At 60.2% G+C, this 42,259-nt stretch carries 38 protein-coding genes, 3 pseudogenes and 1 riboswitch; of the genes and pseudogenes, 23 read left to right on the forward strand and 18 right to left on the reverse strand.

What is annotated here, in order from left to right; genetic code table 11:
- Nucleotides 1-170: 170 nt before the first annotated feature.
- Nucleotides 171-383, reverse strand: a pseudogene (locus QOC89_RS27990) (hypothetical protein); the annotation flags it as partial.
- On the opposite strand from QOC89_RS27990, the pseudogene QOC89_RS27995 reads away from it, so the two are divergent.
- The 5 genes and pseudogenes from QOC89_RS27995 to QOC89_RS28015 form a co-directional block, all read left to right on the forward strand.
- Nucleotides 366-947, forward strand: a pseudogene (locus QOC89_RS27995) (5-methyltetrahydropteroyltriglutamate--homocysteine S-methyltransferase); the annotation flags it as partial. The pseudogenes QOC89_RS27990 and QOC89_RS27995 sit on opposite strands and share 18 nt — an antisense overlap.
- A 54-nt stretch (nucleotides 948-1,001) precedes the next feature.
- A riboswitch (cobalamin riboswitch) is annotated at nucleotides 1,002-1,200 on the forward strand.
- A 146-nt stretch (nucleotides 1,201-1,346) separates the two neighbouring features.
- Nucleotides 1,347-3,266, forward strand: a complete 1,920-nt coding sequence (locus QOC89_RS28000; protein ID WP_416340488.1) for a TonB-dependent receptor domain-containing protein — start codon at nucleotides 1,347-1,349, stop codon at nucleotides 3,264-3,266.
- A 188-nt stretch (nucleotides 3,267-3,454) separates the two neighbouring features.
- Entirely contained in the window at nucleotides 3,455-3,901 is a 447-nt protein-coding gene (locus QOC89_RS28005) for an SRPBCC family protein (protein WP_323048002.1), read from the forward strand.
- Between the two features lie 34 nt (nucleotides 3,902-3,935).
- Complete coding sequence (locus QOC89_RS28010; protein WP_323048003.1) at nucleotides 3,936-4,175, forward strand: hypothetical protein; 240 nt, start codon at nucleotides 3,936-3,938, stop codon at nucleotides 4,173-4,175.
- A 45-nt stretch (nucleotides 4,176-4,220) separates the two neighbouring features.
- Nucleotides 4,221-4,868, forward strand: coding sequence for an MFS transporter (locus QOC89_RS28015; protein WP_416340489.1), 648 nt, complete (start codon nucleotides 4,221-4,223; stop codon nucleotides 4,866-4,868).
- A 34-nt stretch (nucleotides 4,869-4,902) separates the two neighbouring features.
- Here QOC89_RS28015 and QOC89_RS28020 read toward each other — a convergent pair whose 3' ends face one another.
- The 4 genes and pseudogenes from QOC89_RS28020 to QOC89_RS28035 form a co-directional block, all read right to left on the reverse strand.
- On the reverse strand, nucleotides 4,903-5,145 hold the full coding sequence (locus QOC89_RS28020; protein ID WP_323048004.1) for a hypothetical protein: 243 nt from the start codon (nucleotides 5,143-5,145) through the stop codon (nucleotides 4,903-4,905).
- Nucleotides 5,146-5,627: 482 nt separating this feature from the next.
- Nucleotides 5,628-6,803 (reverse strand): porin, encoded by a 1,176-nt coding sequence (locus tag QOC89_RS28025; RefSeq protein ID WP_323048034.1) that lies wholly within the window; start codon nucleotides 6,801-6,803, stop codon nucleotides 5,628-5,630.
- A gap of 851 nt (nucleotides 6,804-7,654) precedes the next feature.
- Entirely contained in the window at nucleotides 7,655-8,824 is a 1,170-nt protein-coding gene (argE, locus tag QOC89_RS28030; RefSeq protein WP_323048005.1) for an acetylornithine deacetylase, read from the reverse strand.
- A 92-nt stretch (nucleotides 8,825-8,916) separates the two neighbouring features.
- Nucleotides 8,917-9,273 (reverse strand): annotated as a pseudogene (locus QOC89_RS28035) (FAD-dependent oxidoreductase); the annotation flags it as partial.
- Between QOC89_RS28035 and QOC89_RS28040 the strand changes: the two are divergent.
- Nucleotides 9,229-9,495: a Tar ligand binding domain-containing protein gene (locus QOC89_RS28040; RefSeq protein WP_323048006.1), complete on the forward strand. Its 267-nt coding sequence runs from the start codon at nucleotides 9,229-9,231 to the stop codon at nucleotides 9,493-9,495. The pseudogene QOC89_RS28035 and the gene QOC89_RS28040 sit on opposite strands and share 45 nt — an antisense overlap.
- On the opposite strand, the gene QOC89_RS28045 is transcribed toward QOC89_RS28040, so the two are convergent.
- The 4 genes from QOC89_RS28045 to QOC89_RS28060 all read right to left on the reverse strand — a co-directional run bounded on the left by QOC89_RS28045 (nucleotide 9,471) and on the right by QOC89_RS28060 (nucleotide 13,720).
- Nucleotides 9,471-10,478, reverse strand: a complete 1,008-nt coding sequence (locus tag QOC89_RS28045; protein WP_323048007.1) for a sterol desaturase family protein — start codon at nucleotides 10,476-10,478, stop codon at nucleotides 9,471-9,473. The genes QOC89_RS28040 and QOC89_RS28045 overlap by 25 nt on opposite strands.
- 67 nt (nucleotides 10,479-10,545) lie before the next feature.
- Nucleotides 10,546-11,496 (reverse strand): beta-propeller fold lactonase family protein, encoded by a 951-nt coding sequence (locus tag QOC89_RS28050; protein ID WP_323048035.1) that lies wholly within the window; start codon nucleotides 11,494-11,496, stop codon nucleotides 10,546-10,548.
- 599 nt (nucleotides 11,497-12,095) lie between these two features.
- On the reverse strand, nucleotides 12,096-12,479 hold the full coding sequence (locus QOC89_RS28055; protein WP_323048008.1) for a nuclear transport factor 2 family protein: 384 nt from the start codon (nucleotides 12,477-12,479) through the stop codon (nucleotides 12,096-12,098).
- A gap of 467 nt (nucleotides 12,480-12,946) precedes the next feature.
- Complete coding sequence (locus QOC89_RS28060; RefSeq protein WP_323048009.1) at nucleotides 12,947-13,720, reverse strand: helix-turn-helix transcriptional regulator; 774 nt, start codon at nucleotides 13,718-13,720, stop codon at nucleotides 12,947-12,949.
- Nucleotides 13,721-14,041: 321 nt separating this feature from the next.
- On the opposite strand from QOC89_RS28060, the gene QOC89_RS28065 reads away from it, so the two are divergent.
- The 5 genes from QOC89_RS28065 (at nucleotide 14,042) to QOC89_RS28085 (ending at nucleotide 19,689) form a co-directional block, all read left to right on the forward strand.
- On the forward strand, nucleotides 14,042-15,634 hold the full coding sequence (locus QOC89_RS28065) for an MFS transporter (protein ID WP_416340487.1): 1,593 nt from the start codon (nucleotides 14,042-14,044) through the stop codon (nucleotides 15,632-15,634).
- A gap of 11 nt (nucleotides 15,635-15,645) precedes the next feature.
- Complete coding sequence (locus QOC89_RS28070) at nucleotides 15,646-16,719, forward strand: HlyD family secretion protein (RefSeq protein WP_323048011.1); 1,074 nt, start codon at nucleotides 15,646-15,648, stop codon at nucleotides 16,717-16,719.
- Nucleotides 16,716-18,314, forward strand: a complete 1,599-nt coding sequence (locus tag QOC89_RS28075; protein WP_323048012.1) for an efflux transporter outer membrane subunit — start codon at nucleotides 16,716-16,718, stop codon at nucleotides 18,312-18,314. Before QOC89_RS28070 ends, QOC89_RS28075 begins: the two co-directional genes overlap by 4 nt.
- Nucleotides 18,315-18,444: 130 nt before the next feature.
- Entirely contained in the window at nucleotides 18,445-18,846 is a 402-nt protein-coding gene (locus tag QOC89_RS28080) for a RidA family protein (RefSeq protein WP_323048013.1), read from the forward strand.
- 75 nt (nucleotides 18,847-18,921) lie between these two features.
- Entirely contained in the window at nucleotides 18,922-19,689 is a 768-nt protein-coding gene (locus tag QOC89_RS28085) for an MBL fold metallo-hydrolase (RefSeq protein WP_323048014.1), read from the forward strand.
- A gap of 299 nt (nucleotides 19,690-19,988) precedes the next feature.
- Here the strand turns inward: QOC89_RS28085 and QOC89_RS28090 are convergent, their stop codons facing one another.
- The gene (locus QOC89_RS28090; RefSeq protein ID WP_323048015.1) at nucleotides 19,989-20,879 is read right to left on the reverse strand and encodes an AraC family transcriptional regulator; all 891 of its coding nucleotides are present in this window, start codon (nucleotides 20,877-20,879) and stop codon (nucleotides 19,989-19,991) included.
- Between the two features lie 142 nt (nucleotides 20,880-21,021).
- On the opposite strand from QOC89_RS28090, the gene QOC89_RS28095 reads away from it, so the two are divergent.
- The 5 genes from QOC89_RS28095 (at nucleotide 21,022) to QOC89_RS28115 (ending at nucleotide 25,265) form a co-directional block, all read left to right on the forward strand.
- Nucleotides 21,022-21,801 carry an SDR family NAD(P)-dependent oxidoreductase gene (locus QOC89_RS28095; RefSeq protein ID WP_323048016.1) on the forward strand — a complete coding sequence of 260 codons (780 nt, stop codon included), beginning with the start codon at nucleotides 21,022-21,024 and terminating at the stop codon, nucleotides 21,799-21,801.
- Between the two features lie 180 nt (nucleotides 21,802-21,981).
- Nucleotides 21,982-22,314 carry a lipocalin-like domain-containing protein gene (locus QOC89_RS28100; protein WP_323048017.1) on the forward strand — a complete coding sequence of 111 codons (333 nt, stop codon included), beginning with the start codon at nucleotides 21,982-21,984 and terminating at the stop codon, nucleotides 22,312-22,314.
- A 173-nt stretch (nucleotides 22,315-22,487) separates the two neighbouring features.
- Nucleotides 22,488-22,955 carry an SgcJ/EcaC family oxidoreductase gene (locus QOC89_RS28105; RefSeq protein ID WP_323048018.1) on the forward strand — a complete coding sequence of 156 codons (468 nt, stop codon included), beginning with the start codon at nucleotides 22,488-22,490 and terminating at the stop codon, nucleotides 22,953-22,955.
- Between the two features lie 415 nt (nucleotides 22,956-23,370).
- Nucleotides 23,371-24,408 (forward strand): rod shape-determining protein, encoded by a 1,038-nt coding sequence (locus QOC89_RS28110; protein WP_416340490.1) that lies wholly within the window; start codon nucleotides 23,371-23,373, stop codon nucleotides 24,406-24,408.
- Between the two features lie 140 nt (nucleotides 24,409-24,548).
- On the forward strand, nucleotides 24,549-25,265 hold the full coding sequence (locus QOC89_RS28115; RefSeq protein WP_323048019.1) for a DUF2968 domain-containing protein: 717 nt from the start codon (nucleotides 24,549-24,551) through the stop codon (nucleotides 25,263-25,265).
- An 83-nt stretch (nucleotides 25,266-25,348) separates the two neighbouring features.
- Here QOC89_RS28115 and QOC89_RS28120 read toward each other — a convergent pair whose 3' ends face one another.
- Nucleotides 25,349-25,657: a DUF4148 domain-containing protein gene (locus QOC89_RS28120; RefSeq protein ID WP_323048020.1), complete on the reverse strand. Its 309-nt coding sequence runs from the start codon at nucleotides 25,655-25,657 to the stop codon at nucleotides 25,349-25,351.
- A 205-nt stretch (nucleotides 25,658-25,862) separates the two neighbouring features.
- On the opposite strand from QOC89_RS28120, the gene QOC89_RS28125 reads away from it, so the two are divergent.
- A complete protein-coding gene (locus QOC89_RS28125) occupies nucleotides 25,863-26,081 on the forward strand; it encodes a hypothetical protein (RefSeq protein ID WP_323048021.1) in 219 nt (72 codons plus the stop codon).
- Nucleotides 26,082-26,260: 179 nt separating this feature from the next.
- On the opposite strand, the gene QOC89_RS28130 is transcribed toward QOC89_RS28125, so the two are convergent.
- The 7 genes from QOC89_RS28130 to QOC89_RS28160 all read right to left on the reverse strand — a co-directional run bounded on the left by QOC89_RS28130 (nucleotide 26,261) and on the right by QOC89_RS28160 (nucleotide 33,100).
- Nucleotides 26,261-27,004 carry an SDR family oxidoreductase gene (locus QOC89_RS28130; RefSeq protein WP_323048022.1) on the reverse strand — a complete coding sequence of 248 codons (744 nt, stop codon included), beginning with the start codon at nucleotides 27,002-27,004 and terminating at the stop codon, nucleotides 26,261-26,263.
- 353 nt (nucleotides 27,005-27,357) lie between these two features.
- Nucleotides 27,358-28,011 carry an ureidoglycolate lyase gene (locus tag QOC89_RS28135; protein ID WP_323048023.1) on the reverse strand — a complete coding sequence of 218 codons (654 nt, stop codon included), beginning with the start codon at nucleotides 28,009-28,011 and terminating at the stop codon, nucleotides 27,358-27,360.
- A gap of 261 nt (nucleotides 28,012-28,272) precedes the next feature.
- The gene (locus QOC89_RS28140; RefSeq protein WP_323048024.1) at nucleotides 28,273-29,325 is read right to left on the reverse strand and encodes a GTP-binding protein; all 1,053 of its coding nucleotides are present in this window, start codon (nucleotides 29,323-29,325) and stop codon (nucleotides 28,273-28,275) included.
- On the reverse strand, nucleotides 29,322-29,639 hold the full coding sequence (locus QOC89_RS28145; RefSeq protein WP_323048025.1) for a hypothetical protein: 318 nt from the start codon (nucleotides 29,637-29,639) through the stop codon (nucleotides 29,322-29,324). The genes QOC89_RS28140 and QOC89_RS28145 overlap by 4 nt, the downstream gene beginning before the upstream one ends.
- 22 nt (nucleotides 29,640-29,661) lie before the next feature.
- Entirely contained in the window at nucleotides 29,662-30,540 is an 879-nt protein-coding gene (locus QOC89_RS28150) for a polysaccharide deacetylase (protein ID WP_323048026.1), read from the reverse strand.
- Between the two features lie 92 nt (nucleotides 30,541-30,632).
- On the reverse strand, nucleotides 30,633-32,021 hold the full coding sequence (locus QOC89_RS28155; protein WP_323048027.1) for an amidase family protein: 1,389 nt from the start codon (nucleotides 32,019-32,021) through the stop codon (nucleotides 30,633-30,635).
- Nucleotides 32,021-33,100: a tartrate dehydrogenase gene (locus tag QOC89_RS28160; RefSeq protein WP_323048028.1), complete on the reverse strand. Its 1,080-nt coding sequence runs from the start codon at nucleotides 33,098-33,100 to the stop codon at nucleotides 32,021-32,023. The genes QOC89_RS28155 and QOC89_RS28160 overlap by 1 nt, the downstream gene beginning before the upstream one ends.
- Before the next feature lie 118 nt (nucleotides 33,101-33,218).
- Between QOC89_RS28160 and QOC89_RS28165 the strand changes: the two genes are divergently transcribed.
- From QOC89_RS28165 to QOC89_RS28190, 6 genes are all read left to right on the forward strand, one after another.
- A complete protein-coding gene (locus QOC89_RS28165; protein WP_323048029.1) occupies nucleotides 33,219-34,118 on the forward strand; it encodes a LysR family transcriptional regulator in 900 nt (299 codons plus the stop codon).
- 177 nt (nucleotides 34,119-34,295) lie between these two features.
- A complete protein-coding gene (locus QOC89_RS28170) occupies nucleotides 34,296-35,519 on the forward strand; it encodes a GAF domain-containing protein (protein ID WP_323048030.1) in 1,224 nt (407 codons plus the stop codon).
- Nucleotides 35,520-35,618: 99 nt separating this feature from the next.
- Nucleotides 35,619-36,914 (forward strand): MFS transporter, encoded by a 1,296-nt coding sequence (locus QOC89_RS28175; RefSeq protein ID WP_323048031.1) that lies wholly within the window; start codon nucleotides 35,619-35,621, stop codon nucleotides 36,912-36,914.
- Between the two features lie 168 nt (nucleotides 36,915-37,082).
- The gene (locus QOC89_RS28180; RefSeq protein ID WP_323048032.1) at nucleotides 37,083-38,231 is read left to right on the forward strand and encodes a porin; all 1,149 of its coding nucleotides are present in this window, start codon (nucleotides 37,083-37,085) and stop codon (nucleotides 38,229-38,231) included.
- 227 nt (nucleotides 38,232-38,458) lie between these two features.
- Nucleotides 38,459-40,003, forward strand: a complete 1,545-nt coding sequence (locus QOC89_RS28185) for a methyl-accepting chemotaxis protein (RefSeq protein ID WP_323048037.1) — start codon at nucleotides 38,459-38,461, stop codon at nucleotides 40,001-40,003.
- A 257-nt stretch (nucleotides 40,004-40,260) separates the two neighbouring features.
- A complete protein-coding gene (locus QOC89_RS28190) occupies nucleotides 40,261-41,598 on the forward strand; it encodes an MFS transporter (protein ID WP_323048033.1) in 1,338 nt (445 codons plus the stop codon).
- Nucleotides 41,599-42,259 lie beyond the last annotated feature (661 nt).

Consider the following 42,259-nt stretch of genomic DNA (forward strand, 5'->3'; position numbering starts at 1 on the left):
ATATCGCCTGAGCCAGTCTGGGAAATGAAAGGACTTAATCGTTTAGAGCCGGACTTAAACGTTTAAGTTGACGCATTTGACAAGACGAAGCCATCGCTTGTCAATGGGGGCGCACCATGAGATTTGCGGACAGCGGGCGAGGTTCGGCCCAGCCTCCATGCGCGCAGAAGCTACGTTTCGACCAGGACTTCCGCCGGCTTGCGCGCCAGATCGACGAACGCCTTCAGGTAGTCAATTTCGGTGTCCGTCTCGCGCGCGCCCAAAAAAATCTGCTTGGCGATCCCCTTTCGCCCGAGCCGCACCGGAACGATGTTCATCTTGCCGGCATACTCTTCCACCAGCCAGCGCGGCAGCGCGGCGACGCCTCGTTCGTGCGCGACGACCAGCCGCGTTCGGTCTCGTGCTACCAGTTGGCACTGGCGATCCGCGAAGAAGTGCTGGACCTCGAGAAGGCCGGCGTGCGCGTGATCCAGATCGACGAGGCCGCCTTGCGCGAGGGCTTGCCGCTGCGTAAGGCGCAGTGGAAGGAATACCTCGACTGGGCGGTGCAATCTTTCCGCATCACGGCGAACGGTGTGGAAGACGAGACGCAGATCCACACGCATATGCGCTATTCGGAGTTCAACGACATCATCGCGTCGATCGCCGACATGGACGCCGACGTGATCACGATCGAGACCTCGCGCTCGGACATGGAGTTGCTGGACGCGTTCGACACCTTCAACTATCCGAACGAAATCGGCCCGGGCGTGTACGACATCCACTCGCCGAACATCCCCACGCAGGAGCACATCGTGCAACTGATGAAGAAGGCCGCCGAGCGCATTCCGGCGCAGCGCCTGTGGGTGAATCCGGACTGCGGTCTGAAGACGCGGCAGTGGGAAGAAGTCATTCCGGCGCTGACCAACATGGTGGCGGCTGCGAGGACACTGCGCGCTTCCGTCTGAGGCGCGTACGCCGTCGCCAAGGTCTGGATAATTGACGGCAACCATCACGCCCAGCTACCCTTCCGCCTTGATGGTTCCCGTCACTCGGGATCAAAAGGGAACGCAGTACGAGCAGCCATGCTCCGAGTCTGCGGCTGCCCCCGCAACTGTAAGCGGCGAGTCCGTGCCATTCATGACCACTGGAGCCCCGGGAAGGTCGGCACGCGACGTTGACCCGCGAGCCAGGAGACCTGCCATCAAGCCGAGGTCTGCGCAGCCGCACCGGGCGGGGTGTCCCGATGCGCAAGCACCGCCTTTGCGGTGCCCGTTGCAACGACAGCCCACGCCTCAGGATCTTTAATGTCCACTGCAGTTCAAACCGGTTCCCCGCAAGGGACCTTGCGCCGACGCGTCGTCGGCATGTATGGCGTTCTCGCCGTGTTGTCAGTCTGCGCGTCGCAAGCTGCACAGGCCGCGGACGACGCGTCGTTGCCAGCAGCCGCGCAAGCGCCAGCTGAAACCACGCTGCCGAATATCGTCGTCACCGGCGACACGCAACATCTGCCGCAATCGTTCGACCAACGCTACGCCACGACCCAGGTCCTGACACGCGCCGATCTCGAGCGTCTGTCTCCGGCCGACCCGAGTATCACGCAAGCCCTCGCCACGTTGCCTGGCGTCACCGTTTCGCAAAACGGCGGCCCGGGTTCGTTTGCCTCGGTCAGCATCCGGGGTTCATCCGGCAGTCAGGTCGCCGTGTTTATCGACGGCATCCGGGTCGGCTCCGTCACCACCGGCCAGGCCGCGTGGGCGGATCTCCCAACCTCCGCGTTCGACCGTGTCGAAGTCATCTCAGGGCCGGCGGCCGCGTCGTTCGGTGCGGCGGCGATGGGCGGCGTGGTGCAGTTGTTCACCAACCATGCGTCCAATCAGCCGAACCGGACCGCGATCTCCACGGGCGGCGGTTCGAACAAGACCTTCGACACGCAAATCCGGACCTCGGGCACGATTCCTTCTTCGGGTCCGCTCTCGGGATTGTCCGGGCTGACCTACTCGCTCGGCCTGCACGACTACAACACCGCGGGGATCGATGCGACCCAGCCGTATGCGTTGGGTCACGAGGATGGCCGCAACCCGTACCACGCGCAGGACGTGGATGCACGCCTCGGCTATACGCGCGGCAACTGGTCGCTCTCCACGTTCGCCCTGTACCACAAGTCAGATCTCTCATACGACAGTGCCGGTAGCGCCGACCGGCAGCTCGATCATCAGTTGACAACGGGCCTCGCGTTTCACTGGGACATCACGCCGACCAGCCAGTTCGACCAGTCGGTGGGCTATGCCACGGACCGCCAGTTCCTCTACGCCGACGACCCCGCCATTCCGACCGATGAGATCGACTCGACGCGTTTCAGCACGTCGACTTCGTTGACCCATCAGGAAAAGGGGGCGACGCTGTTCGGTCTGCCGCTATCCGGAGAGACGAAGCTCGCCTACGACTTCAGCCGCGAGCAAGCTTTCCTGCCGGTCGATATCCCGCAGGGCGTGCCGACGCGCAACGATTCAGCGGTGTCGCTCCATCAGTCGACCACGCTCGGTGCACTGACCGTGTTCCTTGCGGGCCGTCACGAGATCATTCAGGGACGGCCGGTCAATACCGGCAATGTCGCCGTGGCCTATGCGATCACACCGGTTTATACGGCGCGCGTTTCGTACGGCAATGCATTCCGTCTGCCGACCTTCAACGACCTCTACTACCCGGGCTTTGGGAATCCGAACCTGTTGCCCGAGCGCAGCGACTCGATCGAAGCGGCGCTGGACGCAGCGACTTCGTTCGGCACTTTCACGGCCGCCGTTTATGACACGCGTGTCCATGACCTCATCTCGTACAACTCCGCGACGTTTCTGCCCGTGAATATCGGACGCGCGCACATCCAGGGTATCGATCTGTCGTACAAGGGCACGCTCGGTAAATCGACGCCCGTCAGTCTCGCGATCGGGCTGCTGAATCCGCAGGACGTGACCGACCAGACGTGGCTTAACCGCCGTCCGCGCCAGACGGTCAGTCTGAGCGTCGATCACACGTGGGACGAGTTCCATCTTCACGCGCTCAGCACCGGCGTCTCGCTGCTTTATGGCGGATCAACCTTCGACGATCAGCTCAACTCGATCTATCTGCCGTCGTACACAACGGTTGCTTTGCGTGCTGCTTATAAGGTCAATTCGCATCTCACCGTGTCGGCCAATCTGTCGAATCTGTTCAACCGGCAGTACGTCACTGCATACGGGTACAACACGTTGGGACGTACGGCGTTTGGGAAGCTGACTTATACGTTCTAAGCGGTAAATGGCCCTCCCTCCGGGCGGCCCGAACGGCTGGGAGGGCGCCAGTTCCGGTCCTCACTCTGGACAGATGATCGACCACCGCCTGCTCAGGGTTTTTCCTGATCTCAATCGATGTCGATATCCGGATCATCGAATCGTCGTAGGAGTATGTCCAACTTCTCCAGGTGAAAGGCGAACACACCATGACTACCGGAACCGTCAATCTTCATCGCGTCTTGCGCGCGACGCCCGAACGCATCTATCGGGCCTTCCTCGAACCCGATGCGATAGCGAAGTGGCTGCCGCCCTATGGCTTCACCTGCCAGGTCCATCATCTGGATGCCCGCGTGGGCGGCACTCACAAGATGTCGTTCCGCAATTTCACCACCGGCAACAGCCACTCGTTCGGTGGCGAGTATGTCGAACTGGTGCCGTTCGAGACAATCCGCTACACGGACCGATTCGACGATACCAACCTGCCTGGCGAGATGCAGGTCACCGTTTCATTGCGGAAAGTGGTCTGCGGGACCGAGGTCACCATCACGCAGGCGGGCGTGCCCGAGGTCATTCCTGTGGAGATGTGCTACCTCGGCTGGCAGGAGTCGCTTGCGCAGCTGGCTAAACTGGTCGAGCCGGAGATTCCCGATTGACTGCACGGAGTCGATATTTGACTGGTTCGCGTGCATGACGACCGCCGAAACGGGGTCATGTACGGGTTGCATGTTGAGTGAGCGGGTGGAAAGTCTGCAGATGTCAGCGCCGCGTCAACGAACGACCGGCGCGCGGCTGGCCGGTTCGTTCGAAAGCGGCGCGCTCAAGCCGTTCCCGATCGTCGACGACCACGTTTTCTCGCTCGACAAGGCAGCAGACGCCTATCGGATCGTGTTCAACGGCGCGCAGCATCGCGTGCTGCTCAAGCCATGAACGTCACGCGCTTCGGCCGAGTTCGCAACGATGAGCCTGTTGCCGATGTTCGCGCGAGACCTTGGAATCGACGCGCCTACGGCGGGTCATGTGATCGGCGCCTACGCGCTGGGCGTTGTCGTGGGCGCGCCGGTCATTGCGCTAGTGGCGGCGCCGGTTGCCCGGCGCACCTTATTGACCATCCTGATGGGCATGTTCGCGCTGGCAAACGGGATGAGCGGCCTCGCGCCCACTTACCACTGGATGCTGGTCTTCCGGTTTCTCAGCGGGCTTCCTCACGGCGCCTATTTCGGCGCCGCGGCGCTGATGGCAACACTCGGCATCGGTGCGATCGGATTCGGCGGCATGTTCGCCGTCTATACGTATCTGGCCAACGTTCTCGGCGCGGTAACCGGCGTTTCCGCGCAATCGCTCCGGTCGTGCAAAGCGTACTTGGCCTGGGCTTTACGCGGCCTGGCCATCTCCGCGGGATACGGATGCACGGCGCCCGGGTGGGTCGGGAGTCTTCTCGCAATCGGCGGGCGGGTCACTCACATCTGTATTACGACTGCGATGATGACGGAGATGGCGAGGACCCCCAACTCGATGGCGGTGAAGCGGGGGTATCTCATGTTCATCATCATCCTCGTGCTCCGCAACAGGAATTTCATCAGGTACCGTCCTCTATCGTCACCGTGTGGTCTGCCGCATTGATGTACTCCCCTATTTCAGGGCATTCATGCGGAACTCAGTCTTTCTGAGGAGATGAACGGCCTGATCTCGTTGCAGTCGTCATTGGCCACTGGCAGACCGCAAATCCGCTGCATTCCGCGGTCATGTCGGCGAAGCACTCCGCGCAGCAGACGGCGGTCATCTTCGGCCAAAGGCTTACCTGCTTCCGAACGCCCTCCTTCAACTCGCCGCATTCATTGCAGCGATCCAGCACACGGACCTGCAGCGGTCGCTTGTGCCACTTTTCGAGTGCGTTCATGTCAGCAGCCCTCGTGTTGATCAGCAAAGTCGACGGCGATGATGTTCGCGCCCGTCCTCCGCGGTTCTGCGAGCCTCGTATTGTCTCGGCCCGGCTCGAGCAAATCTCTTGAGTTCGTTCTCATCGTGACTCTCCATGGAAATGGATACAGATGCTGCCGGGTTCAACGGCCCGGTAATACACGTTCTTATTCAACCAGCGGACGAACGTGTACTCGCCGAATGCGTTGCTACCGATATAAACCCGGTTATGCAGAGCGTTTGACATGGCCGAGATTCAAACGAAATCGCCAGGTCGATGGAATCAAGATAGACGGATGGTTCTCGGAAAACTATTCTACGAACGGTTGCCGCGGCCCTACGTGGACATAGTCCGCCTATACGAACGGATACCTCAAGGGGTGAGGAGGTCCGCGCAGCAAGCGTCGGCGCTGGGGCGAGCCCTGCTTTTCAGGCGCGACGACGGGCATTGCGCCCGCAATGTCAGAATCGGTGCCGCATCCCCACGACGAGCAACAACTGCCGATTGTTGGCGGACGGCGGCACGTTGAACATCGACGCGTTAAATAGCGGCATGCCACCGCCCCCGGTGACGACCTGGTAGAGGCTTTCCAGATAGACGTCGGTGCGTCGGCTAAAGGAATAGTCGGCCTGAGCGATGGCCTCGTGCCATTTTGGATCGAGATGCACGGTTCCTGAGTCGAAATGTCCATCGGTCAGCGTGTACGACGCACCAAGGCTCAACGCATGCGTGACAAAGTACCGGCCATTGATTTCGAAGTTGTCGAACCGGAGATTGTTGCCATTGCCACTGGGAAACGCAGCACCTTCGCCGTACGCGCTGGTGACATTATTAAAGGCCGAATGCGTCCATACGAAGCCCACAGACGAGGCCCCAAAACTGTACTTTCCTCCGACTCCCCAGATCTGTTCCCGACCGCCGTTAATCACGGAATCGTCGCTACTCTCGGCGCCGTTCGTGTTCACGTCGGTAGAACTGGCAGAGCGATCGACCTGCTCAAAGGCGGCCGCCAACGACACCGGGCCATTCGCGTACCGGGTACCAAAGCTATACACCCGATTGTTGGAAAATTGGCCTGCCTCATTCGAGAAGCCGTACATACCTCCCGCCTGAAAACCGTTGTAAGTGACGCTGTCGAATCGTATCGAGTTGTTGACGCTCTGATGCCGGATCATGTCGTCGTTATCGAACGGATGATCAGCAAGATTCCCGCCCCATCCAATACCTTCGGCGCTCAGCGGCGACACCCATTCGGACATGAAAGCGTAGCGCCGCCCGAGGGTGACAGTCCCATACCGTGTCGAACGCAAGCCGACATAGGCCTGCCGCCCGAAGATGTCGCCCGTATTGCTGAGCTTGCCATTGGCGCTGGAGAAGCCGTCCTCGAGATCGAAAATAGCGGCAAGGCCATCGCCAAGGTCCTCCGTTCCCCGAAAGCCAAATCGCGACCCACTGATGCCACCGCTGTTCATCTCGACACCGCTGTGGCCCACGCCAGGTTTCCCCGTACCCTCGTTGTTCCCATAAATCACCGCGGTATCGATGATGCCGTAAAGCGTCACGCTGCTTTGTGCATAGCTGGTTCCCGCCCAGAGAAGTAGAACAGCCGCCGAAAAAGCCGAGTTCATCATTTGCACTTTCAAGATTCGTAGTTCAATGCATCGACAATCATCGCTATATATTGATTGATATAACGATAACAACAAAAAAAGGCGCTTGCCGCTGGTGCGCCCTGAGGGGATTTGGCCCGTCCAAATCGTAGCTGATGTGTTGATTTGAACGGGGTCACAATTCGCCGCCAATGCCGGGATCACAGTGCGACCCTTTGCATACAATTAGCGCCGGCCAACCCTGTCAGGGACCTTTCTCTTTCTGCATCGCCGACACTACAACGTCGGGCCTGCATAGATTCGTAAGCCACTGCCCTGGCGTGGCGATACTTCCGGTTGGCCAGTCCTCAATGCAAGACGAACGGCGGCTAGCGCACCCAACGCGGAATCAATCGCTGGGGGTGGCTTGAAACGCTGTACGTTTGGCATGCTTCGAGGCATCCACGCGCTTGAATGAGCGTCGTCGGTCTCACATACTGACCTCAAGGAAACGCCGTCGGATCGCCATCTACGATCAGGAAATATCGTGTAGTGCCAGAAGAGCTTCTGCGTGCACACCGGCAAAGCTTTCCGTTAACTGGCGAGATCTTAAATAGCCTTCAACCGAATCGGATGTACGTATGCTTTTCGCTCTCCTGTTAGAACGCCTCGACCAGTGGCTGCAAAATGCCCAGTCGACCCGCTGTGTTGAACGCCTCGCAGCTTCGAAGGATATTGCCGAGCTTGAGCGTCGGATGAAAGAGTGTGACGACTAGCCCGCGCCAACCCCGGTCGCGAGCGATTGGCGATGGCGGCGCATACCGCTCTGCCCTGATCGGGCAGGATCACCGAAGCATCAGGTCCAGAACAGACGTGATGCCCGGCGTCCCGTTTTCGAACTAGCCTCGGAGATGATTCGCCAGGCTCTCCATCATCGCGTCGCAACGGCTCAGTTGCTCCACCGTCACGAATTCATCCGGCTTGTGGCCTTGATCCATGCTACCTGGTCCGCACACGACTGCGGGAATACCTGCCGCGTCGTACAGGCCACCTTCCGTGCCGAAAGCAACGGTGCCAAACAGACGTGTGTCCGCCGCGACGCCGCTTAGTGCCGCGATCAGTCGGGCGCCATCGCTCTGCGGGTCCGTCGCGAGTCCCGGATAGGCGTTGAGGGTCTCGAAGCGAATCTCGGTGTCCGGCTGTACCGCGCGCATTTTCGGCAGCAGCGTCTCCCTCGCGTACGCTTCGAGCCGCGTTGCAACACTGCCGATGTCGAACCCAGGCACCCCGCGCACCTCAAAATCGAAATCGCATTCGGACGGGACGATGTTCAGCGCCCGGCCACCGCGGATCACCCCTGCCTGCAGAGTCGAGAATGGCGGGTCGAACCGGGTATCGTGATGCTCCGGCTGCGCAAGCGCTTCTCCGATTTCGTCGAGCTTTCCTATCAGGCGCGCTGCGTAGTGAATGGCGTTGACGCCATACGGTGCATACGCGGAATGACAGGCCGAGCCCTTTACGCAACACCGCACCGCCATCTTTCCTTTATGACCGAGCACCGGCTGCATCCCGGTGGGCTCGCCGATCACGCAGACGCGCGGCCGGAAACCCCTCTTTCGCAGCTCCGTCAGGAGCGGCCGCACGCCGACGCAGCCGATCTCCTCATCGTAGGAGAAGGCAAGATGGACCGGCGCCGACAGCGGACGTTCAAGAAACGACGGCACGGCAGCGAGCACCGAAGCAAGGTAGCCCTTCATGTCGGCCGTGCCGCGTCCATAAAGCCGGCCGTCCTTTTCGGTGACTTCAAAAGGCGCAACTGTCCAGTCCTGACCGTCCACCGGCACGACATCGGTGTGTCCCGAGAGCACGATTCCGCCGTCCGTCGCGGGCCCGATGGTCGCGAAGAGATTGGCCTTCGTTCGCTCTTCGTTATAAAAAAGCTCGCTCGCTACACCCAGATCGGCGAGGTAGCCCCGGATAAATTCGATAAGCTCAAGATTCGAGTCGCGGCTGACGGTCGGAAATCCAACCAGCTTGGCAAGCATTTCCTTGCTCGACGGCTTGTTCATCGTGTGACCTGACAAAGTGGGGTATGACGCATTGACTTCCGATGCGCCGAAAAAGGAAGAGCGTGTAACCGGCGCACGCCGCAACGCACCTCTTAGCGCTTCTCATACGCAACGTAGTTGCGCTGAATGGCGATGTGATCGGCAATGTATTTTGCATCATGCCAGCATCCGTAGATGAAAGACGATGCGCGATTGGTCAGCTCGGGAAGCCCCAGAAAATAGATGCCCGTTTCCGCCGAGATGCCGCGCTTATGAAATGGCATGCCGTTCTCGTCGAAAGCGCCGACCTCCAGCCAGCTGAAATCGAACTTGAACCCCGTGGCCCACAGAATCGTCTTGATGCCCGCTTTCGCCAGATCGAGTTGGAGGATCGGCTGCGTCAGGCAGGCGGGCGCGTCGAGTAGTTGCCACGCCTCGGGTTCCGGCGGCAGGTCGAGGCCGTTTCGTTCCCTCAGCCCGATCGCCCGGACGTTCCGAGCCTCGAAGCGCATGCGCGAGAGCAATTCGCGATCGGCGACAAGGCCTGGCAGACGTACCGTGGGCTGCACGCTGAAGCGCAAGAGGAGCGGCTGGCCGAAGAGGTCGAAGCCAAGCGGGCCAGCGTTCGCTGGGGCTGCTGCAATGAAGAAGCGCAGCCTCAACTCACTCACTGCACAGCATCACCCGCGTAATCCCTCTGCCCGCGCAGACGCTTCACAATCCGGCCAAACGCGAGCCACTGCTGCGCGATCAATCCGTCGCCATACGAGCGGCCTGAGCCTTGCGGCGCGGGTAGCTGGTCGCGAATGCCGGTCTCCTCGACGGTGGGGTTCCATGAAGCGGTGCGGAACATCATGTCCCACCATGGAAACAGCACGCCGAAATTGCAGCCGTAAGCCGTGCCTTCGTGGCCGTAGCCTACCGCGTGGTGGCGGCGGTGAAAGATCGGACTGACGACGATGCGCTCGAGCAGCCAGCCATACGGCAGGCGTGCATTGACGTGCTGAATGCTCTGCATCAAATTGCTGACCGCGACCAGCACCACGAACTGGCTCGGTTGCACGCCGATAAACAGCGAGATCGCCGCGAAGAACGCCGCCTGGATCATGTCGTCGAGAAAGTGGTTGCGGTCATCGGCCCACAGCGACATCTGCTGCTGGCTGTGATGCACCGCATGCAGTTCCCACCACACGCCGAAACGATGCTGCCAGCGGTGATACCAGTAGCCGGCAAAATCGAGCGCGATCAGGTAGATCAGGAACGACACGACCGGCTGATCCGTCACGCCTGGCCAGAGGCTGTCGACATCGATGTTCGGTATGCCGTAGATCGATATCAGGCTCTGCCAGTGAAAGAACAGCGGTTGCAACAGGAAGAAGAACGCCATGTTGATGATGCCGAGCTTGGCGATCCATGTGTAGATCACGTCCGCGCGCAGTGCCTTGCGATCCTGCCACTGCTCGATGGGACGCAGCGCTTCAAGCGGCCGTAACGCGACATACATCACGACGATTTCCAGCACGCCGATGATCACCCAGTACAGTGCGTCATAGGTGTCTTCGTCGTAACCCATCAAGCCGAAGCGATAAAAGAGTGGCTGCACCACGTCGACATATAGCTGCGTCTGCAGCACGGACACCATATTGTCGAGTTGGGCGACGATTTCGTGAAACATCAAAAGCCTCGTGTTTTACCAGTTCTTAAGGTGCGAGTGCGCGGCCGGTTGAAAGGACTTGCGCGGCCTAGTCCGGATTAGGCGACACGACCGGCGCACGGTTGTCGAAAAAGATGCCGTGCGGCGAGCGGCCCACCGCAATAGTGTCAACCAGCTTGCGGGTAGTCATATCGATGACGCCCACATGCCTCGCGAAGCGGAATCCCACCCATAGATAGCGCTTGTCAGGGGTTAGTTCCATATCGTCGGGGCCGGCCATCAAGCCGGTGATATCGCCGGCATTCGTGAGCGTGGTGTAGTCGATCACGCTAATGGTGCTGTCGACGCGATTGGAGACCACGACATGCTTGCCGTCGTCGAGGTTGCGGAAGTTGTGGGCACCACGGCCCGTATGGATCTTCTTGACGATCTGCTGCTTGTGCCAATCCACCACGGTCACGTCGTCTTCGCCGGTCATGCCGACCAGCAGATAGTGTTCGCCAGGAACCATCCACAAACCCGCGGGCTGATTGCCCACGTGCATTTTCCACAGCACTGTCTGGGTCGGCAGGTCAATCGCCGCGAGTTCTCCGGAATCCTGCAGCGTGACGAAAACGGTGCGGTTGTCGGAAGAGAACGTCATGTGGCTAGGCGTCTTCGACAGTTCGATATGCTTGGCCAGCGCCATGGTGGTGCCGTCGTAGTGATAGATGTCGACGCGGTCCATACGCAGCGCAGCCGTGACGAACCATTTGTGATCCGGAGAGAAGCCGAGTTGGTACGGGTCTTCAATGCCCTCCACGGTGCGTTGCAACTTACCGCTGTGCGGGTCGACGAACATCAGATTGTTCGACACCGAATCAGCAACGATCAGAGAGCGCCCGTCCGGCGTGATCATCAGATGGTGGGGTTCCTTGCCGGTCGGCTCCGTGCCGACGACTTTGTGCGTGGCCTCGTCGATCAGCGTCAGTTGCGCTTCACCGGAATCGAGCACGATCACGCTATCAGCGGCATTCGCGCAATTCGTCACGGCCAGCATGCCGCACAGCGATGCGGCGAGCGCTCCGATCCTTGTAATGGAAACGATAGAAAATGGCATGTGGATCGTATTCACGCGGAAAAATACAGGGGGTTGAATGTAAGAGGAATGTCGGACGTTCGTCCTTCGCGCTCGACACTGTCACCCTTCTAACGTTTGGATCGCCGCCACCGATGACATGTCAGGCGGGGCCAGATGCACAAATCCGAGGGCAACCAGGCAATCGAACATGCATGGTAGCGCCGCGGAATTACAATTTCCGAAGACTGACGTGACATCGTGTGCGCGCTTCAGGCACGAGATTGGAGCGGGTCTCATGTACCTGGCGAAAACGCGTAATGCCTGCTGTCGTGAACACCCCGCTGGACGCCCGGCGGATGCGTGAAACCGGCCATGAAGCGCGGTCCCGATGTCGGATTGAAAGGCTGACACTCCGCATCAATCCATCGCCAGGTATGTAATGCGACACATAGCCGCAGCGAGGTCGCGCGTGACTATTTCGTGTGGGTTGGGTGGTCTTCGAGCGCAGCGGCCGCCGCCGTCGTGAACGGGCAGCATAAGCAAAACCGTCGCGAACCTGATCTCGCCGCAACGCGACGTCACCCGATCGGCTGAACCCATTGACTGCGCCAGGCCGGTGCTTCAAACGGCTCGGAAAAATACTGGGTCTCGTGAACGACCTTGCCGTTGCGGAATTCCATAATGCTGACCGTGTAAGCCGCTTGCCCCGTATAGACGATGCTGTATTCCGTGATCCAGAGATTGCCCTCCCCTTGAATCCGCCTGACATCGAACCCTGACGGCTTAGCGGGATGATGGCCTCGCAGTGCCTGCAAATCAATTCGCCCAACGATCCGTTCGCGTGATTGCGGATAGTCACAGATGACATCGTCGTCGTAAATATCGTGTTCCGCGTCGAGATCGCCGGCCGCCGACGCATGCCAGTGCGCATTCAGCGCTTCACGTATTTGTTCTTCCTGCATGGCGTGCCTCCCGATACGGTTCGCATCAATCTATCGTGTACTTTGCAGACTACCCCCCAGCTGACGGTTTTGACGACTTCGTTGAAGCAGCATGGGTAGTGGTAGCTCAATGGTGACTTCGTGAGTCGGCCACGCTTTAAAGTAGTAAAACTAGCGTAATCCACGCTATTCGCGAGTGCCGAATGAATATCGGACAAAAGGCAGGCGCATTCAGATCGCGTGGCGCGAACAATACGCGATCGCTGGGTAGTGGATGACTGCGCGGATTCGACCGTTCACGCTCGACATACCGAACGAGGTCGCCCTGCTCTATCCGCAGTACCAGGCCCAGACGCGCCTCGTCACCGCGTTTTCGGAAATCGCACGGCCGGTCATCCGTAATGAGATGGCATTGCTAAGGAAAGCGGTCTCCTGGCAACGGGCATTCACGGAAGAGAATGGGCGGGTGACGCGCATTCCATGGTCAGCTATCGCGCGTTCAGGTAGGCGGTTGGCGCGATGCCGAGCGTCCGCCGGAACATCGCGGAGTAGGCGCTGGGACTGTCATAGCCATGCTCCAGCGCGACCTGCAACACCGACACGCCCGCGGCGAGACGCGGCAGGCTTAGCAACAGGCGCATGCGGCGCAGCCACTGCCCGAAGCTCATGCCGAGTTCGCGATGGAACAGGCGCGCGAGCGTTCGCTCGCTGACGTTGATCCCGGCGGCAAGATCCGCGAGTGTCACCGCCGCGGAAGGGCTTGCGACCAGCTGCTCGCACAGAAGCATGAGCCGCGCGTCTTGCGGCATAGGCACATGCAACTGCAGCCGTGGGGCGGTCTCGAGCTCGTCGAGAATCAGCTCCATGACGCGGTGATCCCTGCCGCCGAACGCGTAGTCCAGCGGTATGCGCGTCGCGACGACGATTGCCTCGCGCAGAAACGGCGATACTTCAATGACCTCACAGCCGCCCGGCAGGCTCGTGCGGGCGTCAGGGGCCACATAGACGGTGCGCATGCCGACGCCGCCGAAGAAACGCACGGCATGGTCGGACCCGGCCGGCATCCACACGGCGCGGCCCGCCGGCACGATCCAACTCCCGTGTTCGCTCATGACCGTCATCACGCCGGTCAGCGCATGAATCAGCTGCGCACGCAGGTGGCGGTGCGGAGCGATGTAAAAGCCATGCGGATAATCGCTTGCCAGGGCCGCGATCGCGCGGGGCGAGCGGTGGCAATCCTCGATGGTGCGAAAACTGTCCATAGTGCGACGAATGCAGCTATTCCGAAGTCGGAAGACTGAGTAAAAAATGGTTAAAGGGTTGTCCGTCTTGCGACGAACGTTGGCATTTTTGAACGAGATGGCCGAGGTTGGAGTTGCTAAAGTAAGGGTAATCCACTACACACCCTGAGTATAAGCCGTGCCGAGTTCGCGTCGAAATCTGTTCGCCACTATCTGGTCCCTGTTTAAGCCTATCTGTGGCGGCGTCGGGCTCACGGCAGTATTCGGCCTCACCCACGATTCTGTGGCGGCGGGCCAAGGCGTGACGGCCAGGGCTTCGTTCGCGCTTGCCGCCCCCTCAGTATGACGCCCGCCGAAGTTTTGGCACCCGCGCCGAGCCAGCGGGCGCCGGTGGCGCCTGCTCCGCTCGCGCCGCCCGCGCCACCCGCTTTCGGGCTTCGGATTGCGATCGGACTGGTGGGCATGCTGCTCACTTCGCTCGCGGCCGGGCTGAACGAGCATGTCACCGAAGTGGCGATGATCGACGTGCGCGGCGCACTCTCGATCGGCCACGACGAGGGAACCTGGCTGACCGCGCTCTTTGAGGCCACCAACGTCTCGGCCATGGCGTTCGCGCCCTGGTGCTCGATCACCTTTTCGCTGCGGCGTTTCACTATCGGCGCAACGCTGACGTTCGCGCTGCTGGGCCTGCTTTGCCCGTTCGCGCCCAATGTCGAGACGCTCGCTGTCCTGAGGGCGCTGCAGGGGCTGGCCGGGGGCTGCCTGCCGCCCATGCTGATGACCGCGGCGCTGCGCTACCTGCCGCCCAACATCAAGCTTTATGGACTCGCCGGCTACGCGCTCACCGCTACGTTCGGACCCAACCTGGGGACGCCTCTGGCCGCTTTCTGGACCGAATACGTCAATTGGCGCATGGTGTTCTGGCAGGTGGTGCCCCTTGGCCTCGTCAGCAGCGCGGCGATCGCGTATGGCCTGCCGCAGGATTCGCTAAGGCTGGAACGCCTGCGCTCGTTCAACTGGATTGGCTTGCTCACCGGCTTTCCCGCCATCTCGATGCTGGTGATCGGGCTGTACCAGGGCGACCGGCTGGATTGGCTGAACTCGCCGCTGATCTGCGTCATGCTCGGTGGAGGAGGCCTGCTGTTTTGCTTGTTCCTGTTGAACGAGTGGTCGCACCCGCTGCCTTTCTTCAAGCTGCGGATGTTGGCCCAACGCAATTTCACGCATTCGCTGGTCACGCTTGCCGGCGTGCTGGTGGTGCTCCTGGGCGTGGCCGTCATTCCCAGCGACTATCTCGCCGAGGTGCGCGGCTATCGGCCGCTGCAGACCGCGCCGCTGGCGCTGGTGGTGGCGCTGCCTCAACTCATCGCGTTACCTGTTACGGCTGCGATCCTCAACCTCGAACGCGTCGATTGCCGCTGGGTGCTGGGGCTTGGTCTCGCCCTGATGGCGACCTCTTGCGTGCTCGGCAGCTTCATGACCTCGGACTGGGTGCGCGAGAACTTCTACTTGCTCCAGGCGCTTCTGACGGCCGGCGAGCCGATGGCCGTGATCCCGCTGCTGATGGAAGTGACAACCGGCCTGTCGCCAACCGAGGGCCCATTCGCCTCGGCCATGTTCAACATGGTGAAGGGCTTCGCCGCGGCGGTCGGCACCGCCCTGGTGGAAGGGCTGGGTACCGCGCGCGAGCACTACCATTCCGTGATGCTCGTCGACCGGCTGGGCGGCGAGCCGTTGGTCGCCGGGCAAGACGCCGCCCGCACGGGGACGTTGGGCGATCTGGCCGGGCGGATTCACGCGCAGGCGGTCGTGCTCACGTCGGCCGACCTCTATCTCGTCATGGCGGCCATTGCCGTCGCACTTGTGCTGCTCGTTCCCATCGTGCCTGTGCGCGTTCGTCCGCCCCGCGCAGCCACGCAGACCACTTCCCGCTGAACGCATCGAACATGTCATTACCAAGTCAACCATCCCGAAAGACGATCTTGCTGGGGGGCTTCGCCCTGCTATTGGTCGGTTGCGGCTGGGGTGGCACCAAGCTGGTCTCCACACCCGACGCCGAAACAACGAACGACGCCTACGTCAGCGCCGATTACACGCTCGTCGCGCCACGCGTGGCCGGCCAGATTGCCGAAGTGCTGGTCGATGACAATCAGGTGGTGAAGGCGGGCCAGCTGCTCGCCCGCATCGATGACCGGGATTATCGCGCCGCGCTTGCCAGCGCTGAGGGGGACCTGAAAGTAGCGACGGCCGCTGTGGGTGATTTCGAAGCGCAGATTGCGCAACATCCCGCGCTCGTCGCACAGGCGCAAGCAACCTTACGCTCCGACGAGGCCGCCATCGCCTTCGCGAGCGCCAATGCCACGCGCTACCGCGATCTCTCAGCGGGCGGTGCCGGCACGATGGAGGAGCAACAGCACGCGGTGACCGCGCTCGACCAGCAGCAAGCCGGCCGGGACCGCGACCGCGCTGCGCTGCTTGCCGCGCAGCAGCAGCTCGACATCCTGCAGGCGGGGCGCGACAAGGCGCTCGGTGCGTTGGCACGCGCGCAGGCCGCGCTCGATCAGGCGAAGCTCAACCTCTCCTATACGGAAATCCGCGCGCCGATCGACGGTATGGTCGGCCAGCGCTCGGTCCGTGTGGGCGCATTCGTTGGCGCGGGTACCCCATTGCTGGCAGTGGTGCCGTTGTCGCAGGCCTATGTCATTGCTAATTTTCAGGAGAATCAGCTTGCCCGTATGCGCCAGCATCAGCCGGCGCGCATCACCGTGGACAGCTTTCCGGGCCTGGTCCTGAAGGGCCATGTCGACAGCCTTGCGCCGGCGACGGGCGTCGCGTTCGCGCCAATTGCGCCCGACAACGCCACAGGCAACTTCACCAAGATCGTCCAACGCCTGCCGGTCAAGATCGTCATCGATCCAGGACAACCCGAGGCGGCGCGATTGCGCGTGGGTCTTTCCGTCGAACCGACTGTCAATGTCGCCGCACGCGAAACACCGGTCGAAGGGACGGGGAAAAATTGACGGCGCGCACTCTTTCCATTCGGGCTCCTCTGCTCGCCCTTCTGTCGGGTGCCGTGCTTGCCGGCTGCACGGTCGGACCGAATTTCCAGCGGCCCAAGGTTACGGCGCCGACTGATTTCACCCGCGCCGACCACGCCCAGGCGCCGAGCCGGCCCGTGGAAGCAACGCTCGCACCCGAGTGGTGGTCCTTGTTGGGCGACCCTGAACTGGTCGCGTTGGAGTCGCGCCTCGCCACGGACAATTTCGACGTGCAGGCCGCCTCGGCGCGACTCCTGCAAAGCCGCGCCGGGTTGCGCGTCGCCGGTGCGGAGCAGTTTCCGACGATAGGCGGTGCGGCGTCCTACAATCGCGAGCAGGCGAGCCCGAACGGCATTGTTTCGTTGCTCGGCGTCAATCCTGCCGGAGCACAGCCCGAATCCGCGAGTGGCGACTCCGCATTCGGTGTCGCGAGCTTGCCGGGCACGAGCGGATCGCCGCCCTACAACCTGTGGCAGTACGGCTTCGACGCGTCCTGGGAGTTGGACCTGTGGGGTCATGCCCGGCGCGGCGTGGAAGCAGCCGACGCGGCCATGCAGGCATCGGTTGAGGACCGCCGCGCTACCCTGCTTTCCGCGCAGGCCGAGCTCGCCCGCGACTATATCGAGTTGCGCGCCACCCAGACCCTGCTTGGCATCACGAACAAGAACCTCGCGCTAGCCCGCGACACGGTCAAGCTGACCCGCCTGCGGCTGACCGAGGGCGTCACGACCAACCTCGACGTCGCCAACGCAGCGGCGCAGGTTGCGTCGATCGAAGCGCGGCTGCCGCCGCTGCAAACGCGCCGCGATGCGCTGATCAACGCTTTAAGCTTTCTGCTCGGCGAAGAACCCGGTGCGCTCGGCCAGACGTTGGCGGACGCGCGCGACATTCCGTCCCTGCCGGTCCGCGCACCGATCGGCTTTCCGTCGGAACTCGCACGACGGCGGCCAGACATCCGGCGGGCGGAAGCCCAACTGCACGCCGCGACGGCAGAGATAGGCGTCGCGCAAGCTGATTTCTATCCTCAGATCTCGCTCACGGGCAGCCTCGGCTCTCAGTCGCTCCAGCTTTCCAGCCTGGGTGACTGGGCGTCACATCAGTTCGTTCTCGGTCCTTCCATCTCGTTGCCCATTTTCCAGGGCGGCAGACTCAAGGGCACGCTCGAACTGCGCAAGGCTCAGCAACAGGAAGCGGCGATCGTCTTCCAGCGGACGGTATTGCAGGCCTGGCATGAAGTGGATGACGCGCTGTCGGCCTACGATGGCGAGCAGCTTCGACGCGACCGGCTGCAGGAGGTGGTGCGGCAGGATCAGATCGCGCTCGCGGTCGCGCAGCAGCGCTATCGCGAAGGTGCGATCGATTTCCTCAACGTGCTCACCGTGCAGCGGGATCTGCTGAACGCCGAAAGCGATCTGGCGCAGAGCCGTGCAATCGCCTCAATCAATTTCGTCTCACTCTATAAGGCCCTCGGCGGTGGCTGGGAGACGGCGTTTCCGGAGGGGCCGCCGGCTGTGGAGCGCGCTGAATCCGTGCCACTGAAAACCGCGCATAGCGCGGCCATTGGATCCGGTTCGTAGATTGATCGTTGTCGAAGGGCCGCCTGGCCGCCAATGTTCGCAAGCTAATCAATTTATGATTGCGTATGCTATGGCGCTGCGAGGCGTGGTTCGCGCACGGCGCTTTTCTTTGCTTATGGAGTCACCGCAGATGGATTCATCGACGAAATTCTGGATGGTTGAGGGTGCGCCTACGCCGGTCGGCCCCTTTTCTCATGCAACCGAGCAGCACGGCTGGATATTTCTCACTGGCCAGATGCCGACATCGCCTGACGATGACAACGCCCCGCTTCCCGAAGGCGTTGCCGCACAGACAACCCGGGTAATGGACAATCTGGTTCTCGTGTTAAAGGGGATCGGACTTGGGCTCGAAGATGTCGTCTCCGTGCGGATCTTTCTGACCGAGTTCAAACGGGATTACGCGACGATGAACGCGGTCTATGCTGCCTATTTTCCGCCGGAGAAATTGCCGGCGCGGACCTGCATCGGCGTGACTGGATTGGCGCGTGACGCGCTCGTCGAAATTGACTTTGTTGCTCATAGGCAGACTTGAGCCGCCGCTTGATATAGGTGTGCCGTTGTTATGCCGATGAATGTCGACCTCTTACCGTGAGCGCCCCACATAACCATGTTACCGATTGCCGACCGATGGTTCGAACTCAAACGCATCAGCGACGACATTACCCTGCTTTGGGAACCCCACGTCGTGCCGCTCATGCGCTGCAATATCTGGCACGTGCGCGGCCGCGACCGGGACCTGATGATCGACACGGGAATGGGTATCGTCAGTCTGCTGGATGCAGCGCGGCACCTGCTGCAAAACGACGTCACCGCCGTTGCCACCCATACGCACTCTGATCATATCGGCGGACATCATGAGTTCGAGCACACGCTGGTTCACGAGTTGGAGGCAGACAACCTGCGCTCGCCGCGTGAGCGAGGCACCCTTCTGGCGTCGGTGTTGGGAGACGCGGCAATTCGCCGGTATCGCGAAGCAGGTTATCCGTTCGACGGCGATCTGATCACGGCCCTTCCCAGCGCCGATTACGCGATGTCCGACTATCGCGTGCGTGCCGCAACGGTCACGGAAATCGTCAATGAAGGGAACATTGTCGATCTCGGCAACCGGCATTTTGAAGTCCTGCATCTACCCGGCCACTCACCGGGCAGCATCGGCCTATGGGAAGCGGCATCCGGCACACTGTTCTCGGGCGATGCGATCTACGACGGCCCGTTGCTGGACGAGATAGGCGGTGCTGATATTCCGGCTTATGTGCGCACAATGAAGCGCTTGCGTGAATTGCCCGTGCAAGTGGTCCACGCCGGACACGACAGCAGCTTCGGGCGCGAACGACTGGTCGAGCTGGTGGATGCCTATCTGGCTAAACGCACCTGATACGCGGCCTCGAAACGGTAGTCTCCGTCGGACACGACAGCTACTGGTCACCACATCCCCGTGCCGGCTGGCGACCGGAACCAAAGGCTCTGTCGCAAGAACTGTGACCAACCAACGTGGACTAGCGTGCTACAGGCGGTCGGTGCTACTTCCGGTCCATTTCGGACGCTCCTTTGTATAGAGGAGTAAGGCATCCAAAACCAATATTTCATTAAGTTGACGGGCGGGTTGCCCGGCGAACGACCGTTATATAAGGGCCGCCTGAACCGGAATAGGACAAACGCATAACGTCGTCCTGCTTACGACGCCCCCTTTCCCAATGCAACCACCTCGCGTCGCGGCGGCGCCCCGAACATGCGCGAGTATTCCCGGCTGAACTGCGATGCGCTTTCATAGCCGACCTGAAACGCGGCAGTCTCCACGTTGGTCGCATCAGCCGTCATCAAACGGCGCGCCTCCAGCAGACGAAGCTGTTTCTGGTATTGCAGCGGCGTCATCGACGTGAGTGCCTTGAACTCCCGATGGAATGCCGAAGGGCTCAATTGGGCAGTGCGCGCCAGATCGTCGATGCGCACAGGTTCTGCGAAGCGCTCACGTAACAGATGGATTGCGCTCATTACACGTTGCGAGTGACCGCCGGACAGCGCCAGCCGCGCGATCTCAGCACCGCCCGGACCGCTCAGAAGCCAGTAGCTGATCTCACGCATGAGCAGCGGATGAATCACCGGAATGGCGTGCGTCGTATCGAGCAGGCGAATCATGCGCAGTGCGCAGTCGGCCAGCGGTCCGTCGAAGTTCGCCACGAAAATCCCCGACCGTGCGCCACCGCTCGAAACAGGCAGCGTATCCAATGATTGCACCACCTCGCGCATGGTCGCCAGATCCAGCTCGATGACAACGCCAAGAAACGGCTTCCCGGGACCGGCCTCGACCACTCGCCCGAACGCCGGCGTCTCGACGCTGACGATCAATGCCTGTCCCGCCCGGTAGTCGAACTGTCTGCTGCCGAACGTCGTGGCTTTCGCGCCCTGCACGACGATACAAAGCGCCGGCTTGTGAATCAGATGATTGGGCCGCGTCTCCTGATTCGAACGGAGAATCGTCAATCCCTCGACCGCTGTGACGTAAGGGCTTTCGCCAGTCTGCGCGTCCGTGTAGTCGGTCACAGCCGCAATCAGCGCATCGAACATATCAAGTCTCATGGCGTGGGTGGTAGTCAGGGACGTTATAAGCACTCGAGCAGGATTAGGCAAGAAACAGGTTAGATCCGGCATTCAAATGAAGTGACGACAAAGCTATTGTTGTCCCCATGCCAAACCAAAGGAGCATGCAATGCCTACCGACACTACCATTGCCTCAAACCCGAAAATCGCGATCGTTACCGGCGGCAGCCGCGGTCTCGGCCGCAATACCGTGCTGAGCCTCGCGAGGCGCGGCGTCGATTCGATCTTCACCTATCACTCGAATCGCGCAGAGGCCGAACACGTGATCGCCGCGGTTGAAGCAACGGGACGTCGGGCCATTGCGCTGCGACTCGACACCGGCGACGCCGGTTCGTTCGACCCGTTCGTGCAGGATGTTCAGCACGCGCTGGCCAGCCTGGAAGCCAAACGATTCGACTACCTCGTCAACAATGCGGGAACCTCGCTGCACAACGCATTTGACCAGACAACCGAAGACGAACTGGACACCGTCTACCGTATCCATTTCAAAGGCGTGTTCTTCCTCACGCAAAAACTGTTGCCGTTCATCAACGACGGTGGGCGGATTGTGAACGTCTCTTCGGGGTTGGCCCGCATCACGCTTCCTGGGTCTTCCGCGTATGCGTCAATGAAAGGGGCCGTCGAAGTGCTGACACGCTACATGGCGAAGGAACTCGGCGCACGCGGAATCGCGGTCAACACCGTCGCCCCGGGCGCCATCGCGACCGACTTCAGTGGCGGCATGGTGCGCGACAATCCCGAAGTGAACCAACGCGTGGCGGATATGACCGCACTCGGCCGCGTCGGCGAACCCGACGACATTGGCCCGATGATCGCCGCCCTGCTCTCGGACGACAATCGCTGGATCAATGGGCAGCGCATCGAGGTCTCGGGCGGCATGGTCCTTTAACGCCCCAAGCCGTGGCGCTCGACTCACAGCGTCACGTTCGCTTGATGAAGATTGTCGGGATGTTGTAACCGCATAGCGATAAAGAGCCTATTCACGTTCTCGTCGCAAAGCCGGATGCGCCCGCTCTCCGGAACGGTGACCGGTGACTTGTCCGGTCACTCGCAGCAGTAAAGCTATCATTTGCGTTACAAACCACTAGTATTCCTTCACGCATCGCTGCACCGGGTCGGTGTGCGCGCCGGCCTGCCGAAATTCGCTTCGGGCAACCGGTTGCAGGGAACGGCCGACGAGAACGCTCGAATTGCTCAAGGAAACGTGGCCCACTTTGGCACATACACGGTAGATACCGCCGCACACGTCATCGCTTTTCATATTCAGCGAAGCACATTTCCTAACTGGGACGCGGATGTGCAGAGGCGTCCTTTCACTGTCGACGGCGATCGATTGACCTATGTCACTCCGGGCAGCTTCGGTTATGGATCAGCCAAGGTCGTGTGGCAACGAATGAAGTGAACCCGGTGTAGACAGCGTTCGCCAGGACTTCGCGAAGATATTGACCCGCGCCGGCGGGTCCATCTTGAGAACATCGATGCGATGCCGGTTTGTGCCGGCACTGGCACGGTCGTCTTCGCAGATCGTCGCGAACTTCGCGAGCACACGAATCGCAGTTAATCTTGGGAGGCCGTATGTGTCACCTATTGAAAAGATCATTTTCTCTTTTTGCGCTTCTCAGTGTGCTGGTTGGCTTTGCGAATGCCGTGTCAGCGCAGGGGGATGTACGCGCGTCTATCGAGGCGAACAACAAACGATGGGAACAGGCGGTCAGTCGTGGCGACGCGGCGGGTATCGCTTCGCTTTATACCGGAACTGCGAAACTTCTCCCGCCGAACAGTAAAGTCGTGAGCGGGCAGAAGGCCATCACGGAGTACTGGAAGGGGGCGATTGATTCAGGGTTCAAAGCGATCAAGCTGACCTCCGTGGAAGTAGAGGCGCATGGCGACACCGCCTATGAAATGGGCAAGTACACGGTCCCGGGAGAAGGCGGCAAGGTATTGGACGCGGGAGATTACGTCATTCTCTGGAAGAGGACGGACGGTCATTGGAAAATGCATCGCGACATCTGGACCACGAACACGCCTGCGCCCCAACAATAAGACGAACATCGGCCCAGATCAGTTCAGGCAGATATCGGCCAATGATGCGTCATTTGCACGCACCGTTGCCCGGAAGTTCAGAGGTCGGCCCCCAGAAGGAGGCCACTCAACTTGCGACGATGACCATCGCTTCATCGGTCTTTGCATGAGTGCGCGGCGCTCCCCGCCGCTTCAATCGCAATCCGGGACGGCGGAGAAGGAATGGCGTCCTTTGCTTGCAGGAAGCTGGCCAGCATCGCCTGGTAACGCCATCGCGCCCAATTTAAAGAATTGTGAACCGTGGCCGATAACTTGATGAGACGTCAGCGCAAGATTTTCGCCTCCCCCGGAAATGGTTGCGCACGCACATATAGCCACATTACAACTCGTCAAGGATGTCGAAAGTGAATGATTGGATTACAGCTACGCACGCTTCATGTCGATAAGGCGCTGGTTGCGCTTTCGCCCGGCTGAGCTCGCCCTCGACATAGGAACGGCAAACACGCGAATTCATGTCTCCGGAGCCGGCGTGGTTCTCAATCAGGCATCCGTGCTGTGTACTCATGGACGCGACTCGTTAAGACCGGGTGGCCGTCCGACAGTGTCCGTGGGTGACGAGGCCCGGAGAATGCTCGGCAGGCTGCCGCAGAACATAGAAGCCATCACGCCAATCCGAGGCGGTGTCATCTCGGACTTCCCGGCAAGCGAGCAGATGATCCGGCAATTCGTGCGTCACGCCCGCAAAGGCCGAAGGTTGACGAACGCGCCACGAATCACCGTCACCGTTCCGGGCGGCGCGACCCAGGTGGAGCGCCGCGCCGTTAAGGAAGCGGTACATGGTGCAGGCGCGTCCCACGTTGCGTTGCTCGCGAGACCGCTGGCCGCTGCCCTGGGCGCCGGACTCGCCATCTCCCAAGCGACAGGTTGCATGGTCGTCGACATGGGCGCCGGCACGACCGAGATCGGCGTCATTGCGCTCGGCAGCGTTGTGCGTGGGGCATCCGGCCGCGTGGGAGGCGAGACGCTTGACCAGGCCATCATTAACTACGTTCGCCGCACGCACGGCCTGCTGATTGGCGAGCACACCGCGCAACGAGTCAAGCTGGAAATCGGCAGCGCACTTCCACCCAAAGACGACCTGAAGACGGTGGTGACCGGCCGTAGCCTGGCCGAAGGCGTCCCGCGCCCCCTGACTCTTTCTAGCCAGGAGGTATACGAAGCGTTCATCGAGCCGCTCGAGCAGATCGTGTCGCTGCTAAGACGCGTGCTGGAGAGCACCCCGCCAGAGCTTGCAGCTGACATCGCCGATCGCGGGTTCATGCTGACCGGTGGGAGCGCCATGCTGCGAGGCCTCGATCAACGCCTGCGCGAAGAAACGGGACTGCCGGTGACGGTCGCTGAACAACCTATGACGTGCGTTATTCGCGGCACCGGCCTCGCGATCGAGACGCTCGATTCTCACTTCTTTGCGTAGTGCACACATCGACACACCGCACCTCGAATTTCCTTCAGCGTATTTCTCTGAATCCTGTGAATCAATACATAGCCATGCGACACGCACGAATCAAACCGCTCCGCCACCTCGCATTGACATTGGCGTTAACCGCAGCCCAGATGCTGTCCGGCGCCCATGCTAGCGAGACCACAACTATTGCGGGCGCTTCCGATGCAACTGTACAAGTGCCGTTAGCACCTCCGGTCGGCTCGGGTCCCGCAAGTCTGTCCGAGGTGGCCGCATCGTCCAGCGAGCAAACAGGCGGTGAGGTTTCGACACTCACCCAACTTGTCCAACAGGGACGAGTGACGCTGCTTCGCTCGACGGTGGCTGGCAACTACAGCACGACACTCGCATTTTTCGGTGACGATCTAACCTACTACGTTGCGCTTTCACAGCAAAATACTTACTGGCGCGTAATCGCGACGCAGAACAAGAAACGCGCTGAAGCGGTATACGCCGACTTTGTGGCGCAGACCGAAAGGCTGGCGGACGCGCAAAACAGGCGTGCCGAGCTTGCAGCGCAGGAAGCAGCGACACAGCGCCTGATCGAGCAGGCGCAAATCAAGGCACAACAACTGCAGGCCGACGCCCGGATCGCTCAGACACAGCGAGATGAAGTCGCCACACAGCAAGCGCAGGCCGCAGACCAGGTCAAGAACCTGAAGGCCGAAGATCGGGACGCGCGCAAGAAGCTCTTGCAAATCAGGCATCAGGTTGTTGGGCTGCAGATCGCGTCCAATCTGGGACTCCCGCCGGAACATCCGGCAGGGTTGCACAAGATCAGAAAACACGCTCAACACACCAAAAGCGCCACGTTGGCGGCAGCTCATTAAGCCATGCGGAATCTTGTATGTCATCCCGGCGGGCCAGCTGGATGCTATTTTGCAAAGCGCGGCAGAAGAAAGTCAGTTTGACGTCAAGCGGGCGGCGCCTGCTGGCATTCCGCCTGGAACCATCGGTCGACCTGGCGCTGTGCCGCTTGTAGATCCTCCGGGTAGTACGGGTCGAACCACCTTGATGGGTCGTAGCCCGCTTTCCTTAGCGCCGCCAGTTCGCTGCGGTTTCGCTCCGGGGTCGGAGGCGCGTTGCTCCTGAGCGCGGCCAGGTCGATGCATTGCGCTGCGCTCAAGTGCGCCGCGCTTTGCTGGCTGCCGCCCGTCGCGCAGCCAGCGAGCAATAAAACCAACGCGGAAAGCATTGGCCATTTTTTCAGGGGGGTCTCCATCTCGCGTCTCCTTTCGGTCAATCGACACTGTACAGCGGCGTCAAACGGACGATACCGCCGTTCGCTATCCCTGTGACGTGGCCACATCCACACAGACCTCGACCCACTAGCTGCGCTGCCTGTCGAACGGCTTGCACAAACGTTTCATTTTCCTAATGTAGTCTTTACGGTTTCCAAACGACGCAATACAAAAAGGAGACCGGGAATGCTCGACAAGAAGAAGATGTGCGTAGGCCTGACTTTCACCTTGGCGCTTGCCGCCTGCGGCAGCGCCGCCGTGCTAGCGCTCAGCACCGCTGGCATCACCGTGGGCACTGAGGGAATGTTCCTCAACTACGCTGCGCTCTTCACCGCCATTGATCCGAAGGGCATGTACTTCGGCGAGATCGTCATGACGCAAGTACCCGCCAAGTTCAAGCAATAGGCAGCGTGCTTTCGCCTGTCTATGAACCGGCGCTACTCCGTGTGCTATGCACATACTCAGTTATCCGTAAGCAACTGGACTGAGTAATCCGATCTGGCTTGCAGGACCGTTTATCGGAAGAGGCGCATGCCTCTTCCGATTTAGGTCCATCTGATTTCGCGAAAGCGAGTTGTTATCCATTACACCAGCACGTGACCACCGTCGACAACGATGACCTGTCCCGTGCTAAAGCCCTGCTGCATCAGATAGAGATATGTTTGCGCGACGTCGCTCGCCTCCCCGACTCGCCGTACCGGCATCTTCTCGGCGATATAGTCGTAAAGACCCTTGCGATCGGCCTCACTCATGTTGTCCCACAGGGCGGTACGCAGAACGCCGGGTGCCACGGCATTGACACGCAGCGGCGCAAGCTCCACGGCCAGTGTCCGTGTCAGTGACTCGATTGCACCCAGGATGCTGGCCGGGATGGTCCACGCAGGCAGCGGACGCGACGATGCCACGCCGCTTGTCAGCGTGATGGAGCCGCCTGCGCGAATGTACGGCGTCGCATATTTGACGGCCTTGAGGGCACCCCAGTAGCGCACCTCGAACGCACGCTGCGCAGCTTCGATGCTGAGCTCAGCAAGGTTCTGCAGGAGTAGCGATTCGCCGGCGGTGTAGACGAGATGATCGAACGCACCAACGCGCTCGAAGAACGCTTTTACTTGCGCCTTGTCCGTGAAATCAAGTGGCTCGCCGCGCGTACCTTGAGGTAGTTGCTCCAGTGCGGCCGCGACGCGCTTCGGGCTGCTCGAGGCGATGATGACTTCAGCTCCGGCACGCGCTGCCGCTTCGGCGACGGCAAAGCCGATTCCTGACGTGCCGCCGGCCACAACGACTCGGCTCTGTTGAAGAGTAATGCTGGTAAGTTGACTGTTTCCCATGCTTGACGATTTCGTAATAGAGCGATCTTCGCGGCGGCGCCTGGTGTCATGCAGCACGTGCTGCCCAAGCATCGAACGATGCGCTACCGCGGCCGCGTGTGAGTGTACGTGGTTTGCGGTAAACGCGCTGCAGGCGGGAGCGCTGCTAACAATGAGCGCCGGTACGGTGACGATTGGAGTGCGCATCACTGACGTCGGTGATGCGGCGGCGTGCGTGCCCGGCTTACCGAACTCGGACGCCCGCCTTGCGATGCGCTCAACCCACCGTTGATGGACGCGATGTCCACGCATATCGCCAGGCGCAGTGGTGGGCTGAAGTAGTGAAAGCTGGGATCGCCGGTTTGACCAGACTGTTAGGCCGCGCTGGCGATCGGCGCCTCGAGAAGACAGCTGAACTCGCGAGCAAAGTCGACAGAGACACGTGCGTGAACTGCGCCCTGTTTGTCAAAGAACCGCTGTGTCCCTTCGAGCGTGAACACACCTTCGTGCCAGACGTTCGGATGGATGTACAGACCTTGCTGTCCGTCGAAGCGAAAACACACGAACTTCTCTGGCGCAATGTCGTCCCCGGGCAATGCCAGTGGAATGTAAAAAGGACGATGGTCGAGAGGAAAGAACAGTTGTCCGCCGTCAGGGTGGTAGTTCGCGTGCCAAAGCAACATGCGCTCAGGGACGTTGACGTTGTCCTCGCGAGCGGCTTCAGGGTCTTTGGCGTACGCAAGGATGTAGTTACCACCAACTGCTTCGTTTCGACCGTAGAGAATATCCCCGCGCCATTCGCTTACAAATGTCCCTTCGGTTGTACCTGCCTCGTCACCGGTTCCCGGATCGATAGGCCTTGTCCCCACCGACGGCCACTGCACAATCTCGATCGGGCAATCGCTCGGGTCCGACACAAGCTTGCCAAATCCTTTAAGCGTTGCAGGGGTCGCGTCGACTACGGGCATTAAAACGCGTCCTAGGCCGGCGGGAAGGTCGGGGTTGAGGTAATCAATTGCTTGGGACATTGGCACGGTTTACTCAGGTCGGAAGGGGTGACCGCAGGTGCTCGGAGAAAGTTTTTAACGACTTTCTTACACGAGTACCTAGCTTGATAGCAGACGCGTTCTTGCATGGAGGTGAAGTGTACAGGCGGTGTCGGTGGGACGTATGTCGGTGGGACGTATTTCAGGTCGAACTGAATCACGCTGGTGCGTTTGGTTATTCAGCGCGCCTGGGGAGACGCGCTGGCCGCTGCCGATAGATTAGTGCGGTGTGATTGGTATGGCTCAGTTGAACGCACGCAGCGATGCTTCGATCTGCGCTTGCGGTGGCAATCTGCCTATCAGCACCAATTGCGAGCGCCGCTCGCCGTCGGGCCATCCCGACAGATGCACCGGTGCGTGAATCAAATGCTGGACGCCATGAATGACCAGCGGCAAGTCGGAGCCACGAACGTTCAGAATCCCTTTGACACGCAAGATGTCGGCGCCACGGCTGTGCATCAGCATCGACAGCCATATACCGAAAGCGACCCAGTCGATCGGCTCGTCAAATGTCAATGAATGCGTCGAAATATCACCGCGGTGCGGATCTTCCGGCTCTCGCCCAAACGCTCGGTATTTCGCCGATCCGGTGTTCGATGCGGCCGCAGCGATGCCCGCCGGCTGGAACCAGCGCCGCACCTCGTTAATGCGCGCGGCGGGCTGATCGAGATCCTCACTCAGCAGGACCTGCGCATCGCCGGCATCGTCGCGCGACACGGCCAGCCACGCAGACCCATTGATCCGCCGCAACGCGCTTTGCACGGACTCGAGTTGTGCGGCATCAACCAGATCTGCCTTCGTGATCACCAGCCGGTCAGCGATGGCCGCCTGCTTGCGCGACTCGGCCTGCTGTGCGAATTGATCGAGCGCATGGACCGCGTCCACTGTCGTCACTACGTTGCCGAGCCTGAAGTGGTGCCGCAGCACCGGGTCGCCGGCGACGGTATTGAGCACCGGAACCGGGTCGGCGAGGCCGGTCGATTCGATGATGACCCGATCGAAGGGCGGCACTTGATGGCGTTCGCGCCGGTCATAAAGATCGAGCAGAGCCTGTCGCAAATCGTCGCGCACGCTGCAGCATATACAGCCGTTCTGCAGCACGACTGTCTCGTGATCGAGTCGTTCCAGCAACCGATGATCCAGCCCGATTTCGCCGAGTTCGTTGATCAGCACCGCGCAATGAGCGAATGACGATTCCTCGAGCAGGCGCTTCAACAGTGTCGTCTTGCCGCTGCCGAGAAAGCCCGTCAGCAGATTAATGGGTATCCGTTGCGCCGGTTTGAGCGGTTCGTTCACGATGCTTGCCGCAAACGGTCGAGCAGATCCGCGGCCAGCGGATCGACACGGCGACCGCTCAGGCGCTCGACCGCCGGCCACAACTGCGTGAGGTTTTCGACGATTTCCGTCTTGCCGGTGAATGTGCTGATCAAATAGGCATGACTTTGCCAATCGCTGACCGTACAGGCAAAGGCGCGAAGCACCCTGTTAAGACAAGCGACCCGCAACTGCCGCTCGCGGCGTCGCACCTGTGCGTGCTGATCTTCCGACGCCGGGGTGCCGGCATCGGTCCAATGTGCTTCGCCGCCGAGCATTCCGCATAACCCACACATCACACAGCTCCCCCGTATCCGCTCAGCTGCGCGGGAAGCGCCGCGCGTAGTCATTGGCCATCTCTTCCATGCGGACGAACTTGACACCAGCATGCCCGGCAATGTATTCGAACAGGCGCTCCAGCATCAGCAATACTTGCGGCCGGCCAGACACGTCCGGATGAATCGTGATGGGGAACACAGCGTAGTCATATTCCCGATAAACCCAGTCGAACTGGTCGCGCCACATCTGCTCGATGTCCCGCGGATTAACGAAACCGTGGCTATTCGGCGCCTTCTTGATGAACATCATCGGCGGCAGATCATCCAGGTACCAGTTGGCCGGAATCTCGATCAGATCGGATTCCCGACCACGTACCAGCGGCTTCATCCAGTCCCGCGCATCTTTGCTGTAGTCGATCTTGGTCCAGGAGTCGCCAACGCGTACGCGATACGGCTGGAAATCGTGATGCATCAGGCTGTGGTCGTACAGAATGCCGCGCTCGATCAGCAGTTCGTTGGTCACATTGCTGAACTCCCACCACGGGGCGACATAACCGGTCGGCTTGCGGCCGGCAAGCCGGGTGATAAGCTCGATGCTTTTGTCAAGGACGTCCGCTTCCTGCTGGCGCGTCATCGCGATCGGGTTCTCGTGCGAATAGCCATGCACGCCGATTTCATGACCGGCATCCGCCACCGCCTGCATCTGGTCGGGGAAGGTTTCGATCGAGTGGCCCGGCATGAACCACGTGGTCTTGATCTGCATACGCTCGAACAGCTTCAGGAGCCGTGGCGACCCCACCTCGCCGGCGAACAGACCGCGCGAGATGTCATCGGGAGAGTCCTCACCGCCGTACGAGCCGAGCCAGCCGGCTACCGCATCCACATCCACACCGAAACCGCACAAAATCTCTTTAGCCATGTACATGCCTCACAAAACGAAGTGAACTGATAGTCGAATTGCGCTCGGACGGTCGTTGCGCCACAGGAGCACAAGTCCTCTTTGCGAGCGCTTCACGGAAAGTCGCCTGCGATGATCGGCGCGAGCGCGACACCGGCGCGCAACATTCGCGCTTCGTGCGTGGCCGGCGCGCTGAGCAACAAGCTGGTCGGCATTTGCGCGGCGCCCAAGCCGTTCGGCAATGCAAGCCCGCAGGTATTGAGCATATTGCCAAGCAACGTATTGCAGATCGTCTTGAGGTTCACCCGGGCGAACAGGTCCGGATCGGCCGCTAGCGGCGCAATTGGCGGTGCGACGTGCGGCACCGTCGGCATCACGAGCAGCGCGTCGCCGAGCGAGGCCCACAGAGAGCGCTGCAATGCGACACGGCCCTGCTGCAATGCGTCGAAATCCGCTACCGACATCGTCTTTCCGCCCATCATCCGCTTGTAGACGGTCACATCAATTTGCGCTCGGCGCGGGCTCTCGAGCAGTTCGCGATGCGCTTGATAACCCTCGGCAGCAGCAATATTGCCATGACGCGCGATCAACTCGCGCAACTGCGTGAGTTCAGGGACAGGCTGCCAGCGAACCTGCACACCAGCGGCGGACGCTCGCTCGAGCGAAGCGATGAAGTTGCGCCGCACTTCCGGCTCGACCTCATCAAGTATCGCATTTTCCGGAGCAACCAACGTCAACGATGCTAACGGCGTCGCTTCAGGTGCGAGCGATGGGGCCTTCAGGCCGCGCAATGCAAGGTCGAGCAAATAACAATCAGCGACGTCGTGCGCGAACACGCCGATCGTGTCGAGCGTGCGCGACAGCGGGAAGACACCGTCAGTGTCGATCCATCGCTCGGAACTCTTAAAGCCGACCACACCATTGAATGCCGCAGGCGTGCGCACGGAGCCGCCCGTATCGGTGCCGATCGCGACCGGCACGAGTCCCGCGGCGACGGCCACAGCGGAGCCCGAGGACGAGCCTCCGGGCACGCGCGGCACGTCACTCGCGCGCGGATTCAACGGTGTGCCGAAATGCGGATTAAGCCCGAGTGAGGAGTAGGCGAATTCAGACAGATTGGTTTTGCCAAGGGTCACCATGCCCGCGGCGGCCAGATTGCGGACAATCGGCGCGTCGTGCGCCGCCGGCTGTGCATTCCGATAGATGGACGACCCGGCGGTGGTGGCGAGACCTTCAATATCGATCAGGTCTTTCCATGCAACGGGTACGCCATCGAGCGGGCCAAGAGGCTGACCGGCCCGATAGCGAGCCGCGCTCTGCGCCGCTTCGCGGCGCGCCCGTTCGAAGGAAGTGGACGTGAAGACCGCCGCGTTTGCCGCCGTGTCGATACGCTCAACGAAGTAATCGGTCAGTTCGCGCGCATCGACTTTGCGCGCATGCAGCAGGCGGCCGAGCTCCGCCGCGGTGAGCGCTGCAAACGGGGAAGACGATGTGGTCGTCATTATTTCAACGCCGCAGCGACGGCCTTGCCGACGTCGGTAGTGTTGGCCGTACCGCCGAGATCCGGCGTGCGCGGCCCCTCGACCAGTACCGTTTCGATTGCATGGATGATCGCATCGTGCGCCTCGCGATAGACACCGCTTCCGTCGCCGAGGAAATCGAGCATCATCGCACCCGACCAGATCATCGCGATTGGATTGGCGATATTTTTACCGTAGATGTCGGGCGCCGAACCGTGAACCGGCTCGAACAGCGACGGGAAACGGCGATCCGGGTTCAGGTTCGCCGACGGCGCGATGCCGATCGTGCCGGCGCAGGCGGGACCGAGATCCGAGAGGATATCGCCGAACAGATTGGAGGCGACGACAACATCGAAGCGCTCCGGGCTCAGCACGAACCGCGCGGCCAGGATATCGATGTGATATTTGTCCGTAAGCACGTCCGGATAACTCTTCGCCATCGCCTCGACGCGTTCGTCCCAATACGGCATCGTAATCGCGATGCCATTCGACTTCGTTGCGGAGGTGAGGTGCTTTTTAGGCCGGCTTTGTGCGAGATCGAAAGCGAATTTGAGGATCCGGTCGACGCCCTGGCGCGAGAAGACGGTTTCCTGAATCGCGAACTCACGGTCGGTCCCTTCGAACATGCGGCCGCCAATCGACGAATATTCCCCTTCCGTGTTTTCACGCACCACATAGAAGTCGATGTCACCCGGCTTGCGCCCGGCCAGAGGACACGGCACGCCGGGCATCAGGCGCACCGGACGCAAGTTCACGTATTGTGAAAAATCGCGCCGGAAGCGCAGCAAAGAGCCCCACAGCGAGATATGGTCGGGCACGGTCGCGGGCCAGCCGACCGCGCCGAAAAAGATCGCCTCGAACTGCATCAACTGGTCGAACCAGTCGGGCGGCATCATTTCGCCATGCTGCGTGTAGTAATCGCAGCTGGCCCAATCCATTGTGGTGAATTCGAGGTTGATGTCGAATTGGCGTGCCGCCGCTTCGACTACGCGCATGCCCTCGGGCATCACTTCCTTGCCGATGCCGTCACCGGCTATAACCGCGATCTTATGTGTTTTCATTGACTGTTCTCGTCTTGCAATGGGCTTACCGGAACCAACCGGGCCTGAGCGAGGTGAATCATAGCGCGCACGCTTCGCGCTATAGTGATCGATTACGTGATCCGATCGGTTACAGAAAGTGAACAATCTCCCTTCGATGGAGGACCTGCGCCTGTTCTGCATGGTCGTGAATAAACAGAGTTTCGCCGCCTCCGCACTCGAGATAGGCGTGTCGAAGGCCCTGATCAGCAAACGGATCGCAGTGCTCGAAAGCATGCTGCAAGCGCGCTTGCTTCATCGCACCACAAGGCAGGTATTGGCTACCGAGACGGGCCATATCGTCTATCAGTGGGCACAGCGCATCCTGACGGATGCCGAACAGATGGCCGAGGAGATTTCGTCCTCGAAGATTGCGCCTCGCGGATTGCTGCGCGTGTGTACCAGTTCAGGTTTCGGCCGCAATCATGTGTCGCGCGCGGTGTCGGCGATGGCGCAACGTTACCCGGAACTCGAGTTTCAGTTGGAGCTGCTCGACCGGCCTGTCGATCTGATACGCGAAGGATTCGATCTGGACATTCGGATCGGCGCGGTGCATGACCAGAGTCTTATTACGAAGCTGATTGCCCGGAATGCACGCGTGCTGTGCGCGTCGTCGACCTATCTGGAACAGAGGGGAACTCCGGCATGTCTTGCCGACCTGGTGCAGCATAAATGCATTGTCATCCGCGAGCGCGATCAGGAGTTTGGTCGCTGGAAGCTGGAGGGGCCCGACGGGGTGGAAATGGTGCGCATCAACGGACCGCTTTCCGCAAATAACGGCGAGATCGCGCATCAATGGGCGATCGCCGGACACGGGATCATCCTGCGCTCGATGTGGGACGTCGGGCCCAGTCTGAAGCGTGGCGATCTGAAACGCGTGCTGCCCGACTATCAGCAGGACGCCAATGTATGGGCGGTTTATCCCTCCCGGCTGTCGACATCAGCCAAGGTCCGCGTATGCGTGCAATTCCTGGAGGAATGGTTGGCCACAACGGTTTGAAGCCCCGTCCCTGCCGGTCGCCGGCACGCGTCATTGCATACCAGTTCAAAAATCCGGGCGCAAACCCTTATCGTTCACATTTTGTGTCTTATGTTTTCACGAAGCGATCGACAAGCTAACGACTTGCGGACACTACAATGCGTCCGACTTGGCAATTAACCTGTTGAAGGAACGCTGATGGGAAACCAAACGACACCGTTGAAGAGTCTTAAAGACGTGAAGAAAGTCGGCTTTATCACGCCCTCGTCGAATACGGCACTGGAGCCGATGACTATGGCGATGACCGGCCAGATAAGCTCGCGCATCTCCACTCATTTCAGTCGGGTTCCAGTGAAGTCACTCACACTCGACAGCAAAAACGTCAACCAGTTTCAGACGCAGAAAATGGTGGATGCGGCGGCGCTCCTGAGCGATGGCGGCATGGACGCCATTTTATGGAACGGCACCTCTGGCAGTTGGACTGGCAAGGGATTCGAAGCCGACATTAGCTTATGCGAGGAAATCAGTCGGGTTCTGGGAGTGCCGGCATCCACGTCTTCGCTGGCTCAACTCGACGTGCTCAAGCACTACGGCATCAAGCGCTTCGCGCTGGCGGTGCCGTACGTCGAGGAACCGACTCGCAAGATCATCGAGACTTACGGTAACCAGGGATTCACCGTGGTCAACGTTGCCAGGCTCGACCAAACCGAAAACGTCGTGATCGGCAATACGCCGTTTGAGCGAATCAAGCAGTTGTTGCGTGATGCCGATTCACCCGACGCGGAATGCATCGTTGTCGCCTGTACTAATTTGCCGGCGACCGCCGTGGTCGACGAGATGGAGGCGGAACTCGGCAAGCCGATTTTCGACAGCATTGCAGTGACGTTGTGGAAAGCGCTGAAAATGACGTCAATCGACGTACCGCTGCACGGCTTTGGCAAGTTGCTCAGAGCCAATCCGGTGCTTGGGGAACTCGAGCGTGTCATGGCCACCCTTCGTGAAGTGACTGCAGGCAGCCGCACCACATTGCGCATCGACATTCCGGAGCACAACTGCAATGTTGACAGGGTCTGCGCTGAATCGGTCGCGCCGGGCATCCCGGAGCTGAAACTGAATACCTCGTTGAATCAGCGCAGCCTCGCGACCGTGCAGTGGCTCATCGCAACCCGGAAGCCGTTGGTCCAGGACGACTGCGCGAACGCGGAAGTCAAGCCACCGAAGGCGCTAATGGACGTCTATGGTGTCAAGGCACAGATGCTGGTCGGCCTCGAGACGGCCGATGGCGAGGTGATCGGATGGATCTCGGTCCATTACGTGCCCGGGACGCGCAAGTGGACCGACGCCGAAGTCGCCGCGCTGCAAAGCGCAGCCGGTCAGGTCCGTACCATCCTGCAGCGAAGCAACTGGGCGTCTTTCAAATAAGCCGTCGCCATCGCGCTCGGCCGTGCATGCAGCAATTGTGCACGGCCGGTCCATCATTCCGTAGGACTATAAATCATAAGCTGAGGGGAGTGCGAGACCATGAGCATACCTGTTGAGAATGTCGCCGTTCAGGTCAAGACGACGGTAAGGTGGAAGATCTTTTTCGTATTGCTGGGGCTGGTCGCCATCAACTATATCGATCGTGCGTCGCTATCGGTCGCGATGCCGTTGATCTCGAAGGATTTCAACATCAAGCCGGCGTTGCAGGGCTTGATTTTCAGTTCGTTCTTCTGGACCTATGCATTGATGCAAGTACCGGGCGGCATGCTCGCCGACCGTTTCAAGCCGCGCATCGTGATCACGGCCGCTGCGATCTTCTGGGGTGCGTTCCAGGCAATTGCGGGCGTGGCCACCAACGCCACCACGTTGTTGCTGACCCGGTTCGGACTGGGTGCGGCTGAAGCTCCGATCTATCCGTCCGGCGGCAAGCTCAACGGGATCTGGCTGACGCACAACGAGCGCGGTCGCGGCGCCACGTTGCTGGACGGCGGCGCCCCGCTGGGCGCGGCGATCGGCGCGATCTTGATCACCTCGTTGATCACCATGCTGGGATCGTGGCGCCTGGCCTTCATCGTGGCCGGCGTCGGCACGGTGCTCGCCGGGCTCTACGCGTGGCATTTCATCCGCAACAGCCCGCGCGAACATCGCGGCGTCAATGAAGCGGAGGCCACCTATATCGAGCAGGCTCGGGCGATCGAAGACGAGGGCGAGCCGGCTCAGTCAAGCGGCAAGAGGCTCGACCTGTTCAAGTACCGTACTGTATGGCTTATGTTCTTCGGCTATATGTTTTCGAACGTCGTCTTCTACGGCTTGTTGACCTGGATGCCGAATTACCTGAGCAAGGTACATGGCTTCAATATCCAGCAGATGGGAGGCGCCAGCTTCATCATTTTCCTGTCGGGATTCGTCGGTGAACTGGTCGGCGGTTTTCTGTGCGATAAATGGAAAAGCGCGGGCGGCTCGCCGAACAAGGTGATGCGCACCATGCTGGCTTTCGCCTCGATCGTCGTTACCGTCGCGGTGTTCTCAGTTGCTTACGCGAGCGGCCCCACGCTGACGGTCGTACTGTTGTCGATCACATTGTTTTTTCAGCGCTGGACCGGGCTCTACTGGAGCATCCCGTCACTCGTCGGGACGCGCGACAGGGTGGGCCTGCTCGGGGGCCTCATGAACCTCGGCGGCAATATCGGCGGGGTACTTGTACCGCTCGCCGTCGGCTTGATCGTGCAGTTGACCGGCTCATACTTCCTTGCACTGATGGTCTTTACCGGTGCCGGTATCGGTTTGCTGCTCTGCTCGGCGTGCATCAACTACCAGAAGAAGATCCCAGTCTGAGCTGCCTGCATAGCAGAACAATAGCGCACCGTTGCCGGACCTGTCACGCAGGTCCGGTCCGGCTGATACGACGCAAACCAATCGCCGTGGGATATGCCACTGGTGGAAACTCTACTTTCTGATTGACAATCAAGAGCGGTAAAAATCGTTTTAAAGTTAGAATATCTAATGAAAGTCAAAGACCACACCTCATCGTTATTCGCCCGGAACATTCTTACTTTTTCAATCTTCGCGTCGCTGATCGCGGCCGCGCCTCTCGCCCGCGCGCAAAGCAGCGTGAGCTTATATGGGCTGATCTCGGTCGGATTGAGCTATTCCTCCAATGCAGGCGGCAAACCTCTCTACCAGATGGCGAACGGCCCCCAGCAACCGTCCCGCTGGGGTTTGAAAGGACAGGAAGATCTTGGCGGCGGCCGGTCGGCTATCTTCGATCTGGAAAATGGATTCTCCATCACGAACGGTTCCGCAGCTCAGGGGGGGCGGCTGTTTGGCCGCCAGGCGTGGGTCGGTATCGCGGACAAGAATCTGGGTACGATCACAATGGGCCGCCAGTATGATGAGATGACCAAGCAATTGAACTGGACGGAATCCGCAGTTCAGTTTGCGACCTACGGTGCGCACGTCGGTGACAACGACAACATATTCGATGCCTTGAGGTTGCAGAATTCGGTTCGCTATGAATCTCCAGTTATGGCTGGCCTTTCGTTCGCCGGGCAATACGCTTTCTCGAATCAGGCCGGGGCTTTTTCGAACAACAGCGCATTCAGTGCCGGCAGCACCTATGTGCACGGGCCATTCAAAGTAGCTGTCGCGATGTCGCAATACAATCACCCCGCTGCGATGGACAATTCTTCGGGGGCGGTCAGCGACAACTACGGATTCACCTCGCCGTTTGCGACGAGCCTGGGCGGTTCGGGCGTCGAGAAGCAGCGAATTTTCGGCGTGGGGGCAGGATACGACTTCGGAATCGTACAAGCTACCCTCGCCTACACGAATGTCCTGTTCGACTACATGGATACGTCTGGCCTTCGGCTACAGAACGCCGAGTTGTCGCTGACTCACAACATCACTCCGAGTCTCCTCGTCGGCGCAGCGTACATCTATACGACGGGTAAATATTCAGACTCGGAAAAACCGCACTATAACCAGGTCAACCTGGGGATCGATTATTCGTTGAGCCGCCGCACGGATGTGTATCTCATTGGCCTTTACCAGCGCGCCGGCGGAGCAGCGCAATACGCGCAGATTTTCTCCTCGACTGCCTCAACCTCCAATTCGGAAACGCAGGTCATCGCCGGGATAAGGACGCGTTTCTGACGGGACCGGCATTCTCATAGGGCATGCAAATATCGCTCCCCGAACGGCGGACTATCACCCACCTGTGATACCCGTCCGATCATCGAAATTTCGATGGTAGGGGCACGCCGGCCTTCGAAAGAGAGGTTCTTTGCCGCAAGAGCCAAGGTTTTCAATAATGTATGCCGTGATTAACGGCAGACCGCTAACGCTATGCGCTTGCGCAAACGAATCGGGAGATGCAGGTGATCAAGTTGTCTTTTTCGCAAAAACTCTGGCTGCCGCTGGTTTTGTGTCTTCTGTGCTTCGCCGGACTCTCGGTGATCGACGCCTATCGCACTCGAGACGTTCGTCTAGAAGAAAGAAAGGCCGATCTGGTGCATGCCACGGAACTTGCCGTTGCAGTCGTCAAGACGTTCGCCGATCAGGCCGCTGCCGGAACGATTACGGTCGACGAGGCGAAGAGGAAGGCCATGGATGCCGTGCGCAATATGCGCTACGCGGGCTCCGACGGCTACTTCACGATCATCGACTCCGAGCACGTTCTGATGCATCCAATCCACCCCGAAATCGAGGGCCGGGACGTGAGAGGGTTCAAGGACCCGAATGGCGTACTCACCTTCCAGGTTGCCATCGATATAGTGAACCGAGAGGGCAAAGGCTTCACTCGTATTGCGTTTTCGAAGCCTGGTGTCAGCGGCGTCTTCCCGAAGATCACGTATGAGGACAGCTATCGCCCGTGGGGCTGGATTATTCTGACCGGCGTCTATCTCGACGATATTAACGCTGCTTTCCATACAACCTTGTACGAGAGCGTCGGTGTACTTGTCGCGGTTGGCGCGTTGCTGAGCCTCGTAGTGATCTTGCTTAATCGCGGCATTCTGCGCTCGCTCGGTGGCGAGCCCGCTTACGCGGCTGAGATCGCGACGCGCGTTGCGAATAACGACCTCACGGCTGTCGTCAAGACCGTGCCGAGCGACCGCAGCAGCCTCCTCTACTCCATGAAGCGGATGCAGGATCAACTGACGGAGACAATGCGCACGATCACGACGTCGGCCGAATCGATCGCATCGGCCACGGGCCAGATCGCCGCCGGCAACCTGGACCTCTCGCAGCGCACGGAGGAGCAAGCGGCGGCGCTGCAGGAAACAGCTGCGACCATGGAGGAACTGACCTCGACAGTCAATCAGAACGCCGACAACACGCGTCAGGCAAGTCAGGTCGCCGCGCGGGCGGTACAGGTCGCGCAGCGCGGCAGCAGTGTGATTTCGCAGGTCATCGATACGATGAACGGCATCCAGGCGAGCTCGGACAAAATTGCCGATATCGTCGGCATGATCGAAAGCGTAGCGTTCCAGACCAACATCCTCGCGCTCAACGCCGCTGTCGAAGCCGCCCGCGCCGGCGAGCAGGGCCGGGGGTTCGCTGTCGTCGCGAGTGAAGTACGCTCGCTCGCGCAGCGCTCGTCGTCGGCCTCGAAAGAGATCAAGGGACTCATTCGGGACTCCGTGGAACGCGTGCGAATCGGCGCCGAGTTCGTCACCACGGCCGGCGTAACTATGGACGAGATCACACAATCAGTGCAGCGTGTCACCGACATCATGGGCGAGATCGCCGCGGCGTCGATCGAGCAGAGCCATGGTATCGGCCAGGTCAGTAAGGCTGTCACGCAGATGGACTCGGTGACACAGCAGAACGCGGCGCTCGTCGAGCAGGCCGCCGCAGCCGCGAGCTCGCTCGAATCGCAAGCCGGCGATTTGCGCTCGTCGGTAGCGGTCTTCCGGCTCCCGTAGGCGGTGTACAGGCCATCGGGCGGCCTGGCACAGAGACCATGCTGCTTTCGTTGGCGCGAGACGCGAGACACCAGGTCTTCTTTCTTTGAGGGATCGACGCACTCCGATCAAACGGCTTTTGCGGTTCCTTGAAGTCGCGTTTTTACCGCTTCGTCGTTATCCGCAATCTTCGCAGTGGACTCACCAGGACTCGTGCGCAACTTACCGAAACGGTTATCACGCATTCACTTTAACTCACGGCAAAAAAACGGATTCCTATGCTTTACCCAACCGACATACGAGATGTCGAGACAATTGATCGCGGCACACGAGTGCGGGCGCTGTTGGCCAGCGGTATCGGTAGCACCATCGAATGGTACGACTTCATCCTTTACGGAACCATGGCGGCGATCGTTTTCGGCCCCTTGTTCTTCCCCGCCCGCGATCCGTCGGTCGCATTGATGCTCTCGTTCGCGTCATTTGCGCTGGCGTTCGCAATGCGCCCCATCGGCGGCATCGTCTTCAGTCATATCGGTGACAGGATCGGCCGCAAGAAAACGCTAGTCATGACGCTCTCGCTCATGGGCGGCAGCACCCTGGCTATGGGGCTTTTGCCCGATTACAACGCCATCGGGGTCTGGGCTCCTATCCTTTTGACAGTACTACGCGTCATTCAGGGAGTCGCGCTGGGGGGTGAATGGGGCGGAGGCGTCCTGCTGGCGGTGGAGTACGCGCCCAGGAAATACCGGGGCCTTTTCGGTGCGGTCCCGCAAGTCGGAACCATGTTGGGGCTTGCTTTGGGTTCGCTGGCAGCGTCGGAGGCGAGCGCGCTCTTCTCGAAAGAGGATTTTCTCAGGGTCGGCTGGCGGATTCCTTTCATTCTGTCTTTCGTCCTGGTCATCATCGCTTTTTGGATTCGCCGCTCGGTCGATGAAACTCCGTCCTTCAAGAAGGTCCTTGCGAGCAACAGCGCGAACAAGGTGCCATTACTGGAAACCATCAAATTCCACTGGCGGGCAGTGCTGGTGACCGTCGGGGCGAAGTTCATCGAAACCTCCGTCTTCTATATCTTCGCAGTGTTCTCGATTTCCTATACCATCGGCCTCGGCTTCGAGCGGACCGATACGCTCAATGCAGTGTTGGTTGCCTCGCTTTTATCTGCTCCGATGGTCCTCTTCAGCGCGTGGATCTCCGACCGAATCGGCCGGAAAAAGATTTTTATTATCGGCGCCCTCGCTAGTATGGCCTTCGTTCTACCCTTCTTCTGGCTCGTTCATCAAAGATCGATCGCGTTGCTGTACCTGGCCATCGTTGTGGGCTTCGCGGTCATCTATCCCATGGTCGGCGCTGTAATGGGTCCATTGTTTGCCGAGAATTTCCCACCGGAAGTTCGATACACAGGTATTTCGCTGGGTTACCAGCTCGGAACCGCACTGGTTGGTGGTCCACTCCCACTTATCGCTACGGCGCTCCTGGTTGCCTTCCACGGCTCCTATATCCCGATCGCCCTTTTCGTAGGTCTCTGCGGCATCGTTTCCTTGATTGCCATCTCGTTCGCCAAGGAAGGCCGCGGCGAGGATCTCGACGCCAGGAAGACCGTTCCTCCATTGGGGTAGGGCCTGCGCTCGACGCCGCAGAACGCCCGCCGCGCCTAAAGAACCCAATAGCCGATAACGGATGAGATATGCCTGAAGCTACGCGAATCTGGATGACCAACGTTGGGTCGAGGTGATTGCGTGGAACGGGCTGTCGCATCGTCGCTGGACCCGGGGCAAGATCTGGAACTCTGCGCGCAATCTACCCACGCCACCGATGTCCCAGCAATTACAACCGAGGCGGACGAAGCACACCACCATCCGGCTCTCTCGACGCGGCCGTGCGAATCGGCCTTCCCTTATGATCGCCGTAGGAACGGCCGCTTTCTGATGCAGAGCGGCCGCCCGAATGTCCAAAGAAGCGTGCAACTGAGCGGCGCTTCATGGCCGACCCCAGCCGGTGCCGATTGCGATGACGACGCACCAGTTTTCCAAACGATGACTGTACCTCGGGGCCACCGCTCCACATATCGTTTCTGCTCAACCCGCCGACGGTAGGTATCGCTGCTGACGCGTGTTGGGTCGCGTCGCACGATCATGGAAAAAAGTTCGTCCAGGCGGGGCACGGACTGACGCGGTTGGCCGCGCCCGACCATATGGCGCTTATATATATTCGGGGCGGCCTTTGAGACGTAAGAGCAACTCACGGCACTCTTGCGCGTCGCGCTGACAGATCTTGCAG

It is taken from the genome of Paraburkholderia sp., from assembly GCF_034668105.1.
Classification (GTDB): Bacteria; Pseudomonadota; Gammaproteobacteria; order Burkholderiales; family Burkholderiaceae; genus Paraburkholderia.

Excerpts from the sequence above, each read along its gene's own strand:
- QOC89_RS28000 (WP_416340488.1), top strand. The coding sequence starts at position 1,347 with ATGTATGGCGTTCTCGCCGTGTTGTCAGTCTGCGCGTCGCAAGCTGCA.
- QOC89_RS28005 (WP_323048002.1), top strand. The coding sequence starts at position 3,455 with ATGACTACCGGAACCGTCAATCTTCATCGCGTCTTGCGCGCGACGCCC.
- QOC89_RS28010 (WP_323048003.1), top strand. The coding sequence starts at position 3,936 with ATGACGACCGCCGAAACGGGGTCATGTACGGGTTGCATGTTGAGTGAG.
- QOC89_RS28015 (WP_416340489.1), top strand. The coding sequence starts at position 4,221 with ATGTTCGCGCGAGACCTTGGAATCGACGCGCCTACGGCGGGTCATGTG.
- QOC89_RS28020 (WP_323048004.1), bottom strand. The coding sequence starts at position 5,145 with ATGAACGCACTCGAAAAGTGGCACAAGCGACCGCTGCAGGTCCGTGTG.
- argE (WP_323048005.1), bottom strand. The coding sequence starts at position 8,824 with ATGAACAAGCCGTCGAGCAAGGAAATGCTTGCCAAGCTGGTTGGATTT.
- QOC89_RS28045 (WP_323048007.1), bottom strand. The coding sequence starts at position 10,478 with ATGTTTCACGAAATCGTCGCCCAACTCGACAATATGGTGTCCGTGCTG.
- QOC89_RS28050 (WP_323048035.1), bottom strand. The coding sequence starts at position 11,496 with ATGCTGGCCGTGACGAATTGCGCGAATGCCGCTGATAGCGTGATCGTG.
- QOC89_RS28055 (WP_323048008.1), bottom strand. The coding sequence starts at position 12,479 with ATGCAGGAAGAACAAATACGTGAAGCGCTGAATGCGCACTGGCATGCG.
- QOC89_RS28060 (WP_323048009.1), bottom strand. The coding sequence starts at position 13,720 with ATGGACAGTTTTCGCACCATCGAGGATTGCCACCGCTCGCCCCGCGCG.
- QOC89_RS28065 (WP_416340487.1), top strand. The coding sequence starts at position 14,042 with ATGACGCCCGCCGAAGTTTTGGCACCCGCGCCGAGCCAGCGGGCGCCG.
- QOC89_RS28070 (WP_323048011.1), top strand. The coding sequence starts at position 15,646 with ATGTCATTACCAAGTCAACCATCCCGAAAGACGATCTTGCTGGGGGGC.
- QOC89_RS28080 (WP_323048013.1), top strand. The coding sequence starts at position 18,445 with ATGGATTCATCGACGAAATTCTGGATGGTTGAGGGTGCGCCTACGCCG.
- QOC89_RS28085 (WP_323048014.1), top strand. The coding sequence starts at position 18,922 with ATGTTACCGATTGCCGACCGATGGTTCGAACTCAAACGCATCAGCGAC.
- QOC89_RS28090 (WP_323048015.1), bottom strand. The coding sequence starts at position 20,879 with ATGTTCGATGCGCTGATTGCGGCTGTGACCGACTACACGGACGCGCAG.
- QOC89_RS28095 (WP_323048016.1), top strand. The coding sequence starts at position 21,022 with ATGCCTACCGACACTACCATTGCCTCAAACCCGAAAATCGCGATCGTT.
- QOC89_RS28105 (WP_323048018.1), top strand. The coding sequence starts at position 22,488 with ATGTGTCACCTATTGAAAAGATCATTTTCTCTTTTTGCGCTTCTCAGT.
- QOC89_RS28110 (WP_416340490.1), top strand. The coding sequence starts at position 23,371 with ATGTCGATAAGGCGCTGGTTGCGCTTTCGCCCGGCTGAGCTCGCCCTC.
- QOC89_RS28115 (WP_323048019.1), top strand. The coding sequence starts at position 24,549 with ATGCTGTCCGGCGCCCATGCTAGCGAGACCACAACTATTGCGGGCGCT.
- QOC89_RS28120 (WP_323048020.1), bottom strand. The coding sequence starts at position 25,657 with ATGGAGACCCCCCTGAAAAAATGGCCAATGCTTTCCGCGTTGGTTTTA.
- QOC89_RS28125 (WP_323048021.1), top strand. The coding sequence starts at position 25,863 with ATGCTCGACAAGAAGAAGATGTGCGTAGGCCTGACTTTCACCTTGGCG.
- QOC89_RS28130 (WP_323048022.1), bottom strand. The coding sequence starts at position 27,004 with ATGGGAAACAGTCAACTTACCAGCATTACTCTTCAACAGAGCCGAGTC.
- QOC89_RS28135 (WP_323048023.1), bottom strand. The coding sequence starts at position 28,011 with ATGTCCCAAGCAATTGATTACCTCAACCCCGACCTTCCCGCCGGCCTA.
- QOC89_RS28145 (WP_323048025.1), bottom strand. The coding sequence starts at position 29,639 with ATGTGTGGGTTATGCGGAATGCTCGGCGGCGAAGCACATTGGACCGAT.
- QOC89_RS28150 (WP_323048026.1), bottom strand. The coding sequence starts at position 30,540 with ATGGCTAAAGAGATTTTGTGCGGTTTCGGTGTGGATGTGGATGCGGTA.
- QOC89_RS28155 (WP_323048027.1), bottom strand. The coding sequence starts at position 32,021 with ATGACGACCACATCGTCTTCCCCGTTTGCAGCGCTCACCGCGGCGGAG.
- QOC89_RS28160 (WP_323048028.1), bottom strand. The coding sequence starts at position 33,100 with ATGAAAACACATAAGATCGCGGTTATAGCCGGTGACGGCATCGGCAAG.
- QOC89_RS28170 (WP_323048030.1), top strand. The coding sequence starts at position 34,296 with ATGGGAAACCAAACGACACCGTTGAAGAGTCTTAAAGACGTGAAGAAA.
- QOC89_RS28175 (WP_323048031.1), top strand. The coding sequence starts at position 35,619 with ATGAGCATACCTGTTGAGAATGTCGCCGTTCAGGTCAAGACGACGGTA.
- QOC89_RS28180 (WP_323048032.1), top strand. The coding sequence starts at position 37,083 with ATGAAAGTCAAAGACCACACCTCATCGTTATTCGCCCGGAACATTCTT.
- QOC89_RS28190 (WP_323048033.1), top strand. The coding sequence starts at position 40,261 with ATGCTTTACCCAACCGACATACGAGATGTCGAGACAATTGATCGCGGC.